48 protein-coding genes and 3 pseudogenes (1 of these 51 running past the window's edge) are annotated in these 57,671 nt (G+C 54.8%); 11 read left to right on the plus strand and 40 right to left on the minus strand.

Features of this window, described 5'->3' with window-relative positions:
* From DDT52_RS11945 to DDT52_RS20940, 3 genes are all read left to right on the plus strand, one after another.
* Positions 1-1,493: YadA family autotransporter adhesin (locus DDT52_RS11945; RefSeq protein WP_210732708.1), on the plus strand; the 1,493-nt coding region annotated here is incomplete at its 5' end.
* A 204-nt stretch (positions 1,494-1,697) separates the two neighbouring features.
* Positions 1,698-2,486, plus strand: coding sequence for a hypothetical protein (locus tag DDT52_RS11950; RefSeq protein ID WP_136156563.1), 789 nt, complete (start codon positions 1,698-1,700; stop codon positions 2,484-2,486).
* On the plus strand, positions 2,479-2,637 hold the full coding sequence (locus DDT52_RS20940) for a hypothetical protein (protein ID WP_168709768.1): 159 nt from the start codon (positions 2,479-2,481) through the stop codon (positions 2,635-2,637). Before DDT52_RS11950 ends, DDT52_RS20940 begins: the two co-directional genes overlap by 8 nt.
* Here the strand turns inward: DDT52_RS20940 and DDT52_RS21180 are convergent.
* Positions 2,627-2,885 (minus strand): annotated as a pseudogene (locus tag DDT52_RS21180) (DUF6392 family protein). The gene DDT52_RS20940 and the pseudogene DDT52_RS21180 overlap by 11 nt on opposite strands.
* A gap of 645 nt (positions 2,886-3,530) precedes the next feature.
* Here DDT52_RS21180 and DDT52_RS11955 point away from each other — a divergent pair.
* Positions 3,531-4,433, plus strand: a complete 903-nt coding sequence (locus tag DDT52_RS11955) for a sugar phosphate isomerase/epimerase family protein (RefSeq protein ID WP_136156564.1) — start codon at positions 3,531-3,533, stop codon at positions 4,431-4,433.
* Positions 4,434-4,561: 128 nt separating this feature from the next.
* Here DDT52_RS11955 and DDT52_RS11960 read toward each other — a convergent pair whose 3' ends face one another.
* From DDT52_RS11960 to rpiB, 6 genes are all read right to left on the minus strand, one after another.
* Complete coding sequence (locus DDT52_RS11960; protein ID WP_136156565.1) at positions 4,562-5,500, minus strand: 2-hydroxyacid dehydrogenase; 939 nt, start codon at positions 5,498-5,500, stop codon at positions 4,562-4,564.
* 61 nt (positions 5,501-5,561) lie between these two features.
* A complete protein-coding gene (locus DDT52_RS11965) occupies positions 5,562-6,884 on the minus strand; it encodes an MFS transporter (protein ID WP_136156566.1) in 1,323 nt (440 codons plus the stop codon).
* A gap of 353 nt (positions 6,885-7,237) precedes the next feature.
* On the minus strand, positions 7,238-8,092 hold the full coding sequence (locus DDT52_RS11970) for a sugar phosphate isomerase/epimerase family protein (protein WP_136156567.1): 855 nt from the start codon (positions 8,090-8,092) through the stop codon (positions 7,238-7,240).
* Positions 8,093-8,211: 119 nt separating this feature from the next.
* On the minus strand, positions 8,212-10,206 hold the full coding sequence (gene tkt, locus DDT52_RS11975; protein ID WP_136156568.1) for a transketolase: 1,995 nt from the start codon (positions 10,204-10,206) through the stop codon (positions 8,212-8,214).
* Entirely contained in the window at positions 10,193-11,173 is a 981-nt protein-coding gene (gene tal / locus DDT52_RS11980) for a transaldolase (RefSeq protein WP_136156569.1), read from the minus strand. The genes tkt and tal overlap by 14 nt, the downstream gene beginning before the upstream one ends.
* A gap of 13 nt (positions 11,174-11,186) precedes the next feature.
* Positions 11,187-11,666: a ribose 5-phosphate isomerase B gene (rpiB, locus tag DDT52_RS11985; RefSeq protein ID WP_136156570.1), complete on the minus strand. Its 480-nt coding sequence runs from the start codon at positions 11,664-11,666 to the stop codon at positions 11,187-11,189.
* A gap of 331 nt (positions 11,667-11,997) precedes the next feature.
* On the opposite strand from rpiB, the gene DDT52_RS11990 reads away from it, so the two are divergent.
* From DDT52_RS11990 to DDT52_RS12000, 3 genes are all read left to right on the plus strand, one after another.
* Positions 11,998-13,758, plus strand: a complete 1,761-nt coding sequence (locus DDT52_RS11990; RefSeq protein ID WP_136156571.1) for a dihydroxyacetone kinase family protein — start codon at positions 11,998-12,000, stop codon at positions 13,756-13,758.
* A complete protein-coding gene (locus DDT52_RS11995) occupies positions 13,749-14,528 on the plus strand; it encodes a triose-phosphate isomerase family protein (protein WP_136156572.1) in 780 nt (259 codons plus the stop codon). Before DDT52_RS11990 ends, DDT52_RS11995 begins: the two co-directional genes overlap by 10 nt.
* A 140-nt stretch (positions 14,529-14,668) precedes the next feature.
* Positions 14,669-15,631 (plus strand): sugar-binding transcriptional regulator, encoded by a 963-nt coding sequence (locus DDT52_RS12000; protein WP_136156573.1) that lies wholly within the window; start codon positions 14,669-14,671, stop codon positions 15,629-15,631.
* A gap of 168 nt (positions 15,632-15,799) precedes the next feature.
* Here the strand turns inward: DDT52_RS12000 and DDT52_RS12005 are convergent, their stop codons facing one another.
* Entirely contained in the window at positions 15,800-16,273 is a 474-nt protein-coding gene (locus DDT52_RS12005; RefSeq protein WP_136156730.1) for a YjjA family protein, read from the minus strand.
* A 243-nt stretch (positions 16,274-16,516) separates the two neighbouring features.
* Between DDT52_RS12005 and DDT52_RS12010 the strand changes: the two genes are divergently transcribed.
* Entirely contained in the window at positions 16,517-17,398 is an 882-nt protein-coding gene (locus tag DDT52_RS12010; RefSeq protein ID WP_136156574.1) for a DMT family transporter, read from the plus strand.
* A 17-nt stretch (positions 17,399-17,415) separates the two neighbouring features.
* On the opposite strand, the gene DDT52_RS12015 is transcribed toward DDT52_RS12010, so the two are convergent.
* Positions 17,416-18,210: an SDR family NAD(P)-dependent oxidoreductase gene (locus tag DDT52_RS12015; RefSeq protein WP_136156575.1), complete on the minus strand. Its 795-nt coding sequence runs from the start codon at positions 18,208-18,210 to the stop codon at positions 17,416-17,418.
* Positions 18,211-18,482: 272 nt separating this feature from the next.
* On the minus strand, positions 18,483-19,421 hold the full coding sequence (locus DDT52_RS12020) for a LysR family transcriptional regulator (protein WP_247595521.1): 939 nt from the start codon (positions 19,419-19,421) through the stop codon (positions 18,483-18,485).
* Between the two features lie 93 nt (positions 19,422-19,514).
* On the opposite strand from DDT52_RS12020, the gene DDT52_RS12025 reads away from it, so the two are divergent.
* Complete coding sequence (locus DDT52_RS12025) at positions 19,515-20,582, plus strand: SDR family oxidoreductase (RefSeq protein WP_136156576.1); 1,068 nt, start codon at positions 19,515-19,517, stop codon at positions 20,580-20,582.
* A gap of 138 nt (positions 20,583-20,720) precedes the next feature.
* Positions 20,721-20,849, plus strand: a pseudogene (locus DDT52_RS12030) (Hsp20 family protein); the annotation flags it as partial.
* Positions 20,850-21,048: 199 nt separating this feature from the next.
* Here the strand turns inward: DDT52_RS12030 and DDT52_RS12035 are convergent.
* The 23 genes and pseudogenes from DDT52_RS12035 to DDT52_RS12145 form a co-directional block, all read right to left on the minus strand.
* Positions 21,049-22,404 (minus strand): tetratricopeptide repeat protein, encoded by a 1,356-nt coding sequence (locus tag DDT52_RS12035; RefSeq protein ID WP_136156577.1) that lies wholly within the window; start codon positions 22,402-22,404, stop codon positions 21,049-21,051.
* A gap of 63 nt (positions 22,405-22,467) precedes the next feature.
* Positions 22,468-23,901: a VasL domain-containing protein gene (locus DDT52_RS12040; RefSeq protein WP_136156578.1), complete on the minus strand. Its 1,434-nt coding sequence runs from the start codon at positions 23,899-23,901 to the stop codon at positions 22,468-22,470.
* A gap of 45 nt (positions 23,902-23,946) precedes the next feature.
* The gene (gene tssM / locus DDT52_RS12045) at positions 23,947-27,429 is read right to left on the minus strand and encodes a type VI secretion system membrane subunit TssM (RefSeq protein WP_136156579.1); all 3,483 of its coding nucleotides are present in this window, start codon (positions 27,427-27,429) and stop codon (positions 23,947-23,949) included.
* Between the two features lie 24 nt (positions 27,430-27,453).
* Positions 27,454-28,875 (minus strand): type VI secretion system protein TssA, encoded by a 1,422-nt coding sequence (gene tssA / locus DDT52_RS12050; protein WP_136156580.1) that lies wholly within the window; start codon positions 28,873-28,875, stop codon positions 27,454-27,456.
* An 11-nt stretch (positions 28,876-28,886) separates the two neighbouring features.
* On the minus strand, positions 28,887-29,444 hold the full coding sequence (gene vasI, locus DDT52_RS12055) for a type VI secretion system-associated protein VasI (RefSeq protein ID WP_136156581.1): 558 nt from the start codon (positions 29,442-29,444) through the stop codon (positions 28,887-28,889).
* Positions 29,444-30,982: a sigma-54 interaction domain-containing protein gene (locus tag DDT52_RS12060; RefSeq protein ID WP_136156582.1), complete on the minus strand. Its 1,539-nt coding sequence runs from the start codon at positions 30,980-30,982 to the stop codon at positions 29,444-29,446. Before DDT52_RS12060 ends, vasI begins: the two co-directional genes overlap by 1 nt.
* Positions 30,983-30,984: 2 nt before the next feature.
* Positions 30,985-33,585 carry a type VI secretion system ATPase TssH gene (tssH, locus tag DDT52_RS12065; protein WP_136156583.1) on the minus strand — a complete coding sequence of 867 codons (2,601 nt, stop codon included), beginning with the start codon at positions 33,583-33,585 and terminating at the stop codon, positions 30,985-30,987.
* A 13-nt stretch (positions 33,586-33,598) separates the two neighbouring features.
* Entirely contained in the window at positions 33,599-34,375 is a 777-nt protein-coding gene (icmH, locus tag DDT52_RS12070; protein ID WP_136156584.1) for a type IVB secretion system protein IcmH/DotU, read from the minus strand.
* A gap of 12 nt (positions 34,376-34,387) precedes the next feature.
* Positions 34,388-35,728: a type VI secretion system baseplate subunit TssK gene (gene tssK / locus DDT52_RS12075; protein WP_109053541.1), complete on the minus strand. Its 1,341-nt coding sequence runs from the start codon at positions 35,726-35,728 to the stop codon at positions 34,388-34,390.
* 2 nt (positions 35,729-35,730) lie between these two features.
* Complete coding sequence (tssJ, locus tag DDT52_RS12080) at positions 35,731-36,252, minus strand: type VI secretion system lipoprotein TssJ (RefSeq protein ID WP_136156585.1); 522 nt, start codon at positions 36,250-36,252, stop codon at positions 35,731-35,733.
* Positions 36,252-37,472, minus strand: coding sequence for a type VI secretion system-associated FHA domain protein TagH (gene tagH, locus DDT52_RS12085; protein ID WP_136156586.1), 1,221 nt, complete (start codon positions 37,470-37,472; stop codon positions 36,252-36,254). The genes tssJ and tagH overlap by 1 nt, the downstream gene beginning before the upstream one ends.
* Before the next feature lie 2 nt (positions 37,473-37,474).
* Positions 37,475-38,473, minus strand: a complete 999-nt coding sequence (gene tssG, locus DDT52_RS12090) for a type VI secretion system baseplate subunit TssG (RefSeq protein WP_136156587.1) — start codon at positions 38,471-38,473, stop codon at positions 37,475-37,477.
* Complete coding sequence (tssF, locus tag DDT52_RS12095; RefSeq protein ID WP_136156588.1) at positions 38,437-40,203, minus strand: type VI secretion system baseplate subunit TssF; 1,767 nt, start codon at positions 40,201-40,203, stop codon at positions 38,437-38,439. The genes tssG and tssF overlap by 37 nt, the downstream gene beginning before the upstream one ends.
* Before the next feature lie 2 nt (positions 40,204-40,205).
* A complete protein-coding gene (gene tssE / locus DDT52_RS12100) occupies positions 40,206-40,637 on the minus strand; it encodes a type VI secretion system baseplate subunit TssE (protein ID WP_109053546.1) in 432 nt (143 codons plus the stop codon).
* 5 nt (positions 40,638-40,642) lie between these two features.
* A complete protein-coding gene (tssC, locus tag DDT52_RS12105) occupies positions 40,643-42,121 on the minus strand; it encodes a type VI secretion system contractile sheath large subunit (RefSeq protein ID WP_109053547.1) in 1,479 nt (492 codons plus the stop codon).
* Positions 42,122-42,153: 32 nt separating this feature from the next.
* Entirely contained in the window at positions 42,154-42,657 is a 504-nt protein-coding gene (gene tssB, locus DDT52_RS12110) for a type VI secretion system contractile sheath small subunit (protein ID WP_136156589.1), read from the minus strand.
* Between the two features lie 815 nt (positions 42,658-43,472).
* Positions 43,473-43,641: pseudogene (locus tag DDT52_RS12115) on the minus strand (anion permease); the annotation flags it as partial.
* A 124-nt stretch (positions 43,642-43,765) separates the two neighbouring features.
* Positions 43,766-44,629, minus strand: coding sequence for a ribokinase (locus DDT52_RS12120; protein ID WP_136156590.1), 864 nt, complete (start codon positions 44,627-44,629; stop codon positions 43,766-43,768).
* Position 44,630: 1 nt separating this feature from the next.
* Entirely contained in the window at positions 44,631-45,488 is an 858-nt protein-coding gene (locus DDT52_RS12125; protein ID WP_136156591.1) for a MurR/RpiR family transcriptional regulator, read from the minus strand.
* Entirely contained in the window at positions 45,488-46,459 is a 972-nt protein-coding gene (locus DDT52_RS12130) for an ABC transporter permease (RefSeq protein ID WP_109053555.1), read from the minus strand. Before DDT52_RS12130 ends, DDT52_RS12125 begins: the two co-directional genes overlap by 1 nt.
* 44 nt (positions 46,460-46,503) lie before the next feature.
* Entirely contained in the window at positions 46,504-47,997 is a 1,494-nt protein-coding gene (locus DDT52_RS12135; protein ID WP_136156592.1) for a sugar ABC transporter ATP-binding protein, read from the minus strand.
* Between the two features lie 19 nt (positions 47,998-48,016).
* Positions 48,017-49,060 carry a sugar ABC transporter substrate-binding protein gene (locus DDT52_RS12140; protein ID WP_136156732.1) on the minus strand — a complete coding sequence of 348 codons (1,044 nt, stop codon included), beginning with the start codon at positions 49,058-49,060 and terminating at the stop codon, positions 48,017-48,019.
* Positions 49,061-49,120: 60 nt separating this feature from the next.
* On the minus strand, positions 49,121-50,101 hold the full coding sequence (locus DDT52_RS12145) for a TIM barrel protein (RefSeq protein ID WP_136156593.1): 981 nt from the start codon (positions 50,099-50,101) through the stop codon (positions 49,121-49,123).
* Positions 50,102-50,508: 407 nt separating this feature from the next.
* On the opposite strand from DDT52_RS12145, the gene yghU reads away from it, so the two are divergent.
* The gene (gene yghU, locus DDT52_RS12150; RefSeq protein WP_136156594.1) at positions 50,509-51,348 is read left to right on the plus strand and encodes a glutathione-dependent disulfide-bond oxidoreductase; all 840 of its coding nucleotides are present in this window, start codon (positions 50,509-50,511) and stop codon (positions 51,346-51,348) included.
* Positions 51,349-51,446: 98 nt separating this feature from the next.
* On the opposite strand, the gene DDT52_RS12155 is transcribed toward yghU, so the two are convergent.
* The 7 genes from DDT52_RS12155 to DDT52_RS12180 form a co-directional block, all read right to left on the minus strand.
* Complete coding sequence (locus tag DDT52_RS12155; protein ID WP_136156595.1) at positions 51,447-52,421, minus strand: chemotaxis protein; 975 nt, start codon at positions 52,419-52,421, stop codon at positions 51,447-51,449.
* Positions 52,422-52,617: 196 nt separating this feature from the next.
* The gene (locus tag DDT52_RS21385) at positions 52,618-52,749 is read right to left on the minus strand and encodes a hypothetical protein (protein ID WP_281728907.1); all 132 of its coding nucleotides are present in this window, start codon (positions 52,747-52,749) and stop codon (positions 52,618-52,620) included.
* A complete protein-coding gene (locus tag DDT52_RS12160; protein ID WP_136156596.1) occupies positions 52,749-53,699 on the minus strand; it encodes an oligopeptide/dipeptide ABC transporter ATP-binding protein in 951 nt (316 codons plus the stop codon). Before DDT52_RS12160 ends, DDT52_RS21385 begins: the two co-directional genes overlap by 1 nt.
* Entirely contained in the window at positions 53,696-54,724 is a 1,029-nt protein-coding gene (locus DDT52_RS12165; RefSeq protein WP_136156597.1) for an ABC transporter ATP-binding protein, read from the minus strand. The genes DDT52_RS12160 and DDT52_RS12165 overlap by 4 nt, the downstream gene beginning before the upstream one ends.
* A gap of 1 nt (position 54,725) precedes the next feature.
* Positions 54,726-55,637, minus strand: a complete 912-nt coding sequence (gene ddpC / locus DDT52_RS12170) for a D,D-dipeptide ABC transporter permease (RefSeq protein ID WP_136156598.1) — start codon at positions 55,635-55,637, stop codon at positions 54,726-54,728.
* Between the two features lie 5 nt (positions 55,638-55,642).
* Positions 55,643-56,659, minus strand: a complete 1,017-nt coding sequence (locus DDT52_RS12175) for an ABC transporter permease (RefSeq protein WP_136156599.1) — start codon at positions 56,657-56,659, stop codon at positions 55,643-55,645.
* Positions 56,660-56,763: 104 nt separating this feature from the next.
* Positions 56,764-57,671 carry the 3' portion of an ABC transporter substrate-binding protein gene (locus tag DDT52_RS12180; protein WP_136156600.1) on the minus strand. It continues 685 nt past the right edge of the window, so only the last 908 of its 1,593 coding nucleotides appear in the window; its start codon lies beyond the right edge, outside the window — the gene reads right to left on this strand; its stop codon occupies positions 56,764-56,766.

Here is a 57,671-nt window from a genome sequence, read left to right on the forward strand (position 1 = left end):
TCCACAGTAACTCCACGCTGGCCGACAGCAGCGCCACCGGCACGAACAGTGTCGCCATCGGCCCCGCCTCAACAGCCACAGAGGAAGACAGTATCGCGTTGGGGAATGGGGCGGCGGCAAACTTTGCCAACAGTATTGCCCTCGGAGCCGGCTCGGTAACCGTCGTCGGAGCCGAAAGCAGCTATGCCGCTTATCGACTCTCTACTCCTCAGTCCTCCATCGGGGAAATCGCTATTGGCGGTGCGGACGGTAATCGCAAAATTACCGGCGTTGCGGCGGGCACCAACGACAATGACGCAGTGAATGTCGCGCAACTGATTGCCGTAGGCAATGTGGTAGACGATCACACCACCTCGATCACCAATTTGAGCGGCCGGGTAACGAACGTCGAAACCATCGTCAACAACCTCGGTACAGGCGGCAGCACGATGTATTTCCACACCAACTCCACGCAGGCGGACTCGGTTGCAAGCGGAACGGACTCCGTCGCCGTGGGCGCCAACGCACAAGCCAGCGGAACCAACGCTATAGCAATGGGAACCGGGGCGACAGCGCAATCCGAAGGTAGCATTGCGCTGGGCGCGGGCGCATCTGACAATAATCGCGGCGGGGAAACCTATGTCGGAAAATATTCCAACGCCGACAACACCAGCGTCGGCACAGTTTCCGTGGGTAATGCCGACACGGGTGAAACCCGCACGGTCAGTAATGTGGCTGACGGCATTTTGGCTACCGATGCGGTTAACCTGCGGCAGCTTGACGGCGCGGTCGCCGAATCGAAGCAGTACACCGACGATTCAATCCAGTCGGTGAATGCCTCAATCGGCCAGGTGGATAACCGCATCACCAACAATGAAACCAATATCGCCAGCTTGCAGCAAGGCACATCGGGCATGCTACGGGTCAATAACACCGAAACCCAGGCGGCGCCCGCGGCCACGGGAGCCAACAGCGTTGCGGCTGGCGCTGGCGCAAGCGCGGCGGGTAATAATGCCACTGCTATCGGCAACGGCGCCGTCGCGCAAAACGACAACTCGCTGGCGCTGGGCGCGAACTCCCTCGCCGACCGCGATAATTCCGTTTCAGTGGGCAGCGCGGGGAATGAGCGTCAGATTACCAACGTCGCCGCCGGGACCAGTGATACCGATGCCGTCAATCTGGCGCAGTTAAACAGCAGCGTGTCGGGGATCGCCAACAATTCCAACCGCTATACCGATCAACGATTTAATCAATTAAAGCATGATCTGCATCGTCAGGATAAGATCCTGAGCGCCGGTATCGCCAGCGCAATGTCTATGGCGAGTCTGCCTCAACCTTATACGCCCGGCGCCAATATGATGGCGCTCGGAGGCGCCAGTTACCGTGGCGAATCCGCGCTGTCATTAGGTATTTCGCACCTTTCAGGAAACGGACGCTGGGTGACGAAAGCGCAAGTCAATACCAATACTCAGGAAAATGTCAGTTGGGGTATTGGTGTCGGTTATCAATTCTAAAAACAACTCTCTTCTGGAAGCCAGCTGGCTTCCAGATTTTCACAGGATTATTCAATGAAAATAACGAATATTTTTTTCATAGGGGTACTCGCTGCCGTACTTTCAGCCTGCGATAACGCGGACAGCGAATCAATAGCCAGGCAGACGCAAAACCACAAGGAAGAAAAAACCGCTCCGACTACATCGCCCAAAACAGCAGATCACATGACGTTATTAACGATTCCGGCGCTGCCAGTGATTCAGAACACGATAAAATCAATGTCGCCCCAAATAACGGAATCGTTTGATTTATCCATGATACAACGAATTTGCCTGCTGGCCAGAGGTGAGGCCACCAAAGAACAGGTCAGAATTTCGCTGGAAAAAGACGGCATTAATCCGGCAACGATTCCCGTGCGGGGCCACGCCTTGTCCCCGCTGGTCAATGACGATCAATACAGTCGTCAATTGCTGTGCGCGACGTATATCGCATCAAGCATTTTAATGCCGCTCGATAGCGAAGAGATCACGGTAAAAACGCCGCGGGAAATTAAAGAAAAAAAAGACAAGAAAACCGTTTATGACAATGTCATTAATAACGACAAACTGATGTCGGTACTGGCGGTGAAAACTTCTATCGCACGGACCAACGCGGAATATTTTGCCTTGATAGCCGTCACATTGGAGAAACAACCGGGATTGTCATTAGAAGCCTATACCATCGAAGTGAAGAAAAAGTTTTCCGCCCTGGCGTCGCACTATCTAAAACGAGTGCAATCGCTTTATTCCCCATCGGCCAAAGGATATAAACTCATTTCGCTCAATGAGGGCGACTATACCTTCAATACCGATGGCGGATATACCTTTTCACGCGATCATTCGGGCGCGCTGTTAACTTACGATGGCATCAACTGGCTGGGTAAAGGGGAAATCATGGGGGAAAAATACGCGCTACAGGTGAGCTTTTTCTCGCCAGAGGTAATGTCGGCGCTTAACACTGATAAAAATGAATAAACAGGGTGACATCCTGTTCCATATTACGCTGTTGGCAACCACATTGTTTGTGGTCAAATCGTGGTCGCCCGGTTCGATAGCGACGTTTGACAGCGTGCTGTTCGGCGAACGCCATGCCGCCAATCCGTCGGGATTGGCGGCTAGCTTTTAATATCCATCAAAAAGATAACCGGATGAAGCAGTAAATCAATCATTTCATCCATGCCATAGCTTATTTGCATCGTAATTGGAATATGAAGGCCTGTAACGGAGAATCGTTCGATCCAACCAATTTCCTGCTTCATAATCACTCTTGGTGGAATACTATTTTCTGCTTCACACATTTTCATGTACCCATTGACGCGACATGCATTTCTGCAAGGGGGAAGGCAGCTCATTGGGAAATGTCCAGTTTTTCACTCTGTTATATTGAATTCGTAATCCGCTTCCAACGGCGCTACGTAACTGAGCAGTTCCAACAGACGGTCATAGTTGAACCTGTATACTCATTCCTGCGTATCTATGTGGCCGTAAATCCTTATTGCCGGTGGTACTAAAACCGAAGGGACTACTGCCGACTCAAAACATCAACCCGGCGCAGCCACGTGCCGCTGAAAAAGCGGCCAGTTCACCTGAAAACGATGGTCGAATAATCCGGATGCGTGCCGGAAAGCCTTTGTGCCGCCGTAATGACACCGGTTGCCGTGTTGCCTCATCAATCAATGTTGCCCATCTCATTCAAAATAACAAAACAGCAAACCCAATCATTTGAACAATGATATAACTATTGAATCACCTTCAAAATTAATTCCTTATTCCTTGCGATCACCCGCGTCGAGCATCAAAAAAGCCAAAACAATTTTTTTTCAATGAGTTGAAATCAAAACCTTCCGCTGTAGTAAAGTGCGACCAAGGTCAAACTTCTGGATTTTCTGGTGTTCCCTGCTTGTTCATATGTTCAATAGAAATTAAAATGTTCATACCATCCTGAAGTTTTTTTACACGCACCACAACCACGCATCAGACGTACTCTTTCCCATCTCATGAGGAGGCAGCGATATTATTATGACCACCACATTGTATCCTTCCGCGCACATTGCAGAGATTTTCTTTCCGCTCGCCAATGATGAAAAAGCGATTTTGCATGTCATCCGCGAAATCGCCGACATCGGTTATTACCGGGGTTTTGAAACCGGTATTATTCATCAGCCGGAAATCGCCAAAAACATCCGTACGGTGGCGGAACAGAACCAATTAAACGTGACTCAGTGGCTGACGTTCGAATTACTCAAAGACAATCTGAACCTCAGCAGTCTGGACTCTGAGCTGCGCGAAAAATCCATTCGCCGCGCCTGTGAGCTGGTACAGCTGGCAGCAGAATGCGGCACGAGCAAACTTTCGCTGGTGAGCGGCGGCGATCCCGGCGATGCGCGCCGCGACGAGGCGAAAAAGGGCTTTGGTGAGGCGCTGATACGCATCGGCGAAGTCGTCGGTCAGTATGACAATATGCTGTTGCAGGTGGAGCCGCTCGATCGCTTTGCGCACAAATGCCAGTTGATTGGCCCTACCGATGAAACCGTGGAGTGGATGAAGGCGCTACGGCCAGACTGCCCGAAACTGTATCTCGCCTGGGACAGCGCCCACGTCGCGCTGAATCAGGAAGATCTCGCTGAATCACTGGCGCTGGCGGCGCCGCTAATTTCACAGCTGCATCTCGCCAACGCGATCCTTGACCCGCAGGCGCAAGGCTATGGCGATTATCATATGAAGTTCGGCGAGCCAGGATTCCTCACTACCGCTACGGCTGCGCATATCATTAGAACCGCGATGAACCTTGAACTGCCGAAGGAATTCGGCCCGATTTCCCTCGCCGTCGAAATGCGCACCACTGACCAGGACGACCTGTGGGATAACGAACGGCAGTGCCGTGAGTTTCTGCAAGACGCCTGGCGCGAAGCGCTGCGTTGATATCTCAGCGCATACAGTAAGGGGCTCCGCAAGGGCCCCCTTTTAATTGCTGGCGTTCGCGCCAATAAAAACCTGATGCACTTACGCGCGAAAGCCCGGTAAGCGTTGCGCTACCGGGCGATTTTCTCTTACCGCGGCTGCGGCACCGGCGTCAGCAACGCCTGACCGGAATAAAACGCCGCAATATTATCCATCACCAGTTTCGCCATCGCCGTACGCGTTGCGTGTGTTGCGCTACCAACATGCGGCGTGACCACCACATCATCACGATTAAGCAACGCTTGCGGAATGTGGGGTTCGTTGGCGAACACATCCAGACCCGCTCCGCCAAGCGTTCCCTGGGTAATGGCCTCAACCAGCGCGTCTTCATCCACCACGCTGCCTCGGGCGATATTAATTAAAATGCCGTTCGGTCCAAGCGCCGCGAGTACGTCGCGATTGATTAGCTTCATGCTATCTTTACCCGCGCTCGCACACACCATCAGCACATCGCTATTTTTCGCCAGCTCAACCAAATCGGGATAATACGTCACCTCGCTGCTTTCAACGGGATACCGATCAAAACAGGCAATGCGCATGGCAAAACCCTGTGCCCTTTTGGCGACCGCACGGCCAATGCGGCCAAAACCAACAATGCCTAACCGCCCTCCGCTTACTTTAGTCGACAGTGGGTAAGATCCAGACTGCCAGCCGCCGCGCTCAATAAATTTTTGCGCGCCGTTAATTCTCCTTGATACGTTTAACATCAAAGCCATACCCAAATCAGCAACATCATCGGTCAAAATATCCGGTGTGTTAGTGACCTGAATATTCCGTTCAAATGCGGCGTGGATATCCACGCCGTCGTAGCCGACACCAAATACGGCGATTAATTTTAATTGTGGTAATTGATTAATCAATGCGGCTTCAACTTTCGACTCCCCACTGGCTAATATCACCTGAATTTCCCCGGCGATGGCATGTAATTCTTCCGCTGACAATTGACTGTATTCATACAACGTGTGGTCGAGCGCTAACGCTTCCGCCAACACCTGCGGGACTTTCTCCACTCGTAATATAACTGACATATCAGTATCCTGTATTTAATAGTTATTCGTCCGCATCAGAAACCCAATGCTTCTTGACACTTTATTTCTGGAACGATAATTGGCCGTTTTTAATCGGCAATTTATTGAAGTTAATGCACAGTGTTCCGAGGGTATAGCACCCGGCACAGATGGCGAAATAGAGCAATACACTTTCATAGCTACCAGTAGCCTGTAGAATAACGCCAACCAGGATGGGCACCAGAATCCCGGCGCAGCTGTTAGCCATATTCATCAGCCCACCAACCAGACCTACGCGATCTTTCGGCGCCAGGATGGCCGGGAAGCTCCAGTACAGGCTGCCGAACATCATAAAGAATGCCGCGACGGAGAGCAGACCAACGGCAAGATCGGGGTTGGTGACCGTCGACAGGGCATACAGCACGCCCAGGCCGACGATGCCTGATACGGAAAGCAGGCTTTTCAGCGACACGTTATGGCTGACGCCTTTTTTCACCAGGAAGTCAACGAAGAAACCGCTAAACAAGCAGCCCAGCGTACCCATGATAAAGATCAGGAACGTGGAGTTACCGATAGAGGCCAGTTGCAGACCTTGCGCCTGCGCCAGATAGCTCGGCCCCCAGGTCAGCAATCCCCAGTACACCATGCCCCACGATGCGCGGCCAATCATGATGGCAACCATGGTAAACCAGCTAATTCCCAGCCCTTTCGTCGGCGTGGAGTCATCCACTCCCGTGGCGCTGTTGACGTTACCTGCGGCAATGTACTCCACCTCTTTTTGATCCACTTTGGGATGATCGGAGGGGCGGTCGCGCAGAACTCTCCATGCGAGAAAGCCCAGCAGCATGGTAAAGATCCCGACCAGTACGAAGGTGATGCGCCAGGAGTCCAGCAGCACAATCAGGTGTGCGACAATGATGCCGCCAACCGCCACGCCCAGTGGGCTACCGGAGTCCATGATAACCGCACCGCGGCCCCTTTCCGACTGCGTCAGCCAGGTGGAGCTCAGTTTTGCGCCGCTGGGAGAAACCGGCGCTTCCATTGCGCCCAAGCCGATACGGGCAAGAATCAGGCTAATCCCGCCGGTCGCCAGACCGATAATAGCCTGGAAGAACCCCCAGCCAAACAGCGCGCCGGTGATAACTTTACGTGGGCCGTAGCGATCCAGTAACCAACCTCCCGGTACCTGTAGCAGGGCGTAAGACCAAAAGAAACTACTGAGAATCAAACCTTGAGTGGTAGGTGAAAGATCAAATTCCTCTTTTATATAGGGCATCCCGATAGATAATGTAATACGATCCATCAGGTTAACGGCTAATAAGAAGAACATCGTTGCAAAGATAACCCAGCGGTAATTCGTTGGCTTCTTTGTATCTGGTGATGGAATAAATGTAGAGTCAGACATAATTAACCTTCAGTTTTAAAAATCGTTAAAAAAAATAAAACGCAATTAATTAATGAAGCTTAAGTAATCTATGAACATTAGTTACAAGTTTTAATTTATTTGAACAAAAGAACACGCGGTGAACTTATGTTAATAGCATAACAGCATATATATAAAAAACCATGTGCGACGTTAATCACATAATATGGAAATATGGATTATTCCATTTTCCATAATTTTCCAGGACAATAACCGCCTGGTTTTCATACCCTTCTCAATGTATGAAAAAATAACCTCCGATATTCAAAGAGAAAATATTGCGCCCATAAGCTCGCATTTTTTGCGAAGAATTTAATCTCAGGCGCGATTTTTATTTACTCATCATGCAACGCGTAACCAAGCCATTTTTCCAGCATCTCGCGAGACTGAATCAGCACCTCAAGGCTCCGCGCTGGATCAATGGGCGAATCGCCGCGCACAGGATAGCTGTCGCGCTGGCGATGCATTCGTAACGGAATTTCCAGGCTACAGGGAATAGCAAGGGCGGCCAGCTCTTTCAGCATCGGAACGTAATTCAGTTGCCCATACCCCATCGGCGTGAAATGCACTTCGCCATCGCGAACTTGCAAATCTTTCAGATGGCAGTGCTGCGCCCCCGGCAACATGGCAATAGCCTGCTCGATAGGATCCACATCGGGGCAAAGCGAAACGATATTGCCCGCATCAACGTTGAATGCCACCGCCGGGCTATCGACGGCTTCCAGCAGCGCAAAACCATCGTCGGCCAAACGAAAAACGTCATAATTCGGATCGCCGCCGTTTTCCAGGCAGATAACGCACCCATTTTCACTGGCAATAGGTGCGAGTTCGCGCAGATTCGCGATAATCCGCGCCCGATCGGCGCTTCTGCCGACACAGATATTTATCCATTTTGCGCCAATCATATTGGCGAAGCGGATACGGCGGCTGAATTGGGCCACCGCATCCACGGCCCCGATATTCATCGTCGCCCCCAGCGAGTGCGTGCGTAGCTGGTGTTTTTCCAGCTGTTCACGAATATGCCGGGCGTTGTCTTCACCAAAAAGCGCTGGCGGCATATCGCCAACGTAGCCCTGGTTGTAGGCCAGTTCTACATAACGAAATCCGGCTTTTTTTATCGTACTAAAAGCGACGTCCGTTTCCAGACCATCGAACATCGCGGTATTCACTCCAATCACAAGCTTGTTCATGCTGATCCTTCCTTACTTATCGTAACAGGGCTGCCAGCGTTATGTTTCTTGCTTTGCCATCCTGATAAATCAGCCCGTGTTTATCAGGATATCTGCATCCAGAGCGATCGGAGGCTGACTTACGTCAGCAACGCTTTCGCTTTTGCCACCACGTTTTCTAGCGTAAAACCGTACAGCGCGAACAGTTGCTCTGCCGGAGCCGACTCACCGAAAGTGGTCATCCCCACGATGGCGCCGTTCAGGCCCACGTATTTGTACCAGTAGTCGGCGATACTCGCTTCAACCGCCACGCGCGCAGAGACCGCTTTCGGCAGCACGGATTCGCGGTACGCCGCATCCTGCCTGTCGAACACGTCGGTGGACGGCATGGACACCACCCGCGCCTTCACGCCTTCGGCAGACAGTTTGTCCCACGCGGCCACCGCCAGCTCGACTTCAGAGCCGGTAGCGATGAAAATCAGCGCCGGCTGGCCGGCACAATCTTTCAGCACGTACCCGCCGCGGGCGATGTTCGCCAACTGCGCGTCGGTACGTTCCTGCTGCGCCAGGTTCTGACGCGACAGAATCAGTGCGGTCGGGCCATCCTGACGCTCCACGCCGTATTTCCACGCGACTGCGGATTCCACCTGATCGCACGGACGCCAGGTGCTCATGTTCGGGGTCACGCGCAGGGAAGCCACCTGCTCTACCGGCTGGTGGGTCGGGCCATCTTCGCCCAGACCGATGGAGTCGTGAGTGTAGACCATCACTTGACGCTGTTTCATCAGCGCCGCCATACGCACCGCGTTGCGAGCATATTCCACGAACATCAGGAAGGTGGAGGTGTACGGCAGGAAACCGCCATGCAGGGAGATACCGTTCGCGATAGCGGTCATACCGAACTCGCGCACACCGTAATGGATGTAGTTACCCGCGGTATCTTCGTTAATCGGCTTAGAACCGGACCACAGGGTCAGGTTAGACGGCGCCAGGTCAGCGGAACCGCCGAGGAACTCAGGAAGCCAGGGGCCAAACGTTTCGATCGCATTCTGAGATGCTTTACGGCTGGCGATTTTCGCCGGATTAGCCTGCAACTTAGCGATGAATTCGTTCGCTTTCGCGTCGAAGTCAGCCGGCATGTCACCCTTCATACGACGGGTAAATTCAGCCGCTTCCTGCGGGAACGCTTTCGTATAGGCCGCGAATTTCTCATTCCAGGCTGCTTCTTTCGCCTGACCGGCTTCTTTCGCATCCCACTGCGCGTAGATGTCAGACGGGATCTCGAACGGCGCGTAGTTCCAGCCCAGCGCTTCACGGGTCAGGGCGATTTCCGCGTCGCCCAGCGGCGCGCCGTGGGCGTCATGGGTGCCGGCCTTGTTCGGCGAACCTAAACCGATGATGGTTTTGCACATCAGCAGCGACGGTTTGTCGGTCACCGCGCGGGCCGCTTCTAGCGCACGTTTAATCGCTTCAGTATCGTGGCCGTCAATACCGCGCACCACGTGCCAGCCGTAGGCTTCGAAACGCTGCGCCGTGTCGTCGGTGAACCAGTCCTCAACGTGACCATCGATGGAGATACCGTTGTCATCGTAGAACGCCACCAGTTTACCCAGCTTCAGCGTACCGGCCAGCGAGCACACCTCGTGCGAGATGCCTTCCATCATGCAGCCGTCGCCCATAAAGGCGTAAGTAAAGTGATCGACGATGTCGTGGCCCGGACGGTTGAACTGCGCCGCCAGCGTTTTTTCGGCAATCGCCATCCCCACCGCGTTGGCAATCCCCTGCCCCAACGGCCCGGTGGTGGTTTCCACTCCGGCGGTGTAACCCACTTCCGGGTGTCCCGGCGTTCTGGAGTGCAACTGGCGGAAGTTTTTCAGCTCAGACATCGGCAGGTCATAGCCGGTGAGGTGCAGCAGGCTGTAAATCAGCATGGAGCCGTGACCGTTGGACAACACGAAGCGGTCGCGATCGGCCCAGGACGGGTTGTGCGGATTGTGGTTCAGGAAATCACGCCACAGCACCTCGGCAATGTCAGCCATCCCCATCGGCGCGCCCGGGTGGCCGGATTTGGCTTTCTGTACTGCATCCATGCTCAGCGCACGAATAGCATTAGCCAGCGTCTTACGCGATGACATTCGCCGCCTCCTGTTTTGCCAGCAGTTCGCTCAGCATCGATTCCAGTTTCTCCTGATCCTGAGCAAATAAACGGATACCTTCAGCCAGCTTATCGACAGCCATCGGATCCTGATTGTGCAGCCAGTAAAACTCTGCTTCGGTCAGCGGCGACGGCGGTATCTCGCCTTTCAGCGGAGGCACCAGCGCAACAGCGAGATCGCCGTCCATCTGGTTGAGCTTTTCCAACAGCGCGGGGGCAATCGTCAGGCGATCGCATCCGGCCAGAGCGATAATCTGTTCCGTTTTACGGAAGCTCGCGCCCATAATCACCGTCGGGTAACGGTGTTTCTTGTAGTAATCATATATATTGCGGACGGAGATAACGCCCGGATCGTTTTGCGGGTCTTCATCTCCCAGCAGATTATGCTCGCGATACCAGTCGTATATTCGCCCGACAAACGGTGAAATCAGCCATACGCCCGCTTCGGCACAGGCGCGCGCTTGCGCAAATGAAAATAGCAGCGTCAGGTTACAGTGGATGCCTTCACGCTCCAGCTCTTCCGCCGCTTTGATCCCCTGCCAGGTCGATGCCAGTTTGATCAGCACGCGAGAGCGTTCGATACCTTCTTCTTCATACAGACGAATCAGCTTGCGCGCTTTTGCCACGCATAAACCACGATCAAAGGAGAGGCGGGCGTCAACTTCGGTAGAGACTTTGCCCGGCACCTGGCGCAGCAATTCCAGACCAATGTTAACCGCCAGTTTATCGCTGGCGTTGATCAGGCGCGTCTGCGCCGTGCCGCCCTGCGCGCAGGCCCACGCAATGGCCTGCTCGATGAGCGGGCGATAAAGCGGCTGCGCGGTGGCTTTCAAAATGAGTGACGGATTAGTCGTCGCGTCTTCCGGATGATATTCGCGAATAGCGGTAATATCGCCGCTGTCCGCAACGACAGTCGTCACTTCTTTGAGTTTTTCCAGAATAGTCATCGCGATGGCTCCTTTATTTATCTACCCGGGCCGCATCGTCCGGGTAAATGAGCGTTTCGTAATAATCGATACGTTTCACCTTCGGCCCGGAACGCCCGGCTTCAAACTCGGCGGCAAGCCAGGCGTCGACCAGCATTAACGCCAGCTCGCTCCCCACCACGCGAGCGCCCAGCGTCATGATTTGCGCATTGTTGCTTTTGCGGGCGCGCTCGGCCGAGTAAACGTCATGACATTGCGCCGCACGAACGCCGGGAACTTTATTAGCCACAATCGCCATACCAATACCGGTACCGCAAAACAAAATCCCGCGCTCAAATGTGCCCTCGCGTATCGCAGAAGCCAGATTGAAGGCGATGTCCGGATATATTTGGTCATTGCCTGCGACGTCGTGGCTAAAGTCGACGACCTCAATGTCTCTCTGTTCCAGATGTTCTTTCACCAGGTTTTTAAGTCCGGTAGCGGCGTCATCCGCACCGATTGCGACTTTCAACATATTTTTTACCTCATGGATTACAGTGTTCGCATTGAACTTATGCTCAGTAATTGCTCATGTGATTGGCTCGGGCTGGGATTCCTGATCGCAAAACCGAACTAAAGTTCATCGCATGTTCGTATGTAATAATGTTTAGCAAGAAAAACGCGGCTAAAAAAGGGGGGAATACGCAAAAAATAGCTTTATTCATCAAATCACGACCATGATCACAAATACACCCACTGAACATTTGATTGATTCAAGTGATCTGCTAGCGTTCATTTGTGATGGTTATACAAAGGCCAGAAATGGCGGCTGGGGTAATAAATGCACATCATCTGGAGAAGAAAAAATGACCTGGATTTTTAACCGACCGTCAGACTTCGCGAAAGAAATGGTGGCGGGCTTTGTCAGTGCGCATGCCTCAATGGTGCGGCAGGTTCCTGGCGGCGTGGTGCGTAATACCCAAAGTAAACCGGGCGGCGTCGCTATCGTCGTAGGCGGCGGGTCAGGGCATTATCCCGCGTTCGCCGGGCTGGTAGGTCAGGGGCTGGCCCACGGTGCGGCGATGGGCAATCTTTTCGCCTCTCCTTCCGCCCAGCAAATCTGCTCCGTTGCGCGCGCCGCCAATAACGGCGGCGGCGTACTGTTGATGTTCGGCAACTATGCCGGTGATGTCCTGCATTTCGGTCTGGCCTGCGAACGTTTACGCGCCGAAGGCATTCCCTGCGAAACCATCGCCATCACCGATGATGTTTCCAGCGCGCCGCTCGCTGAAAAAGAGAAACGCCGCGGCGTGGCGGGGGATCTGGTGGTGTTTAAAGCCGCTGCCGCCGCGGCTGAACGCGGTGATTCGCTGGCCGATGTCTTGGCCATCTCCCGCCGCGCCAATGAACAAACCCGCTCACTGGGCCTGGCGTTTAGCGGCTGTACCTTCCCCGGCGCGGAACATCCGTTATTCACCGTTCCGGAAGGGAAAATGGGCTTCGGCATGGGGATTCATGGCGAACCGGGCATCAGCGAACTGGACACCGTATCGTCGAGCGAACTGGCGCGAATGCTGACCAGCACCCTGCTGGAAGAGCGTCCGCAAGCTATCTCACAAACCAAAGGTGCGCGCCTGGGCGTGATTATTAACGGCCTTGGCTCGGTCAAGTATGAAGAATTGTTCGTATTCTGGCATGACGTTCAACAGCGGTTGCAGGATGAGGAAGTGGTGATTGCCGATGTCCAGATCGGCGAGTTCGTCACCAGCTTCAATATGGCCGGGATGTCGATGACTTTCATCTGGTTTGATGACGAGCTGGAAGCCCTGTGGCTCGCTCCCGCCACCACGCCAGCCTTTAGCCGCGGTTCCGTACTTCCGCACAAACCGCTCGATCCGTTACAGCTGGAACAAAGCGGCGCGGTAAAAATTCCGCAGGGCAGCCCGGCATCGAGAGAAGCCGCCGTCAAAGTCATGAAGATGATTGACGCCGTGGCGCAAACCGTTATTGATCATGCCGAAGAGCTTGGGCGCATTGACGCCGTGGCCGGCGATGGCGACCACGGTATCGGTATGGAACGCGGGGTTGTCGCCGCGCGCATCGCCGCGAAAAATGCGCAGGAACAAGGCGCCGGGGCCGGTACTTTACTGCAATCCGCCGCAGACGCCTGGGCAGATGAAGCCGGCGGTACGTCCGGAGCAATCTGGGGCGTTATCCTGAATACGCTGGGCATCACTATCGGAAACAACGAAAAACCGGATGCCGCGCAGGTTGCGCTGGCGGTATCACAGGCTTGCTCCGGGGTGATGCACTTTGGCAAAGCCAAGCCTGGCGACAAAACGCTGGTCGATGTGCTGCACCCGTTTAGCCAGGCGCTGAGTGCGGCGGCCGACGAAGGATTATCCCTCACGGACGCCTGGCGCAAGGCTGAGCAGGTGGCACAGCAGAGCGCGAAAGATACCGCACAGCTGTTACCTAAAATTGGCCGCGCACGTCCACTGGCGGAGCGCAGTCTCGGTACGCCAGATCCAGGCGCGGTATCGCTGGCGATGATCATCACCGCAGTGAGCGCCTGTATGACCGATAAAACCGAAACAAAAGAGACCCGGGAGAACGTATGTCCCTGAATCTGGTCATCGGCACCAGTCATAAAACCTATTTTGGCTACAGGCAAACGCAGAACTGGTGCCGGCAGGTCGCTGACATATTGCGCCGGCAATCGGCGGAGTTGACCGCGCAATTGCAGTTGTTCACCTTTCCCGCCATGCCTGCGGTGGCGGCGACGCTGCAATACTTTAACGGTACGACTATGGCAACGGGGGCGCAGAATATCTGCGCCGCTCCACCCGGCGCATGGACTGGCGAGACCAGTGCGGCGATGTTGCAGGAAATGGGCTGCCGCTATGTAGAACTTGGTCATGCCGAGCGTCGCCGCCACTTCGGCGAAACAACGGAAATCATCAATCAGAAAATTGATATGGCCTTTGCAAATTATCTCACCCCGGTCATTTGTATCGGTGAAGATCGGCAGATGAGCGCCGAAGATGCCGCCATTTTCGCCATTAACCAGGTGCAGGCGCTGCTGGCGCATCGCGAGGAGACGCCCCTGCCCCAGGCGATTTTCGCCTGGGAGCCGCAGTGGGCGATTGGCGCGCCGCAACCCGCCAGCGATGAATATATTCGGCATGTCTGTAAGGCGTTGCGCGCGCATTTACATCAACATTACGGCCCACAGTTTCAGGTTATCTACGGAGGAAGCGCTGGCCCCGGCTTGTTGAGCCGTCTGTGGCCGGATGTTGACGGGGTTTTCCTCGGACGTTTCGCACACCAGCCTCAAGCCTTCGCGTCGATTCTTGAAGAGGCGCAGCAAATCATCACCAGCCACTCAGGAAACTGAGTTACGTTTCTGATGCATGTGACGGGGCGACATGGCAGCCCCGTCGCGTTTACCGTGCTTGAGACAAAAACATTTCTGATATACTTTTAGCAAATGTTCACGCCCTAAACATTAATCTACTACATGGAGAAAGCAGCCGAATGGAAAAATCGAGCGCGTCCCGGGAATATGAGTTACTCACCGAGATTGCTGTCGCCTACTACTGTGATGAGGTGACGCAGGAGGAGATTGCCAATAAATTTGGCTTTTCCCGTATTAAGGTCGGACGTTTGCTAAAACGAGCAAAAGAAGAAGGGATTGTCGAGATCAACGTCCGTTACCATCCGATTTTCAGTACACAACTCGAAAAGCAGTTAAAAGAACGCTTTCCCATCACCCGCGCGCTTATCGCGCTGGACCATAACGACGAAGAAGATCAGCGTCGTCAGGTTGCCACGCTGGTATCAAGCCATCTCAATAATATGTTGAAAGATAATGTCGTGGTGGCGGTTGGACAGGGTCGCAATGTGGCCGCGGTGGCGGAGTTTTCCGGCACCATCCAGGAGCGTGATTGCCGCTTTATCTGTGGCATCGGCGGGACTCACCGGCCAGGTGATATCATCAACGCCGATCATATCAGCCGCCTTCTGGCGAAAAAGTTTGGCGGTAGTAGCGAATCACTGTACGCCCCGGCCTACGTTGAAAACATACGGTTAAAAGAGTTGCTGCTGCAAAACGGCACCATTAAGGAAACGCTCGACCGCGCACGTAAAGCCGATATCGCGCTGGTGGGAATTGGCGATATGAATGAAGAAAGCTATATGGTGAAGCTGGGCTGGTTCACGCCGCAGGAGATTAACGATGCCAGTCTTACTCAGGGTGTAATCGGCGATATTGCCGGTTACGATTTTTTCAATTCCCGTGGTGAACATGTGAACACCGTCATGGATAACCGCGTGATTGGTCTGAGTGTTGAAGAGATGAGACAGATCCCTTGCGTCATCGCCATCGCTTCTGAAAATACCAAAGCAATGGCGATTATGGGTGCGTTGCGCACCGGCGTAATTGATATTATTGCAACCAGTGCGCGTAATGTTCGTACCATTTTAAATATGAGCCAGTAGCCCGTCGGGCTTGTATTCAAGCCCACGCCCTCACTCACTCTCTATCTCACATGTGCGTAACACTTTTTGCATCCGCAGCGCTTTCCTTACTGAGATCATATCGTTGATAAGATGCCGCAGTGACGAACGTCTGGTCATCACCGCCGACCCTTAAAAAGAGGACATTTATCAGGAAATAAAATTGACGCTTTGTTTTAATACCAGATCGCAAGCCTTGGTTTTAACCTTCTCGGCCAGGGGAGTATTCCCGATATTATTCAGGTTCAACAGCTTGCCATCGCTGGTATTCAGAAGACCAGCCAACCCTTGCGTATAGTCGGTCTGTTGCTGTGTTTCCTGCTGGGAAGTCAGGCCAAGCTTATCCAACAATTGGTTTTTGATGTTTTCGGTATTGGTTGCTGAAACCAGTTTTTGTTTCACACAGTATTGCAGAATCCCCGCCGCGTTGTTCATATTGCCCGCGCTCAGCGTCTGATTGCCGCCATTGAGCAGCCCCGTCAATCCACTCAGGCCCCCAGTTGAAGAACTATTCTGACCTAACTGGCCAACCGCACTGGAAAGCGAATCCTGCAAACTTGCCGCCTGAACGTAGCCTGCCAGCATAAAAATTGCCAAACCACCGGCACTCATGATTGATTTCATCACACTCTTACTCTCTTATTTGACCAACATACAGAAAAAATACCGCGTAGTATCTTACTTAAAAAGCGGAAGGCTCTGCATTTTTAATATTCTACTATTTGAATGGACGACCGCGCCCATCCGGGCTGGCTAAACGGTTCACCTTAGGGTAGAGCCGGTAGCTATTTAGAATTTAATTCATGCTTTTTTTTGAAAAAAAGATCAGGATAATTAGAACACTCTTTTGAAGCGGTCAAACACATAATGTTAAGCCAGCAACGGCGCGCGGATTTGCTATTAGTGGCGACAACACTAATTGCCAGTTTTGGATGGATTTTTTCCAAGGAGTCCCTGCGGGGAATGCCCACATTTGGCTTTATCGGCCTGCGTTTTTTACTCGCAGGCATGTTCCTGCTGCCTTTTTGTTTTCAGCGGAAAAACCATCTCCCTTCATCAAGCATCCCCGGCATCATCGGCGTGGGCTGTTTGCAGGCGCTGTCAATATTACTGTGGATCTATGCGGTATCGCTCAGTAATGCCCTGGGGGAAGGCGCCTTTATCATGAGCCTGTCGATGCTGTTTGTGCCGCTCGTCGCCTGGACCATGTTCAGGCAATCGCCATCACGTCCTTTTTGGGAATCCCTGCCCCTGGCGATGATAGGGCTGGCTTTACTGACGTTAACGCAAGGCTGGCAGGTCTCTGTCAGCCAGTGTTGGTTTCTTGGCGCAGCGTTAGCTCAGGCGGTGTATTTCTGTGTCAATAGCCGTTATGCGCGAACAATACCCGTGCTGCCTTTAACCTGCATTCAGCTTTTTTGTACCGGAACCTGCGGCTTGATAATTTCATGGTGCTACGAAACATGGCCCGCCACGATTGACGGCGACATTTGGCTGTGGTTCGTATCCAGTGCGATTCTCGCCACTTCGATACGTTTTTTATTGCAAATCGCCGGGCAAAAAAGAACCAGCGTGGCCAATGCTGCCATCATCATGGTATTGGAGCCGGTATGGACCGTCCTGCTTTCCGCCCTCTGGTATGGAGAAAAGATGCCCGCACAGAAGGCGCTGGGCTGTATCCTGATATTGTTCGCGTTGGTGCTGTATCGCGGCCGGCAATACCTGTTACTCAAGAAACTAAAAACCTGATGGATGTGACTCCCCGGTCAGACGATATCGTCAATGACGCCGCCATCCACACGCAGCGCGGCGCCAGAGGTCGCCGAGGCCTGCCGGGAACAGACATAGACCACCATATTGGCCACTTCCTCGACCGACGCCGCACGCTGGATGACAGAACTGGGGCGATTGGTCATGACGAATTCACGCGCCAACGTCTCCAGCGGCTTTCCACTGCGCGCCACCTCTTCCGCCATCATATCGGCGAAACCGTCGGAAAGGGTCGGTCCCGGCAATACGCTATTAACCGTCACACCGCTGCCGGCCACTCGCTTGGCAAGCCCGCGGGAAAGCGACAGCTGTGCGGTTTTGGTTACACCATAATGAATCATATCGGCCGGGATATTTCGCGCCGATTCTGATGAGATGAACACCACCCGACCCCAGCCTTTAGCGATCATCGCCGGCAGTAACGCCCGCGCCAGCCGCACGCCTGACATCACATTTGTCTGCCAATAGCGTTCCCAGGTAGCGTCATCGGTATCAAAAAAATCCTGCGGACCGTAGATCCCCGCGTTGTTGACCAGGATGTCGATATCGGGTAGCGCGGCGATCAGCTTTTCTACGCCAGAGCTTGCGCTCAGATCGGCGGCAATGCCGCTGATCTGAGCCTGCGGATATAAGGCGAGCAGCTTATCTTTCGCCCTGGCTACGCTGTCGTCGCTGCGGCCGTTGAGTAACACACGGGCGCCGCATTCGGCCAGGCCCTGGGCAATCGCCAACCCGATGCCTGCGGTGGAAGCGGTGATCAATGCGGTCTTACCAGATAGATCGATTTTCATATGCGGATACTCCATTGGTGAATCATGATTCGGCGGGACGCCCCGTCGTCCGGATTGCGGTAACCACAACGTAGTCAACATTATGTGATTGGGCAAAGAAAAGTCTCAACACCGACACATGATCCGTGGTGTTGTCGGGCACGTCGGTATGTACCGCATAGCCGATACTGACAAACAGCCGTTTCCAGTCATGCGGCTCCTCTCCTCTAAATACAGTCTACACGCCATAGCGGCGCGCCTTTATCGATTATATTGCCAGACAATTGGCGCATTCACCGAATACGCAAGTGAGTCTCGAGCAGCTGCGCCAGAACATTAACCTTCGGCGTCAACTGCCGCGCAACCGGCCATAGCAGATGGAGCGGCAGCCCGTCGGTCGCCCGTTCTGCCATGATCTCCACAAGGTTGCCGGCGCGCAAATCATCCTCCACCAGCCAGGTCGCAAGCTGAGCGATGCCCAATCCCTCGCGCACGTAAGCGAGCTGCGCTTCAGCATCGCTGGCGACAATACGCGGGCGCACGAAACATTGGCCGACCTCGCCGTTACCAGACGCATATAACCAGGGGGACGGCGTGCCGTCGGGCCGACCGTAGGCGATGCAATCGTGCTCCTGCAATTGCTCAATCGTGGCGGGTATGCCGCATCGTTCAAGATAGCCCGGCGCAGCGCAGAAAATCAGACGCTCGCTGCCGAGGTAGCGCTGTGCGAGCGAGGGCGGAAAGTTTGACGGGCCGCCGATGCGTACGGCCAGATCAATGCCTTCCTCTGAGAAATCGACGAAACGATCGGAGAACGTCAGGTGCGGACGAACGTCCGGATATTGCACGGAAAAACGGAGCAGCACCGGCATCACGCGGATCCGTCCGAACGATGCGGGCAGCGCCACGCGAACGGTGCCCATTGGTTCTCGCCTTTGCGCAGCGAGCGTGGCCTCCGTTTCGGTGAGCGCCTCGAGGATCTTCGTGCAGGTTTCGTAGTAGGAGCGTCCAGCGTCAGTAAGTTTCAGACTGCGCGTCGTGCGCTCGAACAGCGCTACGCCCAGACGACTCTCGAGCCGGGCCACGCTTTTGCTCACGGCGGAGCTGGTGAGATTCAGCTGCTGCGCGGCCAATGTGAAGCTGCCGGCATCGGCGGCACAGACAAACGGGACGATGCCTTTGAGCCGCTCGGTAGGAAAAGTTGCGGGTGATTGATGAATTATATTCTTCAATTTATGGAAATCTTATCGCGTCCGGGAAATATTGTCTTCAGTATGATGGGCACATAGTATGAAGTCCACATGATCCAGAGCGGGAGTCATTGCATGAGCAACAAAGCACTTATCGTCGGCGCCAGCGGCATCATCGGCAGCGCACTGGCGGAACATCTTCTTGCGCGCGGCTGGACGGTTTATGGGTTGTCGCGCGGGCGGAACACCATTGTGCCGGGCTGCCATCCGGTCATCGCCGACCTCACGGACAGCGAGTCCGTCGCCACTGCGGTGGCGGGGCTGGACATCAGCCATGTGTTCCTTACTGCGTGGTCGAGACAGGCAACCGAGAAGGACAATATCCGCGTCAACGGCGCGATGGTCCGCAACGTCCTCGAACCGCTCGGACGCACGTCGGCGCTAAAGCACGCGGCCCTGGTAACCGGCCTGAAACACTATCTCGGTCCGTTCGAGGCCTATGCATCGGGGGCCGTGCCGATCACGCCGTTTCGCGAAGAACAGGGCCGTCAGCCGGTAGAAAATTTCTACTACGAGCAGGAAGACCGACTTTTCGACGCTGCCGATCGCTACAATTTCGCCTGGAGCGTGCATCGCCCGCATACGATCATTGGGTTCGCGCTCGGCAACGCGATGAACATGGGACAAACGCTGGCCGTTTACGCCATGCTATGCAAATACAACAATCAACCATTCATCTTCCCGGGATCGGCGGCGCAGTGGAATGGTCTCACGGACATGACCGATGCGCGCCTGCTCGCGCGACACCTGGAGTGGGCATCGATGAGCGAACAGGCGAAAAATCAGGATTTCAACGTGGTGAACGGCGACATTTTTCGCTGGAAATCGATGTGGTCGCAGTTGGCCGACTACTTCGGCATCGAGGCCGCGCCGTTTGACGGCGTAATGCGCCCGCTGGAAGGCCGGATGCAGGATGCCGCGCGTCAATGGGCCGACATCGCGGCGCAGCATCAACTGAGGGAGCCACACATCGAACGGTTAGCGTCGTGGTGGCACACGGATGCCGATCTCGGGCGTCCGATGGAGGTCGTGACTGACATGACGAAGAGCCGCAAGGCTGGATTCCTCGATTATCAAAGCACGCCGGATGCGTTTTTCGACCTGTTCGAGCGGCTGAAGGCGGAGCGTCTTATCCCGGCATAAAGCGTCGCAGCATGGCGGGTTAAAAAAATTCACGCCATCGTCTTGAAAATAGCCACAGTGGCCATAGTTAAAAGTTTGGGCAGGGTTGGCCCGCCCAAATGAGCTTTTGAATAGAAACTTATTCAGGAGGTTATCATTATGGCACTACGAAGTTTTTCTGCTTTTCCCTCTCTGGCGGACTCGGTTTTTTCTGACCGATTCAGCCGTATTGACCGCTTGTTCAGCCAGCTTACGGGTGATACACCCGTATCCGCTACGCCACCCTATGCCAAGGCTATTGAACACCAGTCCTGATGTGGCACATAACTGAAGGTAAAAATCCGTCTTCATAGAGAAGGCGGGGTTAACACGGCCCCCTGTTAGGGAGCTACTTTAACGCCATGGGTTCCACGGAAATCCATGGCGTTTTTATTTCTAAAATATGCCCCCAATATGGTGTCAACGTCAGGAAGACGCGTTACGGGCGTTATTCTGTTTTTCCCGATGACCAATGCATGGCGAGCCGCTGCCCGGCTTTGATTTCATCAGGCTGCATCATCGCTTCCAGATCGTTACGGGCATGAATGGCTTCATTCATCCCCTCGGTCGCCGCCATGGAGTACCAGGCGTAAGCATGAATACGATTACGGGAAGCGCCAAGCCCATCCTGACGCATAATGCCCATACGATATTGCGCCATCCGATTACCGCCGTGGGCGGCCAGACGATATTGCTTCAACGCTTCGGCATAATCCTCTTTGCCGCCCTGGCCCCAACGCAACATTTCGCCATAGGCCAGTCGGGAGTCGATATCCCCTGCCGCGGCGGCTTTGGCGTATTCGTCACGCGCACGGGTCAGCTCATCCCGCTTGAACAACCAATCACCCAGTTCACGCTGGGCAAGGATATATCCGCCGGACGATGCCTGTACAAGATAATGCTCGCGTTGTTCGTGGCTGGTTTGCAACTGACTGAGCAAATAGTTTGCCTCACCCGATCCGCCAGCAGCGGCGCGCTCCAGCCAGTAACGGGCCTTTTGCTCATCCCATGGCAACTGCTTGCCTTCCCGGTACGCTTTACTCAACCATAGTTGCGCGTCAGCATCCCCTGATGACGCCGCTTTCTGATACCAGCTCAGCGCGTTTTCGCCATCTTCATGACGAGCCATCCACAGCTGAGCTTGTGGTTGCCCCTGCGTGGCGGCGCGAAAGTACCAACGCTCAGCCAAATCGCGTCGAATCACAACGCCTTTACCCTGCTCATAACGCTGCGCCAGTTGATACTGGGCGTCCCGGTTACCGAGTTCGGACGCTTTCTGCAACCACGTTACCGCCGCCTTTTCACCACCGGCGAGTTCGGCATGCCACTGCGCCACAACAAGCTGCGCCGGAGAGTAGCCATTTGACGCGGCCGTCTCAAACGCATCAAGACAGCTGACGGTCAGCGTTCCCTGATGCTGCGCCTGACAATCCATACCCAGCCGATATCCCGCCTCGCCATTTCCCAGGCGGGAGGAGGTTATCCACCACTGACGGGCGAGAGGGAGGTTCTTTGGCTCGCCGAGTCCGGCCTGATACCAATCCCCGACCTGAAGCGCGGCGACAGCACGAATGTCCCGACCGCCGGACTGCGCTGACGCCCCACCCACCTTCTGCATCCATTGCATGGCCTCGGTATAATGCGTGCGGGCCGCAAACTGTTTCGCCAGTTGATACTGCGCGGCGCTATTTCCCCGATTCGCCGCAGCCAGTAATTCGGAGTCGGACATTGAAGCCACCGGCGTCTGGCATGACGCGAGCCAGCATGTCGACAATACCGTCAATAATCTCTTATATTTCATCATATTATTGCTGCCAGTCATTATCCATCGTCAGCGTTGCGGGAAATTGATTCACTATGCTGTTCGTCAACGGGCGTCTTCCCCTTGCTGCAAGCGATACAGGCGAATATTGAACGAACGCAGCTCATCCTCTATACCGCGCAATTCCGCCGGCGTCAGCGGCTGACGCTTCGTTTTACGAGCCTCAAGCTCCCGCAGGCGGATCGTGAACGGGACATCCGATATCAGATCTTTTTGCATGTCATAGAGCTTTGATTTCAGATACGAAATAGTGACGGTGCGCCGTTGACGTTCAAGCTCAAGCAGTTGTTGCAATGTGTCATTCACGCCGGCGCGCGCCTGCTCATAGCCCGTTGTCCGCGGCTGATCCCCTTGCTGACGATCCAGAGAAAGCTGCCACTGGCGCTCCATCTCTTTCACAGCCAGCGAATCCGGATAAAGCTGCTGCATGACATTTTTCAACCCGTCGCCATACTGATACAGATAGAAAGGCGATGCGTTTGTCACCTGCTCCAGTTGCGCCTGATAGCGGTTGATCAACTCACTTTCCATGCCCTGTAGCTTTTGTTCGCCCAACGCAATCCGCACGCGACGAATGTCATTATGATCGGGGGCGCTCGGCAACGCGTAAGCAGGCTGTTGCAGCAGCGCCTGCGCTTGCGTTTCCTGTCCCTGCCAATATTGCCAGCCTGCGATGGCCGCTACGGGCAGAGCACAGGTCAGAAGCCCGGAGACGAACCAGAACCAGGCTGGCTTTTGCTTCCGATGCGCTTCAATTTTCAATACGGTAGGTTTCATCTGCCCTTTCTCCCGCCCGACGAGAATGCTGCCGACAGGCAAAGGCGCCTGCTCCGATGCAGAGGAATCGCCACCGTGAGTGGCGGCAGGTTCCATATCCGACTGGAAAAACACCATTGGCGGGATCTGCATGTCCTGCTTTTTCAGCGCCTGCTCGTCCGACACAATCACAATCTCGGTTTCATCAAATAAATGGGTATAGCCTTCAATGAAATGCAGCAGGTTTTCCACGCGAGGAATACGGCTCAGCCCCGAGTTATGCAATTTCTCGCTCATCAACTGCAACGCACGTTCGCAGCGATACACCAGCCGTTTGTGTTCATGACTGATGGCGTACTGACGAATAACCTCGCTGATACGGGCGATAAACCAGTCCAGCATTTCGATGCGTGCCCGCTCCTGATGAACGGGCGGCCAGAAGTTATCCCACTGCGTTACGATCAGGTTCGCCAGAAATTCACAGCTTTCGGTAAAGCCATTCAATCCGGCCAACCGCGAGCGCGCGAGCGTAAAGTAGATCGCGGTCTGGAGATCCACCCCCTGCTTTTCAAAGATGGTGGTCGCCATGTCATGCACCAGCCGCCAGTCAATATCCGGCCGAGAGGCATGGCTCAGCTTATTAATCTCCGCCCGTAGCGCTTCATACTCGGGCAACATCCGTGGATCCCGCCCCACCTTCAGGGACTGTTGTGCATCTTGCATATCGCGTCATCCAGCAATCGGGAGCCTCATCAGACTCCCTCCGGGTTAATAGAGAGAGTCAGACAGCCTGAATTGGCTGAACAGCCCGCCGGCAAAGGGGTTATGGCTGGCATCGGTATAAACGCGATACGTCATCGCCCCCTGCTCCAATGAAAAACGCACATCGAAGGTGTTCTCGTTAACCTGCGTAAGCTGATCGCTATTAAGCAGGCGGAACATCGCCCACGGCCCGCTGTAGCTCAAACTGCGCGGTGAACGCTCGCGATCGTCCGGCACCAGCGTCAGCTTGCTTTCTGCGCCGTCGCGCATGCTGTTTGGCCACACCAGGGGCGTCTTCTGGCGGCGGCCATGGCTGTATTCCAGCAGCTGACCGTCGAGGTTCAACACGCTGCGCCGTTTATTGGCCGTCAGCTCCAGCGGTTCCAGCACGAAATGCACTTCCAGGCTGCCTTGCGCATTAAACAAGGTCTGACGAATACGCTCGGCGCGCTCCAGCTGTTTCACCAGATCTGCCGGTATCGACGAGGCGCCGCCGTCTTCCAGCATCGCTTTGAGGTTGCTCTGATAGAAGCTATCCAACGTCCCGCCGACCATAAAGAACAGTTCCATTTCCGATAGCGGCACATCTTTATCAGAGGAAGGATCGAAGGGATAACGATCCGCCAGCTTCTCATTGAATGGCGTCACCACTTTATCCAACCATGCCTGATTCAGTGACGACATCGCCAGACCGGTAACCAGACTGGCGCTTTCGCTTGCCAGTTGCCCTACCCAGCGATCCAACGGGGCGGGCAAATTACGGGCATACTGCTGTAGCGCGAATACCGGATCGGCAAATTTATTGCCTTGGCGAACCTGTAGCGCTTTCAGCGCCGCCTGCCCTGGATCGGTCGCGTTCACTATCTGATCAAGATAGTGGTAGAGGTCGGTCAGTTTCTGATTGACCTCTTGTACCAACGGGCCCTGCTCGCCGCGGCCGCTGAGTGCCGCATTGACGGTCATAAACGGACGGCCGATGCGCGTATTGATGTTCTGCGCCGTATCGTTATCATCGTCGGCCAGCTTGCGAATCCGGGTGTTATCACTCACCGTCGTCAACACCCGCTGAAACGGCTGGTCGTTGCCGGTGATATCCGTGAGGATGTCCAGCGCCTGCTCCGGACTTTCCAGCGCCTGCACATCAATGTTGGCCAGCACCTTCTGCCACTGGTTGATGTAGTCGGTGATGTAGCGGTCATTCACCTGACGCAGAATTTCCCGGCGATCCGCTTCACTGAATTGCGCCCGCTCACGCTGCCCCAGCACCCAGGCATCCAGCGCCGTCAACTCCAGCAGCGCCTTATCCTGCTTGAGGTAATAATCACTGAAGCCCGGATACGTCAGCAGGCGCGGAATACTTCCCGCCTTGTCATTGCGCAGGGAAAATACCGGATCAAACGTGGGCCCCACTTCGTCGTGGATCGCCAAATCCGGCGGCAGTACCTGCGTCGCCTTCATCACCAGACTCTGGTATACACGCTGATACATCGGCAGCTTGCTGAGCTCGCGCTGGGCCAGCGCAATCGGCTCTTTGAAGGGTTCGAAGGTACTGATGGCAGTCGCATCTTTCTGCTCACGGGCATGATGCCAGTCGGTATGGTCGAGAGCATAATCCAGATGCTGCATCAGCTGTTCCTGCACCCGTCCCTGACCGGGGAACGCCCGCTGCCAGCGTTGCGTCATAAACTGTTCTACCAGCGCGTTGTTGCGTCCAGAAGCATCGTCCAACATCCGCATGACGCGCAGAATCGTCAGTTTTTGCTCACTGTTGGCCGGCGCCTGATGCAAATCTTCCAGCAGCCCCTGCATCACCGCAGGTAAAAAGCGCTGATTCAGCATTTGCAGATAGGTGCCTTCAACATAAGGCCCGATTTTATCGCCCTGATACAGGCCGAGATCGGCCAGCAGCGGAGTGCGCTCGTGATAATTGCCAAAGGATAACGTGGCGTCGCGAATCAGGTTCAGACGTGGTAACTGCTGGTAGCCATAGCCCGGTTGCCCTTCCAGCTCGTTAGTGCCGATGAACGCCTGCGCCTTGGTCAATACGTTACGTCCGGCCTCTTCATTAACGCGATAGAAATGGTGCCAACTGCCAATCATCACCAGACCGGCGACCAACATGCAGCCGATACCGATACTCAGCCGACGCCGGCGGTACAGACTGTGCAGACGGTTTTCTCCGGCCAGACTCGCTTCCGGGAAGATGACGTCCGGGAACAGGCGCTGCACAAAGAAGGTTGTCGATTCACCGCGCATCGCGGTATTGATTGGCTCCGGCAGTTGATAGCGCCGCGAGGCGGACTGCGCAAACGCATCGAACGGCACGCCCTGCTGGTAAACCGAACTGGCGTAAACGCCACGAACCAGAAACGCCTGTTCCTCCCCCGTCGTCAACATTTCCGTCAGCACTTCCGCAACATAATCTTTCAGCCCCGCCAACTGCCGGACAAACGCGAACAGGGTATTGCGCACGTTTCTGTCTGATTGGCTCATCAGCATGTCGGGCAGATTGTCGTTAAGGTGCGTGATCCACTCATCCCAGAAACAATCCAGCTCTTCCAGCCAGCCTTTGCCATGGCTGGCCTGCGGCGTAAACGTCACCCCGAGCACAGCCTGACGCGCTTCACGATTCAGTTGACGGTACACCTTATCGAATCCGCTCAGCATATCCAGCCGGGTCAGCGCGATATACAGCGGCAGACGCGTATTGATGTTCACGGAAATTTCCTGCAAGCGTGCCCGCATCACCTGTGCGTAGGCTTTACGTTCCGCGACGCCGGCCTGCGCCAGCCAGGAAATATCCAGCGTAAGCACCAGACCATTGAGAGGCTGACGGCGGCGGTTTTCACTTAACCATTGCAATAGATGTTGCCACAACCGCGCATGGCGGTGCCCCAACGCGTCGCCCTCCAGCTCAGGCTGCGCGAGCAACTGCCCGCTGGGATCCCAAACCACCGCCGACTCGCCGACCCAACTGCTGACCTGCTGCCCCGCCGCGGCATCACGCAGTTCCGCATCCAGTCTGGGATTCAGTTTGTTCGCCGGATTGGCGCGATGAATCAGGCTGCTTTTACCGCTGCCCGCCAACCCGATAGCCAGATACCAGGGCATGGCATAGAGCGCTTTTTTACCCAGTTGATTCTGGAAGGTCTCCAGCCAGCGGTCGAGGAACGTCTGCTGGCTATCGACATACACCTGTAGCGGATCCTGCTCAACGATCTGCTGTTCATGGCGCTCTGCGCGTAGTTGCCGAACGCGGCGCCATACCCGCCAGGCGCTATAGGCGAAGGCAAGCCATAGCCAGATCAGGGTGAAAACCACCCGCCCGCCTATTCCCTGTAACGGGCGCGCATCGCCCAATGTCAATCGCGGTCCCAGCCACCAGGCCAGCACCAGCACCACGACCCACAGAACCATTCCCAACAGCAGCCAGGAGGGTTTCAGTTTCGGCAACTGCTTACGCAGAAAGGTTATGATTGTTTTAAACATAAGTAACCATTCACTCCGAATGTCTTATTTTTTGCGGGACGCGGCCAACCGTTCCACACGGCTGACCATACCCGGTTCCCACTGCATCAGGCCCAATTGCTGGCTTTCCTGCCACAGGTGTTGATAGTGCTGTGCCGCCAACGCCTTCATACCGTCTTCCGCCAGCAGATCAGCCAGCACCAGCTCGGCATAGAAGCGATCGCGGGGCTCTTTCAGGCGACGCATGCGCTCGTCCAATAGCGACAGCGCCGCGGCGATCCCTTTTTCATCCCGACAGGCGGCGGCCTCCGTCGCCAGATCGTCCTGTCGCGCCCCACCGCCTCTAACAGGCTGGCTGGCTTGCAGCCACTGGTTGCATTTGCCCGTCAAAAATGGCGATCCATCGCTGAACGTCAATTCACGCAGTTCTGGAAGACGCTGAAGAAACGCGGAAAGCTCTTCGGCGATGGCATGGGCAATGGAGGTATGACCCAGCCGGGACGCCACCGAGGCCGACAGCATATGGCCGTCAAACCAATACGGCGCCAGCGTCAGGCTTTGCTCAATACGTTCCCACAACGCCAGATCGGCCTGTGCCAGCGCGCTGTGATATTCATCCACGCGATCGGGCGAGACCGGCGCCAGTTGGGTTTTATTACCGCGGGACGCCATCGGCGGCGTGGTAATACCCGACCAGATGGCATGACGCCGCAACCGATAGCCGATTGGCGCATCCGGCTGACGTTCAACCAGCAGCGTCGCTACGTTCAACTGCGTCTGCCGCCAGCCGCGCTCATCGGCGGAATTGATCTCCACCGAACCGGCTGGCGCGGCGGCGCTTTCGCTGACGCTGTCCGGTCCCGTTGACCGGCCGGGGCTGGCGGACGCGGCAGACGCCGCCGCCCCCCGATTCGCCTCTTCCTGCGCCTGCTGACGCTGCCGGACACGCTTGAACCCCTGCACCAGTTCATCCACCAGGCCGGCTTTGTCACCGGCCAGATTGCGCCAACGTTCCGCCACCAGCTCCGCCAACTGATGCAATTGTTCCAGCTCAGCCCCGGACGCGCTCTCCGCCATGCGGGGTTGCGCGCTTTCGAAACGCCGGAGGATCTGAATCATCAATCGCTGCTTCTGTACCGGGCTGGCCGGCCAGGCCACCACCCAATACTGTTCCAGCCAGTCGTCCAGCAACATCATTGCCGTCGCCAACGGCGTCGCTTTCGCCGGGTGTTGCAGACAGCGCAGCAGCTGCACCAGAACCCGCATATCCTTGGTTCGGCTTTCCAGCAGTGTCAGGCAATAACCCGCCACCGCGTTCAGGTCCACCTGGCTGTGCGCCAGCGACCCCAGTTTGACCAGATCGGTTTCCACCTTTTCCCACAGCGGATCGTCAGCCGCCACGGCCGCCCGCAGCATCTCATCAGGCAACGGCGTCAACAGGCGTTTACACCAGGGGTGTGAATGCATGCGCGTCTCCTTTACCAGCGACACTGCTGACGCAGCGGCCTTAGTGCCTCGCCCAGTCCGGCAAGCTCAATACGCAAAACGTTGCCGTCAGCGCCGCTCAGCACCAGTTCACGCTGTCCGATCCAGCGCTTTAACGCGTCAATCGCCGGTAATCCGCGCCCGGACTCCAGCAGTTGCCCACGGTTGCGAACAAACCAGCCATCCGGAACCGTGATGCCATCCAGCTGTGAGGTGACAACCTCCCCGGCCCAGGGTTGACGGAGGATTAGCCTCAGATGCGTGATATTCGCGGCGCAGCTAATCACCAGCACATTGCCGTCCGCTAACTTACGCGTCAGCGTCATATTGCCGCTGTCGGCTTCACGTTCGAGTTGGAAAGCGCCGCCTGCCGCCTTACCGTCCTGCGACGCGATCGCGCCCGAACGTTCGGCTTCGCGGCCCAGCGCGTCGTAGCAGGCCAGACGAATTTCCGGCGCCGTCTCATTACGGCACTGTTCCCACAGCGATCGCCAGGCGGGATCGGGAGTGCCCGCCGTTGCCAAAAGAAGCGGAATCATCGTCAGAAACATCAGTTCACCTCCAGTTTCTGGCATTTATGATCGAGCGTGCGTTTCGGAATGTTGAGGCTTTCCGCCACCAGCAGGCGGTTGCCCTGAAACTGCCGCAAACGGGCCTCAATAACGGCGGCCTCGTACTGCTGCGTGGCAATACGCAAATCATGAATATGTTGAAAATCGTTCTGCGTCTGCGCCGTGCCGCCCACCAGCCTGTCGCGCAGTTCCGGCGGCAACGCCGCCAGCGACAGCGGTTCCCCGTCCGGCGTATGTGCGCAGGCGACCTCCAGCAGATTTCGCAGTTCCCGCACATTGCCGGGAAAGTCATACCCCACCAGTTGCCTGAGGAAAGTACGATTAAGGGGGCCGATATGTTTCTGGCGCTGATGGGCAAACTGAACGATGAAATGTTCACACAGCAGGCGAATATCATCCGGGCGCTCGCGCAGTGGCGCCACCTGCAACAGACACTGGCAGAGACGATGGTAGAGATCCTGACGGAATACGCCTTCGGAAACCTGTTGCTCCAACGGTTGGTGAGTGGCCGCAATCAGCCGGAAGTCAGAATGGCTTTCCTTGTCCGCGCCGAGCGGGCGGAAGCTATGGGTTTCCAGTACCCGCAGCAGCTTGGCCTGCATCGACTGCGGCATGTCACCGACTTCATCCAGAAACAAGGTGCCGCCATTGGCCTGTTCCACCAGCCCAACCTTATTACCTTGGGCACCGGAAAACGCCCCTTTCCGATAGCCAAACAGTTCGCTTTCAATCAGATTCTCGGGGATCGCGGCACAGTTGATTGCAACGAACGGTTTGTCGGCGCAATCCGAACACTGGTGCAACAGGCGCGCCACCACATCTTTACCGGAGCCGGTTTCCCCCTGGATCAGTACCGAAAGGCGATGATTTGCCGCCTGATAAATCTGCTGATGCAGTTCTTTCACCACCGCAGACTGGCCTATCAGCGTGTTTTCCACCCGCTTTTCCCGTTCGCGCCGATGCGCGCCTTCATCCTTGATCTGACGTAGCGAATGTCTCAGCGCCATCTGTTCCCGCTGCGTGAACACCAGTTCACGCAAGAGCGCCAACTGGCGACAGAACACCTGCCCCAGACGCCCGCAATTCCCGCTGCGATGCAGCGCCTGCAACCGTTCCGGCGTATCCAGCAGCGCCAATACCGCCAGTGGCTTGCCGCTGTCCGACAACAGCGGCTGCGCATGCAGTCCGCAGGACGAACCGGCGGAGAACAGTATCTGGCGAAATTCACGGTGCTCAATCCGGGCGCCGCCATAAAGAGAATCCCAGGTGCGCGCCTGATTTTTATGCAGCGTGAAGGACAGCGGGTGGCTGAAATCATCCACCCCCAACATCAGCGAAACCGGCGTGTTATGTATCCGTCCATTGCAGGTCAACTGCCTGCCGCTGACATCCACCATCCCCAGAAGCATCCCCTGCGGTTGCCAGATTGCCTGTATCGTGTCCAACAGCCAGTCGCACAGGCCGGATTCATCACGCTGCCGGGTGAGCGCAAGCGCCAGCTCGAGGGCTTGTTGCATACTCAGCCCTCCACCTCGGTCTGGAACTGGCCTTCTTCGACGCGGAAATGAATACGGCTGACCGGCTGCCCCGACGACATACGCTGCAACAGTTGCAGCGATACTGGCGGCAGCAGCGCGCCGTCAATCACCGATTCCAGCATACGCGCCCCGTTTTCACTACGGTTGGCCAACCGCAGAATTTCTTCCGGCACCGTATCCTCGATAATGACCTCGGCGCCAAAGCGCTGTTGCAACAGCGAAATCAGGCGCGCCAGCTTGCCCTGAACAATCTCGACCATCGTGGCGTGATCCAGCGCCAGATAAGGAATCACCTCCATACGAGCCAGCAACGCTGGCTTAAAGAACGCCGCCAGTTCGGGATAGAGCGCATCCAGTAACGCATCCTGCTGCCCGGCATAGTTAACAATCGTCTGGAATCCAAGGTTGGAGGTAAGGAAAAACACCACGTTGCGGCAGTCGATCACCCGGCCTTCGCCATCGGCCAGTTCGCCTTTATCGAACGCCTGATAAAACAGGTTGAGCACATCCGGATGGGCTTTCTCTACTTCATCCAGCAACACCACCGAATAGGGTTTCTGGCGAATCGCCTCGGTCAACACGCCCCCTTCGCCAAACCCGACGTAGCCCGGCGGCGAACCAATCAGACGCGATACCGTATGTTTCTCCTGATATTCCGACATATTGATGGTGGTCAGGTAGTTACGTCCGCCAAACATCAGGTCGGCGATCTGGACGACGGTTTCCGTTTTACCGACGCCGCTCGGCCCCACCAGCAGGAAAGCGCCCAGCGGACGACCGGGACGACGCAGATCCGCGCGCGCTGTCAGCAGGTGTTTATGCAGATGGGCAATCGCCAGCGTCTGGCCTTTGATCGTTTCGCCAAGGTAGGACGGCAGATGCGTGACGACATCCATTTCTCCTTGCGAAATGCGGTTAAGCGGTACGCCCGTCCACTCGGCAATCACCGCCGCAATCTGGGTTTTATCCACGTGGGGAGAAACCCGCACCGAAGAGGTCTGCAACGCCTCCAGCTCGCGCTCACAGGCGGCCAACTCCGCGGCCGCGGCATCGGTATCGAAGTCGTCAGGCTGTTCGTCATCCAGCAGAGCGGTGCGCAGTTCAATAACGCGCTGTACCTGTATTTTCTGCTGTTGCCAGTCCGCCTCCAGCTGCGCCAATTCGGCCGCGCCCGCCTCACGGTCGTCGCGCAGCGCTGCCAGTCTGTCCGCTGTCTCGCCTAAGCCAATGCGCCCCTGACGCTCAAGTTGGGTAATTTCCATTTCCTGTTGACGCAAGCGCGTCTGCAACTGGCTGACGGCACGCGGCGGCGTTGTCAGGTTGATCGCTACGCGGGCGCTGGCGGTATCCAGCACATCGATAGCCTTATCGGGCAGTTGACGGCCGGAAATATAGCGGGCGGACAGATGAGCCGCCGCCTGAAGCGCGTCTTCATCGATCAGGACGCCGTGCGCTTTTTCATAAATACCGCGCAGCCCGCGCAGGATTACGGTCGCTTCTTCCGCGTTCGGCTCCCCCACTTTCACCAGTTGGAAGCGACGGGAAAGCGCCGCGTCTTTCTCGACGTATTTTTTGTATTCGCTCCAGGTCGTGGCGGCAATCGTGCGTAGTTCACCGCGCGCCAGAGCGGGCTTGAGCAAGTTGGAGACGTCCAGCCCGCCCGCCTGATTCCCTGCCCCGATCAAGGTATGCGCTTCATCGATAAACAGAATGACGGGGCGCGGCGCGGTTTTCACTTCCTGCATCACGCCTTTAAAACGTTTTTCAAACTCGCCTTTAACCGATGCGCCAGCCTGCATCGCGCCCAAATCCAGCGTCAGCAGCTCCACGTCACGCAGTCTTTCCGGCACCAGCCCCGCGATGATACGCAACGCCAGCCCTTCGATCAGCGCACTTTTACCGACGCCGGCCTCGCCGACCACAATCGGGTTGTTTTTACGACGACGGGAGAGAATATCGATCATCAAATCGATTTCACGATCGCGGCACAGCACCGGGTCCAACTGCCCCTGACGGGCGGCTTCGGTCACGTTCTGAGTATAGCGGGATAGCTGTGTGGCCGCGGCCGCCGTCTGTTCCGGCATCGTCGCCGATGTCGGCGCCACCTCGGTTTCAACCGAATCTTTCACCCATTCATCAAACTGCTGACGCAGCAGTTCACGGTTAATTTGCGCCAGCGGGCGGGATGCCGGGCCCGACAAATAACGATTCGGCGTCATCAGCAATACCAGCAACAGCACGCCGCTGCGCAAGTGCGCGTGCTGGAATTCGGCGGAAGCCAGCAGCCAGCTATCCTGTAACCATTCCAGCAACAGCGGGGAAAATGAAGGGTAGCCGGCATCAAACCCTTTATCGACAGAAGAAGGCTGGAGAAGCGAGGACAGTTCGTCGGCATCGACACCGGCGCGTTTGAAGATCTGGCGCACATCGCAGAGCGGCGTTTCCAGCATTTTCATCAACAGGTGTTCAATGCGGATTTCCGCGCCCTGATGCTGGATACAGAGTACCGCCGCCTCTTCCAGCATATGGCGGCACACGGGGTTGAGTCGTTCAACCAGCGTCGGCAGTTCAATTCGAATCACGGAATAGCTCCTGTTATTGTAATAATTCTCCCAGTTGACGCAGCACGTCCTGGGTTTGATGAGTTAGCTGGTAGCGGTACAGGCCGAATACCGCAGCCAGTACCGCGCACATGCCGATAAACAGGGTTTTCAGCGACAGCTGTCTGCGCAGTTGATAGCGCGACGCCTGCTGTCCCAGATTGAGGTGGAATACCGTCGGTGAATTGGCGGGTTCAGGACGTAACGTGTCGTGAAGCTTACGCACAACGCGGTCAAGCTCTTCACGACCTTGCGTCATAACCCGATAGCGCCCTTCAAAACCCAGGCAGAGGCAGAGATAGATGAACTCCAGAATGTCACGGTAGCGCGCCGGCTCGTCCAGCAGTTTCTCCAGCAGAACAAAGACTTTTTCCCCGCCCCAGGTTTCATTGTGAAAACGGGTGAGCAGCGAATGGGCGGACCACATGCTTTGTCCGCCCCACTCCCGGCCCATAACGGCTTCATCAATGAACGTGCACAGGATGTAGCGGAACGACAGGATCACGCCGTTTTCATAACCGTGAGAATGCAGTTCCTGCTCGATGGCCTGAATTTCAGACACCACGCGCTGATAAAGATCCGCGACACCGTCGTACGCAGACAGTTGGCGTACCCGCTCCACCATTCCCAACAGCGGCGTGACCGCATCAATCATCGGATTAATGCTCTGTCCGCGCAGGCGGAACCAGTAATCGGAATCCATATCCAGTTGACGGGCGTGGTCATAAAGCAGGTCGCCCAGTTGCTCGTTTTTAATGACGTCGATGCTCATCTCTTCCTCTCATTACGACTGGCTGCGGATGGCCCAGAGCTGCATATCCAGTTCCGGGAATTCGCCAGCGATATGGAACGCCAACGTGTTGCCGGAAACCAGCACCTGCCAGGAGGGGCTTTGTCTGTCCAACTGGAAATAGCTATAGCCCGCGTGGTAAGGCAGCTGACGCGGTGCGACAGGTAGCGGCAGCAGCGGTACGCCGGGCAATTGCAGGCTGATCAGTTCACGGATCTTCTCGCTGGAGGCAATCTTGGTTTGTTGCAGCAGTTGCTTACGCAGGTGCTCCTGCGGCATACGCGCCCGTACCGCCAGCACAAACTCGGCGCTGGTCATCAGTTCCGCATCGCCAACCATTGCCACCGTCACGCCATACGGCTGTTTCTTCAGTTGGATAGAGACGGCGCGCGGCGACAGCACCGTGCTCAACGCCTGACGAAGCGCAATCATCAGCGGCTCGAAGCTGGCCTGCTGATGTTCGTGGCGATAGGCGGGAAACTCCGGCGGCAGACGCGACTCATCGGTAAACGTCATCAGTTCGCCACACAGTTCCACCAGCGTTTCGTGCAACCGCTCTGGATGCAGCGTGCCAAGGCGCGCCAGATGCGACAGCCTGGGCTGAGCGCGGTTGAGCAGTTGCAGCATCATGAATTCCGCCACATCCGCCACGCCTTGCTGGCCCGGCGCGGCAATACGCTGCGCCAGACTGCGCGCCCGTTCAGCGACCAACCCGGCTGATTCGCCCAAAAAGCGTTTCAGGGCTGGAATGGCGGTGACGCTGATGCTGCACGGCATAAAGTTGGGGTCCAGCACCAGCCCGCCGTCAGGCCGTTTATCCAAAATATTGGCAATCGCCAGCGAGGCGTAGGCGCTGCGATCGTCGCGATCGAGCATCAGACGCAGGCTGACTTTCCCTACCTCCAGAGAAACGATATCGCCGTTGTCGCTGTGCAGATCGCGTACATCATGGCGATGCGATTGCAGACGACTGGCGATGCCTTGCCCCGGTTGACCGATTTCGCTCACGCCATTCACCGCCAGCGGCAGCGCCAGGTACACCTTTTGATTCGCCAGTGCGACATCGGTGATCTCCAGCGGCATCGGGAGCGCGTCATCACCGGGGATATTGAAAACCGTGCCATCCGGCATGACGCCGCTGGCGTTCACCAGCGCGATACGCCCGAAGTTCAGGTACTCCTCATTGATGGTCAGCGATTGCAAACCATAAAAATAGTCACTGAGCGCGCTGAGGCGCGCGTGCAGCGCAAAGTCCGTGTGTCTTTGCTGCTGTTGGAAATGCTGCGGTTTGATAAACAGACCTTCCCGCCAGATAACCCGATTCCGACTCGACATAATTATTCTTCTTCTTGGTCTTTTTTAATTTCGACTTCATCCCGGCGCAGGTGCACGAGGATCTGATACGTTCGCCCGGTGTTTTTCAGCTTGATAACCTTACGCCACTCCGCGCTTTCCGGGTCGGCGTAACGGGCAACCACCCCGATGTAGTGAACCTTTTCATCCAGCGCCGACGGCGGCAGATATTTGAACTGCCCCGGCAACAGCGTGTAGTCCTGATGATCGACGTAGTTCTTGGCCAGCGCTTTCTCTATATCCGTCGTGATCTGGTCATAGTCGGTCGCCAACAGGCGGGAATCTTCCGCCAGCAGAACCAGCTGGAATTCGATGGGAGCCGCCTCGCCGCTCTCGTTCGGATTGACGTCCGGCTCTGCCAGCAGGCTGAATCCCACCGTGGAAGGCTGATGCTCGTTACTGCCGACCTGAATATCCGGATTGGCGGCGACCTGCGCCATCTTGCCCAGCGTGGTACAGCCCGACAGCAGCACGATCAGAGAGCATAAACACAGTGCCCGGAGCATTATTTTTGCTCCTGCTGCTGACGCACGGCCCGGTCATACGCCTGCGCATAAACCTGATGGAACAGTTTCTGAAACCCCTGTTGACGCGGCGAAGTCAGTTCGCGGTAGTAGTGCTGATACATTTGCCATGCCCAGCCATCGTCGGCGATCTGTTGCTCGCCGCTGCGGCGGTAATGCTCAAACCGGTTAAGCAGCGCGGCCGGGGAAAACGCCTGAAGAATGCTTTCCAGCGCAATGGCGATCGCCTGCTGATTGGCCAGATGATGCACCCGCACATTATTCAATACCTCAGCAATGGCGGAGGGCGCGGAGAGGTGAACCGGGCTTTTCCCGTCAGCAAACAGCAACGGCAGCGTATCCGCATAGTCCAGCCCCAGACGGAGCGGGTTATCCTCAATCGGACGCAGGTGCGTATCCGCCAGCGCGGCCTGTCCGGCCTGCAACGCCAGCAGGCCTTCGATCATCGCCCGCAGGCTTTTCCCCATCTCTTCCAGCGTGTCGCGCAAACGCGCCTCATCGTCAACCTGAAGAGAAAGCCCTAACCCGCGCAGCAAAGGCGCCAGCGCGCTGCCGTCGATGTATCCTTCCAACCCGTCTACCGCATGCGTGTTATTAATGGTCGGTAATTCCACAAATTTCTGATCCATGGTGTCCTCAACAGCAGAAAAAGAAGAAAGAGAGGTCGACAGCGATTCGCCTGCGCGCTCGCCGTCCGATGTCAGCAGTGCCTGGCTCTGTTCCCGCTGTAGCGCCAACAGCGGATCGTTGAACACATCGGTAGCGGCTTCGCTATCAGCGGGCTGTCCGGTTTTCTCTTCGCGTAACCATCCCCCCAGCACATCCTCCGTGCGCTGGCCTAATACCTGATCGATATCCTGTTCCGTCGTAGGATCGCCGAGATAGACCCCCAGCCGGAAAGGGCCGATCACCAGTTCGTCACCGTGCGAAAGAATGACCTTGCGATCCCGCCCGATCGGGGACAGCGAGCCGTTGATGAAAGACTGTCCGCTCAGATCGCACAGGCTGAAATGACCGTCGACCACTTCGATTCGCGCATGTTCCGGCAGTACGGCGCCAAGGCGATCCCGCAGTTGCCACTGGTCTTTTTCCGATGCCCCCAGCGTACCGCCGCGGAGATCAAACTGATGCTGCACCTGAGAGTTGATATCCAGCTGTTCGCTATTGAGAACAACTAACGTGAGTGTATGGATTACGTTCACATTTACTCCTGCACACAAATGGTCACATAGGGGTCGGCGGGCGGCTGCCCGAGAAAACTGCTCCATCCCAGCCGGCAGCTTTGTTCATTTCCCAGACTCAGTCCTTTGGCTTCGCCTTCGGCGAAGCCAAGACGCAGATCCCAGGCAAGCTGATCGCGCAGAATGAAAGAGACGAAACGCACCAGCGGCTGGAAGTGCTCGCCGTTGGGCAAAAAGCTGAGAAAACGGCTAAAGCTGAGATTGCCGACCCTCAGCAGAAATTTACCGGCGCAGTCATTCACCTTGTCGCCGATGACAAAATCGCCGCCTAACATCATGTTGGCTTTGCCCAGCCGGTTCTGCTGTCCTTCGTGAATCGGCACCCGACGGCGCTGCCAGGCCATGACCTCAACGTCATCCAGGTCGAAACAGTGGATCACCAGTCCCGCCACCACTTCCGGGGAACGGCTGGGGCTGGCTAGCAATCCCGCGTAGGAGAGCATCTTGGCGCGGTTAACCGGCAGGCTGTCGCGCACGGCGTCATTTCCCAACCCCACGAGCGCGAACATCAGCCGGGAGAAACCATCCTCGCCGTCATTCTGGAAACGGACGTGATAGCGATACTTACGCCATGCGCGGTGGAGTAGCGTCAGTAAGCGGTGATGGAAGAAATCAAGAAACACGCCCAGCTTCTGTTCGCCTTGCGCGTATTCCCAGGCCAGCTCCTCAAGGTAATAGCCGGGCATTGGCGACTGGCTGCCGTGCAGCCCGAGAAAAGCGACCTCCAGCTCCTGTCTTCCCTCTTCGTCGCACCCCACCTGCAAGATATCGCTGGGGTGAAAGCCAATTGAGGCGGTGGACCGGAAACGCAGCCGCTCCTGTTCAGGGCGAAAATCCAGCTCCTGTTCCAGATCCACGCCTTCCAGCTGGTTAAGCAGCTCCACCAGCTGGAAAAAGTTAAAGCGTGATACATCCTGGCGGAACGTCACATCAGTGAGTGCTGACCTATCTGTACCGGCCATCGGTAGCGCTCCTTGTTATCGATGTTGACCACCTCCAGCAGGTGGAAGGCGTTGACGCTGGCATACAGCGAGAAAAAATGCGCCAGCACGGTGCTAAACAAATACAGTTCCCCTTCACTGGAGAACGCAGACTGCCGCACCGACAGGACTGATTTCAGACCGCGAACCGGCATGCCTTGCACCAACCGGTCAATCGGTGTTGTTTCGATAGATTCAATCCCCGCCAGCCGCTTGCGCGACGCCTGTTCAGCCTGCTTATCGTGCAGCGCGGGGAAATCGTAGGTACGCAGAATCTGTACCAGTGCGTCACGACGCAGTAGCGACACGTAGTTCAATGACAGGTTGGAAATCAGCGTCCAGTGCAGGCTGCCGTCCATTGCCGGACGCAGCGGCCGGGTCGGGCGCATCAGATTACGGAACGTGGCGAAAGACGGCGAACTGCCCGTTGGCACACAGATCGATCCCACAGGAAGCTGCGCGGCACGGGAGCGGTTGGTGCAGGTCAGGCTCACCGAGATGGACTCATCCAGATCGATCGCTTCCCGCTCGTCGCCACGCACAAACGAAAGCAGGTGCTCAAAGCCGTTGCCGTTGACGGCTTCCCGCACCCGAATACGGTAATAGAGCGCCAGCCTGCCTTTCGCCCGTTCGATCTGATGCTGAAAACTTTCAAACGGCTGATAAACGCGCGGAATACCGCGCGAGCGGCCGGCATGTCCTTCGACCCAACCCTCGACCTTATCCACAGAAAAAATTTCAAAACTATCGGCATTGCGATAGCTGGCTTTCAGCGGATAATCCGTCTGGCGTCCGCTGAGATTGATAGGTTCGCTATCATGCTGAAACAGATTAATCGCCGGCACGCAGTTGAGCATGAATGAATCCGGCCGGATCTTCAGATCCGCAGGCAGCGGGCGATCAAAACAGAAATGGAGACGGAACGCGGTTACCGTCAGCGGCAGATCCGGCCATAGTGCGCCAGCGAGTTGGAAAAACAGGAAACTTTCCGGAAAACAAAAATATTCCTGCAAAATGCGATAACCGGAGTAAACATTGCCGGGATACGGCAAGAGCGCATCTTCCCGCTCAAAACCGACCGTTTTCAGCACGCTGGCTTCCTGACGGAAACGTTTACCCTCAATTTCCAGCTCGATGTGCGACAGCTGACTGGCGATCCAGAAATAAAGTTCGTAGGCCGTGTACGTATCGCCGCCAAGATAAAAGCGCAGTTTATCAAGTTGCAGGGAGCCTAATGACAGCGGACCGTGCAGTCCGATATCCAACGTAATCGTCGAAAGATCGTTGCCGCTTTGTACGTTAATCTGATGAATATCCGCCGGGTAGATCCAGGCATCGTGACAGGTCTGAAAATGGCAAACCACATCGTCAACCGGCAGGCTATCGAGCTCGCAACCACGTTCGACAAACGCGGGCTGAGCAATCGCGCCGGGGAGTACCGAAAACTGCATAATGGTCATGCTCGGTACCGGACGCAGATAATTCGGCCACAGCATGCCCAGCAGGCCGTGTGTCAGTTCCGGAAACTCATCCTCGATCTTCGCCCGCAGGCTCCCCGTCAGAAAGGCGAACCCTTCCAGCAGCCGCTCGACATCCGGATCCGTGGTCTGTTCTGACAAAAATCGGGTAAGCTCAGGGTGCGCCTTGGCGAATTCACGCCCTTGCAGGCGCAGATAGGTCAGCTCATCCCTGAAAAAATGTTCCAGTGACATAATCAGATCATTCTGTAGTGGCGGTGGCTATCCATGTGAATATTAAAAGAGGTGACCTGTTCCAGTTCTTCCAGCCTGACATGGGCGGTGACCTGAAACGACATCTCCATCGGATTAGACAAATAGTCCGACGCAGTAACTTCCACATGAACAATTCGAGGTTCAAAGCGACAGATACACTGCCGGATCGCCTCCCGGATTTTCCCCCGGATATCCGCACCGCCTTGCGTCGCGTCATTAAAATCAATCACGCCAAGCTCAGGTGCGCTGCGACAATTTCCAGGCCGGGTGTTGAGCACATTGTCCAGTTGACGCTTCACGGACTCGATCAGTGCCTCAACATCCTTTTCAGGGGAAGAGCGCTTCTCCTCCCCCCGGATACGATCGAACAGACTTGCCGCATTTCCCCTTTCCCAGGCAGAAAGAGACGGCATGAGTCTTATTCCTTATCCAAACGCCCTACCAGCGACAGTTCAAAGTTTGCCCCCATGTACTTGAAGTGCGGGCGCACTGACATGGTGACCTGATACCAACCTGGCTCGCCTTCCACATCCAGCACTTTAATTTGCGCAGCACGCAGAGGACGACGGCTACGCACATCCGCCGGCGGATTTTCCTGATCGGCAATGTACTGTTTAATCCAGGTATTCAACTCACGCTCAAGATCCTGACGCTCTTTCCACGCGCCAATCTGCTCACGTTGCAACACCTTGATGTAGTGAGCCAGACGGTTGATGATGAACATGTACGGCAGTTGAGTTCCCAGCTTGTAGTTGGTTTCCGCCTCTTTTCCCTCTTTGGTGTTCGGAAACACTTTGGGCTTCTGCACTGAGTTGGCAGAGAAGAAGGCGGCATTGTCACTGTCTTTACGCATCGTCAACGTGATAAAGCCTTCTTCGGCCATTTCATATTCACGACGATCGGTAATCAGCACTTCCGTCGGGATCTTGGCCTGAAGTTGCCCCATGGCTTCATAAACATGCACAGGCAAATCCGTGATTGCGCCGCCGCTTTGCGGGCCGATAATGTTCGGACACCAGCGGTATTTGGCGAAGCTGTCCGTCAACGCCGACCCCATCAGATAGGCGGTGTTTCCCCACAGATAATGCTCATGATTGGAACTGATATCTTCTTTGTAATTAAAGCCTTTAATCGGATTTTCAACCGGGTCATAAGGCAGGCGCGCCAAAAACCGCGGCGCAGTCAGCCCCAGATAACGGGCATCGCCAGACTCACGCAGCGAACGCCATTTGGTATAGGCCGGGCCTTCAAAAACTGATTTCAGATCCTTGATGGAGGGCAGATCGGTGAAGCTATCGACGCCGAAAAAGGTTGGCGCAACGGAAGAAATAAACGGCGCGTGGGCCATGGCGCCAACCGCGCTGACATACTGCATCAGTTTGATATCCGGCGAACTTTGCGTCATGGCATAATCACCGATTACGCCACCGATTGGCTGGCCGCCGAATTGGCCGTAGCCGCTGGAGTAAACGTGTTTATAGAAACCGGACTGCGTGATTTCCGGTGCAAACTCAAAATCTTCCAACAGTTCTTCTTTGGTCGCGTGCAACACCAGCAGTTTGATGTTTTCACGAAAATCGGTGCGGTCGACCAGCAGTTTTAACGAACGCCAGGAAGACTCCAGATCCTGGAGTTCTTTCGCATGCAGAATCATGTCGACCTGCTTGCTGAGTTTCTTGTCCAGTTCGACGATCATGCTGTCGACCAGCGCTTTATTCACCGGTTCCGCCGCATTGCCACTGTCAAGGATGTTGGCAACCAGCGCGGCAATACCCTGCTTGGCAACGCTATACCCTTCATCAACCGGCGTAATACGCGCCTGAGCCATAATTTCATCAAGCAGCGAACCAGAGGCGCTGGTCGCCCCTGCCTGGGCCTGTTCTTCAACTATTGACATATTCGTTTCCCTATCTCGTCAATAAACATCACTTATTCGGCGGGTTTTACCAGATCCAACTCTTTAAGCAGTTGCTCTCTGGCTTCTTCGCTGGACAACAGGTCCTGCAAACGATTACGGAAGGAGGGGATATTGCCGAGGGGCCCTTTCAGGGCAACCAGCGCTTCGCGTAGCTCCAGCAATTTACGCAATTCGGGGACTTGCTGGGCAACGCGATCGGGGGAGAAATCATTCAGAGAAGAAATACTCAGTTTCACCGGCAGATCGTCCTGAGAGTCCTCTTCAAGACGGTTCGGGACACTGAAATTCAGTTCCAGATTTGCCTCTTTCATCACCGAGGTAAAATTGTTCTTATCGATCGATACCGTCTGGCGTTCCTCGATCGGAGTTTCCTCTGTGCGCCCCTTCATATTTCCCACAACCATCAACGTCAACGGCAATTCTATTTCTGCCTGCTGACCACCAGTGGCCGGGACATATTTGATATTAATACGTTCCTTTGGTGCGACAGATGCACCGTCAGTTCCATTTGCCATATGTCTATACCAACGTAAGGGCACTCGGGCCCGGGGAAGTAAAAGTCGACTCCTGCCAAATACCCGCCATAATCCATAAAATGGCCGGCTATCCGACAAGCAAATAGGCTATTTGCTTTTCGACCCGCGAGATGAAATAAATAAAAACCGCATTAACAAAGAAAGAAAAAAAATCATATTCGAAATGTGAATGTATGACTTTAACGGCGAAAAAATCGCCTTCCAAAGTCTTTCAATACATTTATTTTCCGGGATTGGATCATACACACAACACAAATCAGCGGTCAACGCCTATATAGAAGAGCATGTAAAAAGAACAGTTAATTAATTAAATCATCTAAAAACAATAAGTTAAAAAAACAACTTCTACAGAATCAATTGAAAAAACCGGTAAAAACCACAAATAATCATTCAGTTTCAATTAAAGGAAAAACGATATGTTTTATGCCTTTTAATTTCATTGGGAATGAAATAGTTAATTATCTAATTAAAATCAGAATCAAAAACCATGATTAAATTTAATTTATCATAACGATTTCATCCTATTTTTTTACTTTACACAGAACAATTCACTGCGTCATAAATAAAATAACCTTACCCATAAAATGCAAATATTAGATAGTTTGGCAATTATTTAACTCTTAATTAAAATTACCAGATTTTTATTCTACGAAAGGTCATAAAACCATCGAATAGTAAAGAGTAATGACATTGATTTTCTCGCTACACTTAACGGCAAGAACAGAGGCGTATTTTCATGAACAGGATCGCAGCTGCGGCCCTGTTCGTCTGTCTCGTTCTTCACCCCGCGTTCGTTAATGAAGCACCAGCGGCATCCATAGCAGACCGGTCGCAATCAGCAGCAGTAAAAAGGCGCCGCCGAAAATCGCGCCCAGCCGCCAGTAATCGGCGGTCGGTAAATAAGCTCAGCAGCGGAATCTCAGGTAACGCCAGCGCGGCGGCAATCATCATGGGCGCCGAGGCAGGGACGCTTTACCGCTGAATATCCGCCTGAGGAAACTGCGCGCCAGCCTGGGAAAACCGTTCACCCCGGGATTCCGGCCGTTCTCCTGATTGGCCAGAACCCGGTCAACGGAGCAACAAGAAATCAGCAGGCCTTGCGCGATACGTGTTCTGCGGCAGCCAGGTTGGCATCAGCCACTGACTGCGCCAAGCTCCGCCCCTGCAACAAAGAGGTACACAGCATCCCCATAAAGCAATCTCCGGCGCCATGAGTGCTAACCAACTCAATTTTCTTCGCCGGCAAGGATTGGCTGGATTGCCCGGTTTCACAAAACGCAACCCCATGTTCGCCAGCGGTGACCACCACCGCCGGATAGGTACGACTCAGGATCTCCGCCGCGGAGCAGGCATCTTGCAAATTCAGGACCGCGACACCGCTGAGGTCCCGAGCCTCTATCGCGTTAACCACCAGTAAATTGACACACGATTGCATTGACGCGCCGAGTTTACGTGCAGGCGCCGCATTGAGGCATACGGTAACGCCCCGCCGCTTGGCTTGCGTTGCCGCTTGCAGGTTAGCCGCTTCCGGTATTTCATTTTGTAGCAGCAACATGTTTACCTGCCGCCACAGGTTATCATCGCTAAACTGCTGAGGTTCAATATGGTTGTTGGCATTGGAGACGACCACGGCGCCGTAGTCGCCTTGCGCGTCCATCAGCGCCACGCTGATGCCGGAGGGAACCGCGTCCGTCACCGCGACATAACGGGTATCAATGCCATGCTCGTTCAGCACCGCACGTAAAAAATGCCCTTGATCATCCGCGCCAACCACGCCGGCAAAACTCACCCGCGCTCCCGCCCTGGCCGCTGACACCGCCTGATTGCCGCCTTTACCGCCAAATTTATATGAACAGTTGCTGCCGATAACCGTTTCGCCTTTTTCCGGACGATGATCCGCCTGAATCATGATGTCGTAATGGAGGCTGCCAGTGACTAAAATTTTACCCATGCTAGTATTCTCGTAGGTTCTGGACCGCCTGCTGGGTTTTCATCAGATTCTTTTCCGCTGTTTTCAGATCTTTTTGCGCAATCGCCACAAACAATGCATCCAGTATATTTAACTGAGCAATACGTGACGCGGCATTTTCCCCAAGCAAATGCGATCCCTGAGAGGTTGAATTGAGAACCACATGCGCATTACGCGCAATAGGCGACTCGGCATAATTGGTGATGGCAATCACTTTGGTGCCATTGCGCGCAGCGAGTTTGATGGGATCATTCACTGCCCGGGTAGCACCGGAATGGCTAATAGCGACTACCGCATCATCATCCGATAAGACCGCTGCTGACATCAGCATAATATGGGCATCATCGTAGACCGTCGTTTTTATCCCGATTTTAAGGAGCTTGTGCGACAGGTCCCGGGCGACGGTCGCGGAACCGCCGACTGCATATAAATCGATGTGTCTGGCTTTAAAAAGAATATCAGCAGCACGGTTAAATTCAGAAATATCAATAATAGACCGGGTTTCTTCTATGGCCTGTATTGACGTTCTGAAAACCTTTTCAAGTAATTTCTCCGACGAGTCATCCGGCTCAATTTCAGCATGAAGGTTTGCCACTTCAGAATAGTTGTAATAAATCAAACTACTTCTGAAATCCCGAAAACCAGAAAAATTAAGTTTTTTAGCCAACTTTACGACCATTGCCTCAGAAACATTATTTTCCAGCGCAATTTCTTTTAATGAAGTCTGCTCGGAAAAATCCGTTTTGGACGTAATAGAATCGACAACTTTCCTTTCCAGTGGCGTCAGGTGTGGCAATCTCATGCGAATTTTTGCGCCTATTGCTCGCGGATCTTGATTCATTACTTGCCTCGCGTCGCTCTGTCAATCAACATCGCTATGATAATAATAAGGCCAGTAGCAAGCAATTGATAAAACGCCTGAATATTCAGAAGTGTCAATCCGTTACGCAAGGATCCCAAAATAACGGCGCCAATCAGGGTGCCAATCACACTGCCTTTTCCCCCCATTAAAGAAGCCCCGCCAATAGCGGCCGCGGCGATGGCATCCAGTTCCCATAAATTGCCCATGGTCGGCTCGGCGGCGCCCAGCCGGCCAATCAGAATAAGAGAAGCCAGAGACGCTAACATGCCTGAAATAACAAATACGGTGACTTTGGTTCTTTTTACTGGCACGCCAGCGACGCGCGCAGCTTCTTCATTACCACCAACGGCGAGAATGTATTCTCCCAGCGGGGTCTTATTCATTACGACCCAGAGGACCAGCGCAATAGTAATCACAATGACAATCGGGATCGGAACACCGAATAACCCGCTGTTGATAATATTGCGAAACTCCATCGGTATGCCAAATATAGGATTGCCATTGGTAAAAATCAGCGCCAGCGCCCGAAACAGCGATAAACCGCCCAACGTGACGATAAAGGGCTGTAATCCGGCATACGCCACCAGCGTGCCGCTGAATACGCCGCAGAGCGCACCGACACCCAGAGTCGCCATTACGGCAAGAGGAACGGGAACGCCAGATACCATCAGCGTCGCCCCCAGCACCGCCGATAATGCCGCCGTCGGTCCGACAGAAAGATCAATACCGCCGGAAATAATGACCAGCGTCATCCCGAGGGCAATAATGCCGTTAATCGACGACTGTTGTAATATGTTCAACAGATTAGGGACGGTCATAAATACCGGAGAGAGAAAAGAAAACGTGACCACAATAATTAATAAACCAATAAGCGTCCCGGCATCACGCACATTGAACTTAAATAACGCAGAAAGCGGCATTTTCGACTGAGCATTATCTTGAGTCATCATAATAATGGCCTTAAAAAATATTTGTAGGTGACAGATCCTGTTTTTTAATCCAGATCGCTTATCGCATAGCGCGCGATATTTTCCTCAGTGATATCATCGCCTTTTAGTTCCCGGGTAATTTTTCCCTCACGCATAACCAGCACTCTGTCTGAGATACGAATAATTTCCGGCATTTCAGAGGAAACCACGACAATGGCTTTCCCCTGTTGCGCCAGTTTTTCTATCAAATTATAAATTTCAGATTTGGCGCCAATATCAATTCCCCGGGTCGGTTCATCAAAAAGAAAAACTTTATTATCTGCCGCAACCCAGCGGCCAATAATAACTTTCTGCTGATTGCCGCCGCTTAATGTCCCCACCGGTTTTTCAATATTCAGCGGACGCAGCCTCAGTTCGGTCATGACATCCAGCGCGATCTGATTAAGCTTTATTTTTTTAATTAGTCCGTAACGGGTAAATTTCCCCATGGAAGGCAGCGCTAAATTCATTTTTACCGCTCGCTCTTTAATAATGCCCTCTTTTTTACGATCCTCCGGAACCAGCCCGATCCCCGCGCGGATAGCGGCGCTGACATTGTGATTTTTAACCGCCACGCCCTCAACCAGGATATTGCCGCTGGTTTTGGCATCAATACCGGCGATCAGCTTCAGCAATTCGGTGCGTCCTGCTCCCACCAGGCCGGCAATGCCAAGCACTTCCCCGGCTTTTACGCTGAAGCTGGCCGAACGCACGGCGCCATCGCGTCCCAGGTCTTCGACGCGCAACACTTCCCGATCGGAGGCAAAGGACTGATGCCGCACTTTTTCAATCTTGCGCCCCACCATTTTGGTAACGATGGTCTCTTCCGTTTCGTCGCAGATATTCACCACGCCGACCTGTTTACCATCGCGCAGGATGGTTGCGCGATCGCAGACTTTAAAAATTTCATTTATCTTATGAGAGACATAAATCAACGATACATTCATCGATTTCAGATCGGAAATCAGCTCCGCCAACCGTTCGAACTCCGTTGGCGTCAGGCTGGATGTCGGCTCATCCATCGCAATAATTTTTGCCTCGTCAAGCAGCGCCCGGGCAATCTCCACGATCTGTTGCTGGGACACCTTTAGATTTTTGATCGGCTCATTGGGATTAATCGTCGGATCCAGACGCCGGAGTATGGACATTGCCCGGCGGTACTGCGCATTTTTATCGACAAATATCCCGTTGAATTTTGTCAATGGTCTGCCGAGAAACATATTCTGAGCGACGGAAAGTTCAGGAACATGTTGCAACTCCTGATGGATCATGGCGATACCGGCATGACGCGCGGAGAGCGGATTTTTCATCTGAATTATCTGCCCTTCCACCAGAATTTCACCGGAATCCGCAGCCCGCACGCCAGACAGGATATTCAACAGCGTCGATTTCCCGGCGCCATTTTCACCAATCAGAGCATGCACTTCGCCGTGCTTCAGCGAGAAATCCACATTCTGAACCGCAGCCACGCCGCCATAGCTTTTGTTAATACCGCGCATCGTCAAACAGTACTGTGCCATAAACTCTCCGTCGCCTGACTTAGTTATGCTGTTCCAGCAGCTGACGTAATTTCTCATTGTCTTGCACCGAGAACGCATCAGCATTGTCTTTGGTGATTAGCGCCTGCGGCGTGGACACCACGCGTGACAGTTTCTGACCGTTGATCAGGCGAATCATCACTTCCATCGCCACTTCGCCGGTCAACACGGGAAAGCTGTCCACCGTACCGGTCAGTTCGCCGCGTTTAATGGAGGCATAGGCATCGGAAATGCCATCGGTTCCGAACACCGCTACCTGGGCTGATTTCCCTACAGAGCGAACCGCTTCAACCACGCCCAGCGCCATGCCGTCATTGTTGGCGTAGAAACCCACCAAGTCAGGGTGTTGCTGCAAAACCGTGGCGGCAGCGTTGTAGGCATTTTCGCGACTCCAGTTGGCCGGGATACTGGCGACCACGTTAAATTTACCGTTTGCTTCGATGGTTTCACGGAATCCCAACGTGCGTTGCGCCGCCGCATACACGCCCGGCTGACCTTCAATCACCGCGACCTTGCCGCCCTCCGGATGCTTGTTGATAAACCAGTTCGCCACCCGGACACCGTTATCTTTCTGCACGTTCCCCACGTAATAGGCAGCATTAGGCATCACGGCATCATTCACGTTAACGACAGGAATCCCTTTGCTTTTGGCGACTTCATAGGCGGGTTGCAAATTGGCGTCGGTTTGCGGTGAGACAAGCAGACCGTTAAACCCCTGTGAGATTAACGTTTCAGCGATAGACAACTGCCCTAACTGATCGTCTTCATTGGCGGCAGCCTGATAGGCCAGAGTGAAGCCATATTTATCCGCCGTATTTTGGTAGCCCTTGCCAAGCGATCGCCAGTATTCGTTGGTCAACGTTTTGGATACGCCGCCGATTTTGAGCTTGCTATCGACAGCCGGCAGCGGGCCGTATTTTGCGGTGAGCTGCGTCCAGTCAGTACGGTCCGGCTCGGTATCTGATTGCAATGGAGGTAAATCAGCTGCGTAAACACTGGTACAAAACAGGGCGGATGCGAGTACAGAGAGTAATTTTTTTTTCATCATCTAACCTTCGTGTTGTTTTAGTGGATGTCACAGCGACGTTCGCAATGACCAGTCGCTTTATTGAGCCAGCATAATGTCGTTGACAATTTGCTGTGAGGCGACGGCATCCTGCCTGCCGATCGCACCGATCAGCGCCGGGGTGTTATCAAGTTTTTCACACAGTTTCAGTAAACGGGTGACGGTCGCGATATTGGTTTCGGCTTCACGCACCGGATCCAGACCACTGGCGTCAGGAAAGGTATCGAAGTAATAAGCGCCCTGATAACCATCGCGTTTCATCTGCCACAGGAACTCCAGCGTGGCGCGCGGATTTACCGATGCCACCATCAGACCGTCATCACGCTTACCCCAGCCATCGTTAAGGTCAAGTCCGAGCAAGCGTGAGCGACGCGCTACCATTGCGGCCGAGTAAGCAGGGATTTCATTGGCAAACAGCACATGCGCAAAATCAAGAGTAATGCCTAAATTCGGGCAACCCGCCTCTTCCACCGCCAGCAGGCAGGTCGTGACATTCGGGAAAATACTGTAAGCGCGCGGTTCATTGGGTTTGTATTCAATGCTGATATCAACATCTGGCGCATAATCGGCGATTTCGCGCACCGCGCTGATCGCGTCTTCCCAGATCTTTTTGTAATCAGCCTGGAAACAGTAATCAAATCCATCCTGTCCCATCCACAGCGTCATCAGGCTGGCGCCGAATTCACGTCCGGCATCAATCCCACGTTTGGTTAACTCTATGGCCTGGCGGCGTATTTGGGGATCAGGGTTGGTGAATGCGCCGATCTTAAATTCCGGTGCATCCCAGCGCATTTGCATACCGTTAACCGCCAGACCGACCTCCGCGATTTTCTGACTCATTGCTTTTATGTCGTCAGTCATGTGCTGGGGATAGTTCAAATCCAAATGTGTCAACCCTTTAACCGTAGCTGCACGTTCAATCATTTGTTGTACTGAAGGCTTGCCTTTCAGTCCCGGCCAATAAAGATAGGCTCCGGAGGCAAATGAATTCAGACGCGTGGCGAATTTAAGTTCTGACATGGTATGTCCTTTATAAATTTGATCGTAATGTACTTTCCTTCTTCACTAAAATTTGTGAAGTAGTGCATTACTATCACTGGACGGATACCGGCGCAAGACTCATTGGTGGTTTTGTCATCAATTTTGCGAAGCCATTCACGAATCTTATTCCTGCACCCCGGGTAAGACCGGCTTGAACGATAAGATTGAGGCGATCGCTTTATCTACGGCAGCAAATTTCAGCGTTATTGAAGGAATAAGCGAAACAGCAAGGGGGAACGTTTGTGCTTCCTGTCATCCACTCAGCGGGTTGAACCGCCGGTGCTGACATTGACGCGCAGGGACGATATAACAAAGGGGTTCATTAACTCGGTTATGGTTTACCCAAAGTCGTATGGCGTTATTTCAAAAACAGATGGAGGTTTTAAATGGCTAATTCTCCGACCTATGTGCCCCCAAAAGTGTGGCAACCAGCGCCCTCCGGCGGTGCTTTCGCCAACATTAACCGTCCTATCGCCGGCCCGACGCACGAGAAAGAACTGCCGGTCGGCAAACATCCGCTCCAGCTTTATTCGCTGGCGACGCCTAACGGTGTGAAAGTCACCATCATGCTGGAAGAGTTGCTGGCGCTTGGACATGCGGGGGCAGAATATGATGCCTGGCTGATACGGATAAGCGAAGGAGAGCAGTTCTCCAGCGGTTTTGTCGACGTTAACCCAAACTCCAAAATCCCGGCCTTGCTGGATCAAAGTAGCGAGACGCCGATCCGCGTCTTTGAATCGGGTTCTATTCTTTTGTATCTGGCTGAAAAATTCGCTGCCTTACTGCCATCCGATCCTGCGGTACGAACCGAAACCCTGAACTGGCTTTTCTGGCAAATGGGATCTGCCCCCTATGTCGGCGGCGGATTTGGTCATTTCTATGCCTATGCGCCTGAGAAATACGAGTACCCCATCAATCGCTTTACCATGGAGACCAAACGTCAGCTGGATGTATTGAATCGCCGACTGGCCGAGCACCGTTATCTGGCGGGCGACACCTATACCATTGCCGATATTGCCGTCTGGCCCTGGTATGGCGGTCTGGTACGGAACGAGTTGTATTCAGCGGCGGAATTTCTCTCGGCTCATGAGTATAAGCACGTAATACGCTGGGCAAATGAGATTGCCGATCGTCCAGCGGTCATACGTGGCCGTAAAGTCAACCGTATCCGGGGAGAGAAAACGGAACAGGTCGCAGAGCGCCATCAGGCGTCCGATCTGGATTAATTTTCCGCCAACTGGCTCCCGGCAAATCATCGGCCTCCACCTGCATTCCGAAATCAATCAGGCAGAGGCTGATGAGAGGATATGACAATGACTTAAGGTTAATGAGACGCCTTATCCAGCACATTCTGAATGGCGGTTGCCAGTTCATTAATTTCAAACTTTGCCACATAAGCATCCGCGCCCACATTGCGAACATGATCTTCGTTCGCACTGCCAGACAGCGAAGAATGAATAATAACGGGAATATTTTTCAGGAATTCATCGCGCTTAATATTTCGCGTCAGCGTAAAACCATCCATCTCCGGCATTTCCAAATCGGTTAACACAACTCCGATTTTATCCGAAATCGGCCGGCCTTCCGCCTGTGCGTCTTGGGCCATCGCCTTGATTTTATTCCAGGCTTCCTGTCCGGTAATATGCATGCTGTAGGGAATAGACATCATATTCAGGCCCTGTTCAAGGAGCGAACGGGCGACTTTAGAGTCCTCCGCCACAATGGCAACCGCCCCCGGCGCCATCGGGAATTTTTTCGTTTCCACGTTCTCGATCTGGATATTACGATCAACCGGGATGATGTCATGCAGGATCTGTTCAACATCCAGCACCAGCGCCAGACGGTTACTCGCTTTATCATTATCAAGGCGAGCAATGCTCGTGATATATTTGCCGCTCACGCCCGCTTCGGCGGTAAGTACCTGACTCCACTCAAGACGAACGATATCGTCCACGGATTCCACAGCAAAGGCCTGGGTACTGCGCGCATATTCCGTCACAAGAAGAATATTGAGCCCGGTAGCAGGCACGCAACCCGCTACCGCAGGCAGGTCAATAACAGGAATGATTTGCCCACGAATATTCACCATGCCGAGCATGGGGGATGCCATACCTGCCGCCTTGGTCAACGAGGGCATGGGAACAATTTCGCGAAGCTTAAACACATTGATACCGAACAACTCGGATTGCTCGTCATTTAACGCAGAGGGTGCGGCTCCCAGTCGGAATAATAAGAGTTCAAACTTGTTTGCTGAAGTGAGGTTCGTCCTCTCCTCAATATCTTTTTGAAAATTATCCATGCTTTCCTCAATACGAATAATTATTGTGTGCAGTAGTAACAAGGCGGCAATCGCGATGCGATCCAATAAGGGCCGGCACCGGTTCTCTCACTGTACGCTATCCATCGCCCCCTTCAAATTTTTATCCACGCCATAAAGTATGCGTTATATATCGTCTTCCTCACCTTCCGTTCCAAATGGCGCTAGCGTTATGTCGTCAGATCCCTCCTTCAGATGATAATGGCGAATACCATTCTTTATTATCGGCAGCCTGTGACGATTTCATGACATCAGAAAGCATTAATAAATTCGGTTCGGCCCCCATGAAGCCTACACTTGCCAGCCACATCACATTCCCTCCCCCCGATGACAGCGCACTGCCACGCCAGCCGGCGTCACGCGCAACGTTTGCGGTAGCTGACACCCCTCCCCGGCGTAAGGACATCGTTCACGGAAAAAGCAGCCCTGCGGCAGATGGCGGTTGCTGGGAAGCTCGCCTTTGCGGTCTGCTTGTCCATCGTCAAGCAAGCGCCCCGCCTGAGGCACAGAATCCAGCAGCAGTTTGGTGTAAGGGTGCTGCGGTTGCGTCAGCACCTTTTCCGCTGGCCCGAGTTCGACAATCTGCCCGAGGTACATGACGGCAACCCTGTCGCTCATGTGCTTCACCACCGACACATTGTGCGAAATCAGCACAAACGTCAGATTACGCTGCCGCTGTAACTCCACCAGCAGATTAAGGATTTGTGCCTGCACCGAAATATCCAGCGCCGACGTCGGCTCATCCAGTACGATGATATCCGGCTCGGAGGACAGTGCCCGGGCGATGGAAATACGCTGGCGCTGACCACCGGAAAACTCATGCGGCAGGCGATCAAGATAGGCCTGGCGAATCCCCACCTGTTCGGCAAGCTGAGCCGCTAACTCACGCCGTTCCGCCACGCTGTTGTGTTTTTGCACATAAACCGGCTCGGTGATAATACGCCAGACGGGCAGACGAGGATCGAGCGAAGATTGCGGATCCTGAAAAACCATCTGCATACCGGAACCAAACCAGGAGCCCGCCAGACGGGCCCGGATCAGTTCGCCGCTGCTTGGCTTCTGCAAGCCCATCAGTAGTTGGGCCAGCGTGCTTTTGCCACAGCCGGATTCCCCGACGATGCCCAGCGTTTCACCACGCATAATATTCAGATCGAGGCCGTTCAACGCATGCACGTAGCTTTTCGGTTTTCCCCGCCAGTTATAGCCGACGGGAAAACGGACTCTGACGTCCTGTAATTCCATTAACGTTTCTCTAATCATCTCATCGGCTCCGGTTCGGCCAGTTGCGGATGCCAGCAGGCAATCTGTTGACCTCTGCGCGATGCAAGCGGCATTAGCGACGGCGACGACATGCACCGGGCATCGGCGTGCGCGCAACGTTCACGAAAAGCGCATCCCTGCGGTAGTTTCGCCAGGTTGGGCACCGTTCCGGGAATAGCTTTCAGCAAACTACGCGGTTCGGCATTTTCTGGCGCGGCCTGTAGCAGGCCGATGGAATAGGGATGCGCCGGATGCGCAATCACATCATCGGTGGTCCCGCTTTCGATCACCTGCCCCGCATACATCACATAAACCCGATCGCACAATTGCGCCACCACCGCCATATCATGGGTGATGAACAGTACGGCGGTGCCGCTGGCGCGAGCCTTCCGTTGCAGCAGACGCAGCACCTGACGCTGTACGGTGACATCCAGCGCGGTGGTCGGCTCATCAGCAATGATCAACTCCGGCTCGCAGGAAAACGCCATGGCAATCAGCACGCGCTGACGCATACCGCCCGACAGTTCGAAGGGATAGCGATTCATCACCTGTTCGGCATCCGCTATCTGCATTTCATTCAGCAGCGCTATCGCTTTGCTACGCGCCTGCCCGGCATTCAACGACTGGTGGAGGCGGAGAATTTCCACCATCTGCCGACCGATTTTACGTGTCGGATTGAGGGCATTCATCGGCTCCTGAAAGATCATCGCCACGCGTGAACCGCGCAGGTTACGCATCGCCTTCTCGCTCGCCCTGACCACATCCGTTCCCAGCATGTTCAGGCTTCCGCCAGTGATCACAAACCCATCCGGCGGCAGCAATCGCATCGCCATCATCGCCGTAACGGATTTCCCCGAGCCCGATTCCCCCACCACACCCACGATTTCCCCGGCATTGACGCTGAGCGAAACCTGATTAAGGGCTTTTACTTCACCGCCATAAACAGGAAACACCAGTTGCAGATTGTCGATATCCAGTACCGGCGGTGGTGACGAAACATCGGAAATTACGCTGTCAGTCTGCATATCAACGCCCCTTTCCTTTAGGATCCAGCAGGTCACGCAGACCATCGCCAAACAGATTAAAACCGGTTGCCGTAATCAGAATGGCCATTCCCGGAAACGCGGAGTACCACCACTGGTCGAGAATATAGTTACGTCCATTGGCCACCATCGCGCCCCATTCCGCGGTCGGCTGCTGCGCGCCGAGTCCGATAAAGCCGAGCGTTGCCGCCATCAGTATCGACGTACCGATATCCAACGACGCCTGCACCACCAGCGGCGGCAAAACGTTGCGCAGCACATGCCAGCTAATCAGGTGCCAACGTGACGCGCCGAACGTGCGCGTGGCCTGCATATAAGCCTGATGGCGCAGCATCAACGTTTGACCGCGCGCCAACCGCACATAGAAAGGAATACGCACCACCGCAATGGCCAGCATGGCATTAAACAGGCTGGGACCGAGCGCCGCCGCCAGCGCCATGGTCAGCACCAGCGAAGGCACCGATAGCACGATGTCCATACAGCGCATAATCAGCGCATCCACCAGACCGCCCATCACGCCGGAAAAACAACCAAGCAGCGAGCCGATGGCTCCCGCCAGTACCACCACTGCGACACCGGCCGTCACCGACTGCTGACTGCCAATCAACACGCGGCTGAAAATATCGCGCCCCACCTCGTCAGTACCAAACCAGTGCAGCGCAGAAGGCGCCTGCAACCGGGCGGTCAGGTCAATCGCATTCGGGTCATACGGCACCAGCCACGGCGAGAACACCATCAGCAGCGTAACGATAAGCATGATGGCTGAGCCAACCAGCGTCAGCGGGCTGCGGCTGAGCAGATAAAAGGTCCGCCGCCAGTTGGCAAATCGCGAGGTCGTCTCCGGAGGAGAGCCGTTTAATCCACCGTTCTCCATCCCATTTTCCAGCAAAGACATTTCTTTTACCCCTCACGTCCGATACGCGGGTCAATCCACACGTAGAGCAAATCCACCAGCAGATTGACGATCACATAGGCAAACGACACCACGACCGCAAACCCCATCACCGCCGGGAAATCCAGCGCCTGGATCGAGTTCACCACATAGGCCCCCATGCCCGGCCAGGCAAAAACCGTTTCCGTCAGTACCGCGCCATAGAGCAAGTCCCCCAGCGCCAGACCGAGCACGGTAATCGACGGTATCAACGCATTGGGCAGCGCATGGCACAGGATCACCCGCCAGTGCGACAGGCCGTTCGCCCGCGCGGTGCGGATATAGTCTTCCCCCATCTGTTCCAGCATCGCCGAACGGATTTGCCGGGCAACGATCCCCAGGTGTACAAAAGCCAGCGTCAACGCGGGCATCACCAGATGCTGGAAACCGTTCCAGAATGCTTCGCTATTACCCGTCAGCAGTGAATCGAGCAGATAAAAACCGGTGATGTGCGTCGGCGGGTCCACCCAGTCATCCAGCCGTCCGCCGCCGGGCAGTACATTCATCTGGCCGTAAAACAGAATAATCACGCCCAGTCCCAGCCAGAATGCCGGCGTGGAGATCCCCACCACCGAGAGCAGACGGACCAGATGGTCAGGAAATTTATTGCGGTATACCGCGGACAACACGCCCAGCGGCACGCCCAGAACGATGGCCAGCAACAGCGCGCTCAACGCCAGTTCCAGCGTTGCCGGAAAGAACGCTTTCAGGTCTTCAAGCACGGGACGTCCGGTACGGATCGAGGTGCCCAAATCGCCATGCAGCAAATCGGTCACATAGCGGTAAAACTGTACGTACAGCGGCTGATCCAGCCCCAGTTGCCGCCGGATGTGCTGCACGATCTCCTCGCTCGCGCGATTGCCCGCCAGCAAACTCGCCGGATCGCCGGGGATCATGTGCGAGATGATGAACGTAATGACACATACGCCGATCATCACCAGCACCAGTCCCCAGCAGCGCTGGCGAATAATGGTCCAGAAAGTCATACACGTCCCCTGACCGGCCGACAGCGCATCAGGCGCCGCCGGCCGGATAAACGGTGGTCATCAAGGATGGCGTTCGCAGACTGCTCAGCCTGCGTTTTTACCGGTTATTTCTTGCTCATCTGTCCGACGTTAAACACCTGTTCCAGCATCGGGTTGAACACAAATCCCCGCACCTCTTTGTTCATGGCGACCTGATAGTTTTTCTGGAATAGATAGACGTAGGCCGCTTCGTCGATCACCACTTTTTGTGCCTGCTGGTAGTAATCGGTACGTTGCTTCTGATCGGATACCTCGATGGCTTTTTGCAGCAGCGTGTCGACCGCCGGGTTGTCATAGAAAGCACGGTTACCCGGCAGCCCTTTCTTATTGGATTCAAACCAGTAGTTCATATACATATAGGGGTCGGCAAAATCCGGACTCCAGTTACCGATGGAGATGTCGTAATCCCCTTTACCGATGCGATCGCGCATGGTGGCGTTGGCCAGTTTTTCCAGCTTCACGCTGATCCCAACCGAGGCCAGACTGGCCTGCATGGAAAGCGCGATGGATTCCCAGTTCGGATCGTTATCCGAATAGAGGAAACTCAGCGTCTGGCCACGATCTTTCACATTAGCCAATGCCGCTTTGGCTTTTTCCGGGTCCAGGCTGTATTGCATCGCCGTGGCATCATAACCCCACATGCCTTCCGGGATCGGGCCGCGCATCTGTTTGCCGTTTCCGCCCAAAATGCCGTTCACCATGCCCTGATAGTCCGTCGCCCAGGAGATGGCGCGCCGAAAATCGGCGTTATCCAACGGCGCTTTGCCATTATTCAGGTACAGATAAGTCACCCGCAGCGCCGGATACTCCTCCACCGACACGACATCTTCTTTTTTCAATGCCGCCAGTTGATCCATCGGCAGGGAGTCTGCAATGTCAATGTCGCCACGGGACAGTTGCAGACGACGGCTGGAGCTTTCACCAATGATTTTTACCGTCACGCGTTTAAATGCGGGCGCCGGGCCGCTGTAGT

Origin of the sequence: Brenneria roseae subsp. roseae, assembly GCF_003115845.1 — a bacterium.
Lineage (GTDB): Bacteria > Pseudomonadota > Gammaproteobacteria > Enterobacterales > Enterobacteriaceae > Brenneria > Brenneria roseae.

Excerpts from the sequence above, each read along its gene's own strand:
- DDT52_RS12015 (WP_136156575.1), bottom strand. The coding sequence starts at position 18,210 with ATGAAAATCGATCTATCTGGTAAGACCGCATTGATCACCGCTTCCACC.
- tkt (WP_136156568.1), bottom strand. The coding sequence starts at position 10,206 with ATGTCATCGCGTAAGACGCTGGCTAATGCTATTCGTGCGCTGAGCATG.
- tssK (WP_109053541.1), bottom strand. The coding sequence starts at position 35,728 with ATGTCGAGTCGGAATCGGGTTATCTGGCGGGAAGGTCTGTTTATCAAA.
- DDT52_RS12175 (WP_136156599.1), bottom strand. The coding sequence starts at position 56,659 with ATGACTTTCTGGACCATTATTCGCCAGCGCTGCTGGGGACTGGTGCTG.
- tssG (WP_136156587.1), bottom strand. The coding sequence starts at position 38,473 with ATGGCCGGTACAGATAGGTCAGCACTCACTGATGTGACGTTCCGCCAG.
- DDT52_RS12060 (WP_136156582.1), bottom strand. The coding sequence starts at position 30,982 with ATGCAACAAGCCCTCGAGCTGGCGCTTGCGCTCACCCGGCAGCGTGAT.
- DDT52_RS11965 (WP_136156566.1), bottom strand. The coding sequence starts at position 6,884 with ATGTCTGACTCTACATTTATTCCATCACCAGATACAAAGAAGCCAACG.
- tssB (WP_136156589.1), bottom strand. The coding sequence starts at position 42,657 with ATGGCAAATGGAACTGACGGTGCATCTGTCGCACCAAAGGAACGTATT.
- tal (WP_136156569.1), bottom strand. The coding sequence starts at position 11,173 with ATGACTATTCTGGAAAAACTCAAAGAAGTGACGACTGTCGTTGCGGAC.
- DDT52_RS12165 (WP_136156597.1), bottom strand. The coding sequence starts at position 54,724 with ATGCAGACTGACAGCGTAATTTCCGATGTTTCGTCACCACCGCCGGTA.
- DDT52_RS12145 (WP_136156593.1), bottom strand. The coding sequence starts at position 50,101 with ATGTCAGAACTTAAATTCGCCACGCGTCTGAATTCATTTGCCTCCGGA.
- tssC (WP_109053547.1), bottom strand. The coding sequence starts at position 42,121 with ATGTCAATAGTTGAAGAACAGGCCCAGGCAGGGGCGACCAGCGCCTCT.
- DDT52_RS12160 (WP_136156596.1), bottom strand. The coding sequence starts at position 53,699 with ATGATTAGAGAAACGTTAATGGAATTACAGGACGTCAGAGTCCGTTTT.
- DDT52_RS11960 (WP_136156565.1), bottom strand. The coding sequence starts at position 5,500 with ATGTCAGTTATATTACGAGTGGAGAAAGTCCCGCAGGTGTTGGCGGAA.
- DDT52_RS11950 (WP_136156563.1), top strand. The coding sequence starts at position 1,698 with ATGACGTTATTAACGATTCCGGCGCTGCCAGTGATTCAGAACACGATA.
- rpiB (WP_136156570.1), bottom strand. The coding sequence starts at position 11,666 with ATGTTGAAAGTCGCAATCGGTGCGGATGACGCCGCTACCGGACTTAAA.
- DDT52_RS12135 (WP_136156592.1), bottom strand. The coding sequence starts at position 47,997 with ATGGCACAGTACTGTTTGACGATGCGCGGTATTAACAAAAGCTATGGC.
- DDT52_RS12000 (WP_136156573.1), top strand. The coding sequence starts at position 14,669 with ATGGAAAAATCGAGCGCGTCCCGGGAATATGAGTTACTCACCGAGATT.
- DDT52_RS12035 (WP_136156577.1), bottom strand. The coding sequence starts at position 22,404 with ATGATGAAATATAAGAGATTATTGACGGTATTGTCGACATGCTGGCTC.
- tssF (WP_136156588.1), bottom strand. The coding sequence starts at position 40,203 with ATGTCACTGGAACATTTTTTCAGGGATGAGCTGACCTATCTGCGCCTG.
- yghU (WP_136156594.1), top strand. The coding sequence starts at position 50,509 with ATGGCTAATTCTCCGACCTATGTGCCCCCAAAAGTGTGGCAACCAGCG.
- DDT52_RS11955 (WP_136156564.1), top strand. The coding sequence starts at position 3,531 with ATGACCACCACATTGTATCCTTCCGCGCACATTGCAGAGATTTTCTTT.
- DDT52_RS11995 (WP_136156572.1), top strand. The coding sequence starts at position 13,749 with ATGTCCCTGAATCTGGTCATCGGCACCAGTCATAAAACCTATTTTGGC.
- DDT52_RS12040 (WP_136156578.1), bottom strand. The coding sequence starts at position 23,901 with ATGCAAGATGCACAACAGTCCCTGAAGGTGGGGCGGGATCCACGGATG.
- DDT52_RS12120 (WP_136156590.1), bottom strand. The coding sequence starts at position 44,629 with ATGGGTAAAATTTTAGTCACTGGCAGCCTCCATTACGACATCATGATT.
- DDT52_RS21385 (WP_281728907.1), bottom strand. The coding sequence starts at position 52,749 with ATGTGGCTGGCAAGTGTAGGCTTCATGGGGGCCGAACCGAATTTATTA.
- icmH (WP_136156584.1), bottom strand. The coding sequence starts at position 34,375 with ATGAGCATCGACGTCATTAAAAACGAGCAACTGGGCGACCTGCTTTAT.
- DDT52_RS12005 (WP_136156730.1), bottom strand. The coding sequence starts at position 16,273 with ATGAAATCAATCATGAGTGCCGGTGGTTTGGCAATTTTTATGCTGGCA.
- DDT52_RS12140 (WP_136156732.1), bottom strand. The coding sequence starts at position 49,060 with ATGAAAAAAAAATTACTCTCTGTACTCGCATCCGCCCTGTTTTGTACC.
- DDT52_RS12125 (WP_136156591.1), bottom strand. The coding sequence starts at position 45,488 with ATGAATCAAGATCCGCGAGCAATAGGCGCAAAAATTCGCATGAGATTG.
- DDT52_RS12010 (WP_136156574.1), top strand. The coding sequence starts at position 16,517 with ATGTTAAGCCAGCAACGGCGCGCGGATTTGCTATTAGTGGCGACAACA.
- DDT52_RS20940 (WP_168709768.1), top strand. The coding sequence starts at position 2,479 with ATGAATAAACAGGGTGACATCCTGTTCCATATTACGCTGTTGGCAACC.
- DDT52_RS11990 (WP_136156571.1), top strand. The coding sequence starts at position 11,998 with ATGACCTGGATTTTTAACCGACCGTCAGACTTCGCGAAAGAAATGGTG.
- DDT52_RS12130 (WP_109053555.1), bottom strand. The coding sequence starts at position 46,459 with ATGATGACTCAAGATAATGCTCAGTCGAAAATGCCGCTTTCTGCGTTA.
- tssM (WP_136156579.1), bottom strand. The coding sequence starts at position 27,429 with ATGTTTAAAACAATCATAACCTTTCTGCGTAAGCAGTTGCCGAAACTG.
- tssJ (WP_136156585.1), bottom strand. The coding sequence starts at position 36,252 with ATGCTCCGGGCACTGTGTTTATGCTCTCTGATCGTGCTGCTGTCGGGC.
- DDT52_RS11970 (WP_136156567.1), bottom strand. The coding sequence starts at position 8,092 with ATGAACAAGCTTGTGATTGGAGTGAATACCGCGATGTTCGATGGTCTG.
- DDT52_RS12155 (WP_136156595.1), bottom strand. The coding sequence starts at position 52,421 with ATGGATAATTTTCAAAAAGATATTGAGGAGAGGACGAACCTCACTTCA.
- DDT52_RS12025 (WP_136156576.1), top strand. The coding sequence starts at position 19,515 with ATGAGCAACAAAGCACTTATCGTCGGCGCCAGCGGCATCATCGGCAGC.
- vasI (WP_136156581.1), bottom strand. The coding sequence starts at position 29,444 with ATGTTTCTGACGATGATTCCGCTTCTTTTGGCAACGGCGGGCACTCCC.
- tssA (WP_136156580.1), bottom strand. The coding sequence starts at position 28,875 with ATGCATTCACACCCCTGGTGTAAACGCCTGTTGACGCCGTTGCCTGAT.
- tssE (WP_109053546.1), bottom strand. The coding sequence starts at position 40,637 with ATGCCGTCTCTTTCTGCCTGGGAAAGGGGAAATGCGGCAAGTCTGTTC.
- ddpC (WP_136156598.1), bottom strand. The coding sequence starts at position 55,637 with ATGTCTTTGCTGGAAAATGGGATGGAGAACGGTGGATTAAACGGCTCT.